Genomic DNA, 57671 nt, shown 5'->3' with positions numbered 1-57671 from the left:
CACGCGCGCCAACATCAAGTCGGAGATCTGCACGGTAAACTCGATATCGGTGCCGCCGAGGGCGCGCTTCAGGATTTCGCCCATGCGCACTCGCAACTCGGTGTTGTAGCTGTCGCGCGGCACATAGACGAGACACGAGACGAAGCGCCCGAAGGGATCGCGACGCACAAACAAGCGCACCCGTTGGCGCTCCTGCAGATTGAGAATACCCATGCAGGTTTCGAACAACTCATCCTCGGGGGTCTGGATCAACTCGTCGCGCGGATACCCCTCAAGAATATGCATCAGGGTCTTGCCATCATGGCTGTCCGGTGGACTACCGGATTTCTTGAGCACCGTCTCAACCTTGTGGCGCAGCACCGGAATGCGGCGCGGAGACTGACTGTAGGCCGACGAAGTGTAGAGACCGAGGAAGCGGTGTTCTCCAATCACTTTGCCCTTGGCACCGAACCGCTTGATGCCGATGTAATCCATGTTGGCGGAGCGGTGAACAAGCGAGCGCGAGTTACTCTTGGTAAGAATCAGAAGTATCGGCTCACGAGCCAGCTTCTGCAGCTCCGGCGGCAATACCGCAAAACTGCGTGAAGCGCCCGACTGCGAAGCACGCAATATCCCGATTCCCGAACTGCCGACACCCTTGAGCGCATCTTCGCCCTTACCTCGAATCAGGTCGTAAGCGCGGTAACCGAGATACGTAAAGTGTTCATCGATCGCCCAGCGCAAGAACGCTTTGTCCTCTTCAACCGCGTCGGCATCGAGGGGCGGCGGGTTGCTTTCCAGCTCGTCGACGATCTCGGCCATTTTTGCCCGCATGGTATGCTGATCTTCGACGGCTGCACGCACCTCCATCAGCACCCTGCCCAGCTCTTTACGCACCGTTTTAAGCACGGCACGATCGGTCTGTCGATCGATCTCGAAGTGCATGATGGATTCGCGGACCGCATTTTCGTCGTCGCTGCCGACGACTGCGAGCAGGTGACCCGCCCTGTCGCGGCGAACCGAGATCACGGGATGAATGATCAGATGTATGGTCAGCCCATGACGCGCCAGCTCCATGCTGACCGAGTCGACCAGAAACGGCATGTCCTCGAGGACCAGCTCGACGATGGTATGGGTCGACTCCCAACCGTGCTCCTCGAAATCTGGATTGTAGACGTTGATGAGATGGGAACCCGATGCGCGTCGCTGCAGCTGATTCCACTGTGCGATGGCAGCACCATAAAGATCCTGATCACGCCACAACCGGAGATCTTCGGGTGGCGTCTTCGCATAGTAGTGGGCCAGAAACGCCGCGATCTGTGCGGCCTGCTCACCCTTGAAGCGTTTGCGTACCAGTTCAACAACGCGCTCGAGGGTTTCCTGCTTTTCTTGCTTGGGATTGTGCACACCATACTCCTGTTAAGCGGTGAATTCGGTGTTCATGCAAACGATTACCTCGCGATCGTCACAGCAGCAACCGCCGGATGTCACCCAGCAACGTGGCGAGAAACGCACTGAATCGCGCTGCGGCGGCACCGTCGATGACCCTGTGATCATAAGAGAGCGACAACGGCAGCTGCAGCCTGGGTACGAACTCGCCACCCCGCCAGCTCGGCTTGAGCGCAGCGCGCGAGGCACCAAGGATGGCCACTTCCGGCACATTGACGATGGGCGTGAACGCGACGCCACCGATACCACCCGGACTGGAAACGGTAAACGTCGCTCCCTGCATCTCCATGGGTGAAAGCTTGCCGACGCGCGCCTTGTCACTGATTCCGGCAAGCTCCTCGGTCAATGTCCACAGACCTTTTTGATCGACATCCCGCAACACCGGCATCACCAATCCGTTGGGCGTATCGACGGTGATGCCGAGATGGCAGTAGCGTTTCAAAATGAGCCGCGCGCCGCCCGGATCGCGCGAGGCGGTGAAACTCTCGTACCGCTTCAGGGCTGCCACCGCCGCTTTCATCAGGAATGAAAGCAGCGGCAGGTAACCGCCCAGTTTCTCACGAGACTGTTGGAGGTGCTGAATCTCAGGGCTGTCTGCGGGTGGCTTGTAGAACGGCACTGCGCCGGTCTGGTCATCGGTGACCGGGATCCTGAAGCGATCGCGGAAATGCCGCAACGACTCGTCGTCGAGTTTCTTCTGCTGGTGGGTGATGTTCTGTCCCTCGCCCGCCTCACCCATGCCGTAACCCTTCACCGTTTTGGCGAGGATGACCGTTGGCTGCCCGGTGTGCTTGACCGCGGCGGCGTAGGCCGCATAGATCTCGTTGGGATCATGGCCTCCGCGATTGAGACGCCAGATATCCTCATCGGTGAGATTGGCCACCATCTCCCTGAGTTCGGGGAATTTGCCAAAGAAATGCTCGCGTGTGTACTTGCCGCCTTTGGCCCTGAATTTCTGATATTCGCCATCGACCGCTTCCTCCATACGCCGGCGCAGCAGTCCTTTGGTATCGCGCGCCAGAAGCGGATCCCAATACGAGCCCCAGATCACTTTGATGGCATTCCATCCAGCGCCGCGAAAATCGGATTCCAGCTGCTGGATGATCTTGCCGGTACCGCGCACCGGACCGTCCAGGCGCTGGGGGTTGCAGTTGATGACAAAGATGAGATTGTCGAGCCCTTCGCGCCCCGCCAAAGCAATCGCTCCCAGCGACTCCGGTTCATCCATCTCGCCATCGCCCATGAACGCCCAGACCTTGTGGTTGGACGCTTCGATGATTCCACGATGTTCCAGGTATTTCATGAAACGTGCCTGATAGATCGCCGTCAGCGGCCCGAGACCCATGGAGACCGTGGAAAACTGCCAGAAATCGGGCATCAGCCAGGGGTGTGGATAGGATGAGAGACCGCCGCCCGCTACCTCTTGGCGGAAACGCTCCAGCTGCGTCTCGTCGATGCGCCCCTCCAGATAGGCACGGGCGTAGATGCCCGGCGCGGAATGGCCCTGGATAAAAACCAGATCACCTGCCTGCTCGGCATTCGGGGCGCGGAAGAAATGATTGAATCCCACATCGTAGAGGGTTGCGGCCGAGGCAAAGCTGGCGATATGTCCACCCAGTTCGCTGCTCTTGCGGTTGGCGCGCACCACCTTGGCGGTTGCATTCCAACGGATGATGGAGCGGATGCGTCGTTCCAGTTCCCTATCGCCCGGATTGCGCTCCTCCTGGTTCGTAGGAATGGTGTTGATGCAGGCGGTGCGCGCGCTGCAGGGAAGATAGGCGCCCGAGCGCCGTGCCTTGTCGATCAGTTGTTCCAGCAGATAGTGCGCCCGCTCCGTTCCCTCGCGTTCCAGTACAGCCTCGAGGGCATTCTGCCACTCGCGGGTTTCCTGGGGATCTACGTCGGGATGGACTGCCATGAACCACCTCTCGGATGCCAGCGATCGATGCGTTGCGGCGCGTACTGGGCGCGGACCACACCGCAACGCAACTAACACGATCTACGGTTCCCCAGTATCATCCATCGTCCAACGGGATCCGCGCATACACTTGAACGCGACGAGCGAGATCGATTGTTCGAACAGCGCCCGGCACCTTTCCAGTCCAGTATAGTCAAGGCCGTCGAGATGCACTGCAGCTTCAGTGCAACTGCCGTATGATCCGCAGTTGCTGCGCGATTTCGTCACTCAAGGGTAATAAGGCATGAAACCAATCCGCATCCGCCAATCCGCTCGACTACCCAGCGAACGCACCCTCGATCGGTACGCGACCGTGGTGCTGGCGTTACCGCCCGATCTGAACGCCGTACGGAAACAGGAATTGCCGTATGGGGCAGAGATGCTGCGACGAATCAAACAGCGCGCATCCGACTTCGCCAACGGCTCGATCGTCGTGTTCGACCTGTCCAACAACCGTGCGACCCGCGTCGTTGCACTCGCGGTCGCCGACGAGTCGGATACCTATATGCTGCTGACCGCAGCGCGCAAGGCTGTGGCCGAATCAGCGCAAAATACAGTCGCGGCCCTGCCGGTCATGGTTTGCCTCGAAGACGAACGACTCAACGAGCGCGTCGCGGAGGCGCTGGTCGCAGCGTCACTGGCAGGCTGCGTCGATCTTCCCCATTTCAAGAGCAAAGCCAAGGCGCCGCAAAAACTACAGACCATCGCGCTCTTCAACATCAAAACACGCATCGCCGGCAATCGACTGCTCGCCGAGGCAGCGGGCAACGAGTTGGCACGGCGGCTGACGCTGATGCCTGGCAACACATTGACACCGGCGCTCTATCGCAAGGAGGTTACCCGACTCGCCCGACAACACGGCTGGCAGATGACGTTTTACGACATTGGACAACTCAAGCGGCGTAAAGCAGGGGCCTTTCTCGCGGTCGTGCAGGGCAGCGAAGAGCGTGATGCCGGCATCGTAAAACTGCGTTACCGCCCCGCCAAGCCGAAAGGGAAACCGATCGCCCTGGTGGGCAAGGGACTCTGTTTCGATACCGGGGGCGTGAACCTCAAACCGGCGCGCGGCATGTTCAACATGCACGAAGACATGGAGGGCAGTGCGGTAGCGTTGGGTACGCTGCTGGCACTCACACAGCTGCGTGTCGGATTTCCCATCGACTGCTGGCTGGCGCTGGCACAGAACCATATCGGGCCCCGCGCCTACAAACCCAACGACGTCGTCACGGCCAGCAACGGTACGACCATCGAGGTGGTGCACACCGATGCCGAGGGCCGTATGGTGCTCGCCGATACCCTGGCCATTGCCAGCAAGGAAAAACCACGACTGATCATCGACTATGCGACGCTCACCGGTGCCTGTATCCACGCCCTGGGCACCCGTTACAGCGGCATCGTCACCAATCGCGACGACTACCATGCTCCATTGATCGAGGCGGGACGTCACAGTGGTGAAAGAGTCTGGACCTTTCCCAACGACAAGGATTTCGACGATGCGCTGGAGAGCACCATCGCCGACATCAAGCAGTGCACGCTGGAGGGCGAGGCGGATCACATCCTCGCCGCACGTTTCCTGCAGCGCTTTATCGATGCGGCGATCCCCTGGGTACATATCGATCTTGGCGCCGGTCGCAACCGCGGCGGCCTCGGCCACATCCCCACCGATGTAACCGGTTTTGGCGTGCGGTACACGCTGGAACTGTTACTGGGTCGTCACCTGGAAAAGACGGCGTGAACAGCGTCGGATAGAATGGCGCTACTCCCAGCTACAGAACCGCCGCGTTGACGAGGCTCGAAGTGATAGACTCCCTGACCCTCACCCGCCCCGACGATTGGCACCTGCATGTGCGCGACGGCGCGGCGCTGACCACCGTCGTACCGCATACCGCAAGGGTGTTCGGTCGCGCGATCATCATGCCCAACCTGCGCCCGCCCGTGACGACCGTCGAGCAGGCGCTCGCCTACCGGCAACGTATCCTCGCCGCGGTGCCCGCAGGCAACGGCTTCGAGCCGTTGATGACACTCTATCTGACCGATCACGCCGACCCGCAGGAGATCCGCAAGGCGCGCGAATCCGGGCAGGTTCACGCCGCCAAACTCTACCCGGCCGGCGCGACCACGCATTCCGCTTCGGGTGTCACTGCCATTGAGAACATCCTCCCGGCGCTCGAAGCGATGGAGCATCACGATCTGCCGCTGCTGGTGCATGGCGAGGTGACCGATCCGAAGGTCGATGTCTTCGATCGCGAAGCGGTCTTTATCGAACGACAGCTGGCACCGCTGATCGAACGGTTTCAGGGTTTGCGCGTGGTGCTCGAACATGTCACCACCCGCCAGGGCATCGAGTTCGTCCAGCAGGCACCGGCGCGCGTCGCGGCCACGCTGACCGCCCATCACCTGCTCTACAATCGCAATGCACTTTTCCACGGCGGTATCCGCCCGCACCTGTTCTGCCTGCCCGTCCTCAAACGTGAGGAGCATCGCCAGGCACTGCTCGCCGCCGCAACCAGTGGCAATCCGAAGTTTTTTCTCGGAACCGACAGTGCGCCGCATGCCCGCAAGGGCAAGGAAACGGCCTGTGGCTGTGCGGGCATCTACACCGCCCACGGCGCCCTTGAACTTTATGCCGAGGCCTTCGAGCAGGCGGGAGCTCTGAACCGGTTGGAAGGCTTTGCCGCATTCCACGGCGCCGACTTCTACGGCCTGGAGCGCAACAGTGACAAAGTCACCCTGGAGCGCCGGGCCTACCCCGTCGCGGAAAGTTACCCCTACCCCGATGGGGGGTTGATCCCGCTGCGGGCGGGCGAGACGATCGTCTGGAGCGTAATGACGGCGTAAGCCCTATTCCTTACAGGCTTAATCAGGATTGTGTTAGAGTCCTAGCCTTGGAGCAACTGTCTACCCAAGCGAAAGACGCGGGAGTCGATGTCAATCACCAACAGAGCACCTATTGCCTCACGGTTTCGGAGCTTCCTCCCGGTCGTGGTGGACGTTGAAACCGCCGGACTCAATCCTCAGACCGACGCTCTGCTGGAGATCGCCGCCGTTATCCTCGACATGGATGATCAAGGCTACCTGCGGCCGGGTCCTGCCTACGCGTCGCATATCCTGCCCTTCCCGGGCGCACATCTCAGCGAGGAGTCGCTGGCGTTCAACGGTATCGATCCCTATCACCCGTTCCGGGAAGCGTTGCCGGAACAGGAGGCACTGAAAGACATCTTCCGGCCGGTGCGCCGCGCAGTAAGCAGGGCCAACTGTTCGCGGGCCATTCTGGTCGGACATAACCCGCTTTTCGATCTCGCCTTTCTCAACGCCGCTGTAGAACGGGCTGAGATCAAGCGCAATCCCTTCCACCCCTTCAGCAGCTTCGACACGGCAACGCTGGGAGGACTGGTATACGGACAGACGGTGCTGTCGCGAGTGGTGCAGGCCGCGGGTATGGATTGGGACAACAATCAGGCGCATTCCGCCATCTATGACGCCAAGCGCACAGCCGAGCTTTTTTGCCTGATCGTCAATCGCTGGAAGGATCTCGAAGACTCGGCGGAAGAGTCGAGGCCGGCTGCCTTCGGGTAAAGGCTGCCGACCCCGATCCGCACTGTCAGACCACTCTCAAGCGGCGCTGCCTGCGACTGCCTCCTTGACCAACTTCTGCAGATCACCCTTCTGGTGGAGCTCAAGGGTGATATCGCAACCACCCATCAGTTCGCCATTGATGTAGAGCTGCGGAAAGGTGGGCCAATCGGCATAGCGCGGAAGATTCTCGAAGATCTCCGGATCTTCCAACACGTTGACGTAAAAGAAATCTTCGCCGCAGGCCGCCAGTGCTTGGGATGCGCGGCTGGAGTAACCGCACATGGGAAACTGGGGGGTGCCTTTCATGTAGAGAACGACGGGATTTCCCTCCACCTGTTGACGGATGCGATCAAGTACGTCCATTCGGTTACCTCATTCAGATTGCTACGGGGGAGAAATTTCGCTGACCAGTGAACACTGTAGTTTCAATAGACTCAGTCTAACTGAAAATGATTCTCGATGGCAGCCCATCAGTTGGCCACTGTGTCGACGTTACGCTGCAACCATAGCTCCAACAACGCCAAATGCCAGAGTTTACTGCCCAAAATACGGGTGTGATGGGATTCGGGCTCGGCGAGCAGCTTCTCAACGTAGTTGCGCCGAAAAAGTCCGCGCTGCCGGCACGCCGTGGAATTGAGGATTTCACGCATGAAGGCGAGAAACTCACCGCGCACGAATTTGAGGGCCGGTACCGGAAAATAACCCTTTGGTCGGTCGATCACGGCATCGGGCAGCAACCCGCGCGCGATGGCTTTGAGCGGATACTTGCCGCCAGCGCGCAGTTTGAGCTCGGGAGGCATCTGCATCGCCAGTGCGACCAGCTCATGATCAAGGAACGGCACCCGTGCCTCCAGGCCCCAGGCCATGGTCATGTTATCGACACGCTTGACCGGGTCATCGACGATCAGCGTAGTAACATCGAGGCGCAGCACGGCATCGATGAAGGTCTCTGCACCCTCTTCGCTGAGCAATTCGGCGATGCGCATCGCGGTATGATCAGCACCGTGGAAGGGTCGGGCCACGGTGGCGAGAAACTCGTCATGGTCGCGATCGAAATAGTGCTTGCGAAACCGATCCACCGGCGCGCCCTCGGTCTCAGCCGCCATGCGCGGGTACCAGAAGTAGCCGCCAAAGACCTCGTCAGCCCCCTGACCGCTCTGCACCACCTTCACCTCACGTGATACCCGCTCTGCCAGCAGATAGAAGGCAACGGCGTCCTGACCCACCATCGGCTCGGCCATCTGATCCACCGCCTCGGGCAGCCGATCGAGCACGCTATCGTTGGGGATCAGAAACTTGTGGTGTCGCGTGTGGAAACGCTCCACCACCTGATCGGAATACTCGAATTCGCTGCCCTTCTCCTCGGGTTGATCCTCAAATCCAACGGAGAAGGTCAGCAGGTCCTCCACCCCCGCTTCCGCGAGCAACCCCACCAGCAGGCTCGAATCGAGACCGCCCGACAACAGCACCCCAACCGGCACATCGGCGATGCGCAGGCGCCGATCCACAGCACGCTTGAGCGCCTCGTGGACATCGTCGATCCACTGCTGTTCGTCGCGCGCCTCCCTGGGGCGAGCGGCATGCAGCCGCCAGTAGACCCGCTCTTGAACCTTGCCGTCGCGAGTCACCGTAAGCGTGGTTCCCGGCGCCACCTTGCGCACACCCTTGAGGATCGTGTGCGGCGCGGGAATCACCGCATGCAGGGTCAGTTGGTGATGCAGGCCAACGGGATCGATTCCCGCATCGATCCCACCGGCTGCCAGCAAGGACTGGGTGTTCGAGGCAAAACGCAACCAGCGCCCCGACCGCGCGTAGTAAAGGGGTTTGATGCCCATGCGGTCACGCGCCAGAAAAAGCCGCTGGTTGTGCAGATCCCAGATACCAAAAGCGAACATGCCGAGAAAGCGTTCAACACAGCGCTCTCCCCAGGCGTGGTAGGCCTTGACGATCACCTCACTGTCGCCGTGAGAGAAGAAGTGATAGCCCAGATCGATCAACTCGTGACGTAACTCGGGATAGTTGTAGATCGTGCCATTGAAGACCAGCACCAGACCCAGATCGCTATCGACCAGCGGTTGGTTGGATCTCTCGGAGAGATCGATGATGGCGAGGCGTCGATGCCCCAACGCCACCGGTCCATCGGTATAGCACCCTTCATGATCGGGTCCGCGCCGTTTCAGCGGCTCCAGCATGCGCCCGAGGGCAGCCAGATCACCTCTGGCACTGTCAAAGCGCAGCTCACCACAGATCCCGCACATAACCACCTCGGACAGGTCAACATCGGCACGGTCCACCAACCGCGCAAGGGCGGCTATCTTACCACCGTCCCAACAACTGCTATATTTCCGACTAAACTACATTGTTATATTGGGTTTAGCTGATGTAGCTCAATGTGGCATTACAGGCAAGCGACTACGATTTTGTTATCGATTCAAACGAACTGACTCTCCCCAAAACTCTCATCAAGGAGTGAAGATCATGGAGCACACACTGCCCCCACTACCCTACGAAAAGAACGCGCTGGAGCCGCACATCTCGGCCGAGACACTGGACTTTCACCATGGCAAGCATCACAACACCTACGTGGTGAATCTGAACAACCTGATCAAGGACACCGAGTTCGCCAACGCGACGCTCGAGGAGATCATTCGCAAGGCTCCCGCCGGAGGCCTGTTCAACAACGCGGCCCAGGTATGGAACCACACCTTTTACTGGAACAGCCTCTCGCCCAACGGTGGCGGCGCCCCCAGCGGCGCCCTGGCAACCGGCATCGACAAGGCATTTGGCTCCCTCGACGCCTTCAAGGAGGCCTTTACCAAGGCCGCGGTCACTCAATTCGGCTCCGGATGGGCCTGGTTGGTAAAGAATGCCAATGGCGGTCTGGAAATCGTACAGACCGGCAACGCGGGCAACCCCATGACCAACGGCCAGACACCTCTACTCACCTGCGATGTCTGGGAGCACGCCTACTACATCGATTACCGCAATGCGCGACCCAAGTACGTGGAAGCATTCTGGAACCTTGTGAACTGGGATTTTGCGGCGTCGAACCTCTGATACGCATGCCGCAACCCGGCGCACAACCCCCGCGAGCCCGCCTCCCGGCTCGCGGGGGATGCAGCACAATCCCTGGCGCTAAGGCCGTTACCAGCGAACAGACGATGGTCGCAGGGTTTACGCAGAGCCAAATACACCGTTAGAATTTCCAATTCGGCTAAATGGCGGCCTCTCAGGGGGCTGCTTTTTTGTTTTACGGTATAGCCACAGGGTGATCGCCATGAACAGCCCGCTCATGCAGACCTACGCCCGGCTTCCCGTGGCCTTCGACCGCGGGGAAGGCGCGTGGTTGTGGGACAAGAACGGAAAAAAATACCTCGACGCCCTGGCCGGCATCGCGGTCTGCGGGTTGGGTCATGCTCATCCGCTGATTGCCGACGCCATCTGCGATCAGGCGCGCCGCCTGCTGCACACCTCCAATATTTACGAGATCCCGCTACAGACCCAACTGGCGGCGGAGCTCACCGCCCTGTCGGGAATGGACAACGCTTTTCTCGCCAACTCCGGTGCCGAGGCCAACGAAGCGGCGATCAAAATCGCCCGTCTCTATGGCCATCAGCGCAATATCGACAAGCCAGTCATCGTGGTGATGGAACAGGCGTTTCACGGCCGCACGTTGGCGACGCTGACGGCGACCGGCAACCGCAAGGTCCAGGCCGGTTTCGAACCCCTGGTCAGCGGGTTCGTGCGCGTGCCTTTCGGCGATTTGAAAGCGCTGGAGACTGTCGCCGGCAACACGCCGGATGTCGTCGCCGTGCTGCTCGAACCGATACAGGGCGAAGGGGGTATCCGCATCCCCGAGGTCGGCTACCTGCACGGAGTGCGCGAGATCTGCAATCATCACGAGTGGCTGATGATGCTCGACGAGATTCAGAGCGGTATCAGCCGTACCGGGCAGATGTTCGCCTTCCAGCATGCCGGTATCACGCCCGACGTCCTGACCCTCGCCAAAGGATTGGGCAACGGGTTCCCGGTCGCCGTCTGCCTTGCCCGTGGCGCAGCGGCCAGAGCATTCAAACCCGGCAATCATGGCTCTACCTTCGGTGGCAATCCGCTTGCCTGCCGGGTGGCACTCACGGTGCTGCAGATACTGCAGAAAGAGAACCTCGCCGCGCGCGCGGAGGAGTTGGGTCAGCGCATGCTCGCAGGTTTCAATGATTCCCTGGGTGGCATCAAGGGTGTTAAAACGATCCGCGGTCATGGGCTGATGATCGGCATCGAGTTGGAGCAACCCTGCAAAGAACTGGTAGCCCTCGCACTCGAGCAGAGCCTGCTCATCAACGTAACAGCGGAGCGGGTCATACGACTGCTGCCGCCGCTGATCATCTCCACCGAAGAAGCCGATCAGATCGTCAACGGCGTCAGCGCCGTGATTCGTGAGTTTCTCGGCGCCTGACGCATAGCCTGATCATGTCACCACGCCACTTCCTCACTCTGCGCGACCTCTCATCGGCGGAGTTCGAGCGTCTCATCAATCGCGCCAGCGAATTGCGCATGAAGCATCGACGCCGTGAGAACTACGCCCCGTTCGGACAGCGCGTGCTGGGCATGGTGTTCGAGAAATCATCAACCCGAACCCGAGTATCGTTTGAAGCGGGAATGATTCAGCTCGGCGGCGGTGCGATCTTTCTTTCCCCGCGTGACACTCAGCTGGGGCGGGGCGAACCAATGGAGGATACCGCCCGGGTATTGTCACGCATGGTCGATGTGCTGGTGATACGTACGTTTGAGCACGAAAAGCTGGAGCGCTTTGCCACCCATGCCAGCGTGCCAGTAATTAACGCACTCACCGATAGTTACCATCCCTGTCAACTGCTGGCCGACATGCAGACCTATCACGAATACCGCGGGTCGATACGCGGCCGGACCGTGGCCTGGATCGGCGATGGCAACAATATGTGCCACAGTTACATTAATGCTGCCGTACTACTCGGTTTCAGGCTACGTATCGCCTCTCCTGATGGTTACTCGCCGCAAGCCGCCATCGTCGAGCGCGCCAACGATAGCGTCGAACTGATCAGTGACCCGATGGCGGCAGCCAAGGATGCCGACCTGATAGTGACCGATGTGTGGGCAAGCATGGGTCAGGAGGAGGAGCAACAGCAGCGCATCAAGGCCTTCGCCCCCTATCAGGTCAACGCCGCGATAATGGCTCAAGCCCATGACGAAGCACTGTTTATGCATTGCCTGCCGGCCCACCGTGGCGAAGAGGTCGCCGCGGAGGTCATCGACGGACCACAGAGCGTCGTGTGGGATGAGGCCGAAAACCGCCTGCACTCGCAAAAGGCTCTGCTGGAACTTCTGCTGCGGGATCTCATCTGCTAGCGACGGCGACCGACCACCGGCGCAGACACACGGGTTTTGCTGACCATGACCGAACGACCTCTGCTGCATGTTCGTGGAATCCGTTGCGCCTACGGCGCGCAGATCGTCGTGGATTCGCTCTCCATTCACGTCAACCGTGGCGCCATCGTCGGTCTACTTGGCCCCAGTGGCTGCGGAAAGACCACGGCTTTGCGCGCCATCGCCGGCTTCGAACCCGTACTGGCAGGTGAAATCGAATTGGGCGGCGAGCTTATTTCGCGGGTCGGGTACAGTCTCGCCCCCGAGAAGCGCCGGCTCGGCATGGTTTTCCAGGACTATGCGCTCTTTCCCCATCTCGATGTCGCCGACAACGTCATCTTCGGTCTGCGCCACCAACCGACGCGCAACAAGCGCACCACTGCCGAGGAGATGCTGGAGACGGTGGGTCTTGCCGGCTACGGCGCGCGGTACCCGCACGAGCTCTCCGGCGGACAACAGCAACGTGTCGCGCTGGCACGGGCGCTGGCGCCCCGCCCGGAGCTTCTGTTAATGGACGAGCCGTTTTCCAGCCTCGATGTCGATCTTCGCGAACGTCTCAGCCTCGAGGTGCGCGATATCCTGAAGCGGCAGGGCATCAGCGCCATTCTGGTAACCCACGATCAGCACGAGGCGTTCGCCATCTGTGAGCAGGTCGGGGTAATGCATGAGGGACAGATCCATCAGTGGGATACGCCCTTCAACCTCTACCATGAGCCAGCCACACGTTTCGTCGCTGATTTCGTCGGTCAGGGAGTGCTGCTGAAAGCCACCGTTGCCTCCCCCGATACGCTGGAGACCGAGCTGGGGGTGCTGTCCGGAAACCGGGCCTATCCCTGGAAACCCGGTACCGCGGTCGAGGTGCTGCTGCGGCCCGATGACGTCACCCACGACCCGACGGCAAGTTTGCGCGGTATCGTCCGGAAAAAAGCATTCAAAGGTGCCGAAACACTCTATACCCTCGAACTCCCCAACGGAGATATCGTGCTATCGCTGCTGCCCAGCCATCTTGACTATGACGAAGGTGAGCACTTGGGTGTACGCATCACCACAACGCATCTGGTTGCTTTCGCCGCGTATTGACGCAGCAAGGTACAGCGGATGCGTCGCAACGCCATGCTACCCGGCCACAGGAGGATGTAATGGATTTGGAACTTATCAGCTTCAAGATTTGCCCCTTCGTTCAACGCTCCGTCATCACACTGCTGCATAAAGCGATCGAACACCGCATAACCTATATCGACCTAAGCGATACACCGGCGTGGTTCAATGAAATATCGCCGTTCGGAAAAGTCCCTCTGCTGCGTGTGGACGGCGGCACGGTGCTGTTCGAATCGGCGGTCATCAATGAATTCCTCGACGATATCACCCCCCCCTCGATGCACCCGACCGATCCTTTGCAGCGCGCTCTCAACCGGGCTTGGATCGAATTCGGTTCGGAGTGCCTGGCGAACCAGTTTCAAATACTAGCCGCCAAGGAAGTGGATGATTTTGAACAGCGGCGCAACGCTCTGACCGCGAAGATGCTGCGTTTGGAAGACATGCTCGGCGACGGTCCCTATTTCAATGGCTCAGATCTATCGCTGGCGGATACCGCCTATGCGCCGCTGTTCATGCGCATGGCACTACTGATCGAGTGCGGAATCCTGAACCGGGATATCCTGGGCACCAGGCTTCAGCGCTGGGCCGATGCGCTCCTCGCGCTCTCGGCCGTGCAGGAATCGGTAGTCAGCGACTTCAAAGAACTCTATCTGGGCCATCTGCGAAAAATGGATGGCCATGCGGTCAGCCTGCTTGGTCAATGATGGTGGGGCCTGACCCGGGCGTGGCGAGCGTCACGCCCGGAAATCACCGTAAGAGATACCTTTTGTGATCCAAGCCCCACAAAGCACCTGGCCTTGGCCTAGAATTTTCCTCACCCAAAAAAAACGACCGGTGCCATACGCACCGTCAGAGCAAGATCGGGAGCTCCGGAAAGTGAAAAAGAGATACCTACTCATCGCCTTGCTTCTCGCGGGGCCCTATGCGCAGGCCGAGCCTGCCCGCTATATCACCGACCAGTTTGAGATCACCCTGCGCACCGGTGCCAGCACTCAGAACACGATCATCAAGATGCTCGGCTCCGGTACTGCTGTTGAGCTGTTGGAGTTGGACGCCAATAGTGGGTATTCCCGGGTGCGTACGGCGGACGGCGTTGAAGGATGGGTCATCACGCGCTATCTCATGGAGGCCCCCAGCGCCCGCGCGCAATTGGCCGCCGCCCGTAATCAGGTTGCCGCAGCAAAGGAGCAGGTCAGGACATTCAGTCAACAGATTGAAACCTTGAACAGGGAGAAGAGTGAGCTGGAAACCGGCAAGAACCAGCTGCAAACCGAATTGCAGGCCGCCAATCAGGAACTTGCGCGAATCCGCCGCACCTCCAGCAAGGTGATGGAAATCGACGAGGAGCGCCAACAGCTCAAAAAGTACGTTCGAACCCTGGAACGTGACCTCCAGACCATGCGCACCGAAAACGAAGAACTAAAAGATCGCAGTGCCAGGGATTGGTTTATGGTCGGGGCAGGCGTGCTGTTGCTGGGGATTCTGACAGGCGCAATTCTGGCCCGCATGCGCAGCCGGCGGCGCGGCGGATGGGAGAGCTTCTAGCCAGTTGTGTCCCCAGGCGGTTGAGTACTCAAAAAAAAGCCCCCGTTTTCAAGCGGGGGCCTTTCTTTTGCACTGGATAGTTCTTCGGTAAACGTCTAACTCGCTGCTGACGCCTTCTTCGCGGCACGTTTCTTGCGCGCCGGTCTGCGTTTCTTCTTCGCGGCAGCCTTCGCCGCTTTACGAGCTTCCGCCTTGTCGAACTGAGCTAATGCCTTGTTGGCAACCGCCTGGCGTTTCTCAAAGGCCTTCATCTCGTCATCGGCCTTTTTGAACTCCGCCTTCGCCTTGGCAAGGCTGGCTTTCAACTTGGCCTGCTGAGCACGCTCCTGTGCGCCCGCTTTCTTTTTAGCAGCAGCCAAACGTGCCTGAGTGGCTTTTGCTCGTGCTTGTGTTTTCTTTACGCTGGCTGCCAATTTCTTGGTACCTGCGCCCCTGCGTGCTGAAGTACGCCGAGTTGCGGTTTTTTTAACGGCGGTTTTACGAACCGCCTTTTTGCGAACCGCAGTTCTCTTCTTCGCGGCACTCTTCTTTTTAACTGCCATACGTTATCTCCCAAGTGTGTGGTGTAACTAGATTATAGCCACAATTTTCGTTTGTCTAATTTTTCACTTGACAATTTTTCAGTCACTCAACTTGCGAGATATCACGCACTGCTCCGCGTGATGCGGAAGTCGTCAATGCCGCGTAAGCACGCAATGCCTTACTGACGACTCTTTTACGATTTTTTGGCCTCCAAGCATCTCTTCCCACTGCGCTCATCTTCTCGCGCCTGCGCTCTAATTCAACGTCGGTAATTGCGAGATGAATAGTGCGATTTGGAATATTGATTTCGATGCTATCGCCTTCATTGACGAGACCAATAGCGCCTCCTTCCGCAGCCTCCGGCGAGACATGTCCGATCGACAGACCTGACGTACCTCCCGAAAAACGACCGTCGGTAATCAATGCACAAACCTTGCCCAATCCTTTCGATTTCAGGTAGCTGGTTGGGTAGAGCATCTCCTGCATACCCGGTCCGCCACGCGGACCTTCGTAACGAATGACCACCACGTCCCCTGCCTGTACCTGGTCGGTCAAAATGGCCTGAACGGCATCCTCCTGACTTTCATAGATGCGCGCTCTGCCGCTGAACTCGAGGATGCTTTCGTCCACGCCGGCCGTTTTTACGATACATCCCTCTTCGGCGAGATTGCCGAACAGTACCGCCAGCCCGCCGTCCTGGCTGTAAGCATGTTGCAAGTCACGGATGCAGCCTTCCTCGCGATCCACATCGAGCGACGCGTACCGCTTCTGTTGCGAAAAGGCTTGTGTGGTTGCGACGCCACCCGGTGCAGCGGCGTAAAACTGCTGCACCCGCGAGTCGTCTGAATTCCGGACATCCCAATGCTTCAGCGCATCGGCCAAAACGGTGCTGTGCACGGTATGCACGTTCTGGTGTAACAACCCTGCACGATTCAGTTCGGCAAGGATCCCGAATACACCGCCGGCCCGATGCACGTCTTCCATGTGGTACTCCGGGGTGCTGGGAGCGACCTTGCACAGGTGCGGCACCCTGCGCGACAGGCGATCGATGTCGGCCATCGTGAAATCCACCTCGGCTTCCTGCGCCGCGGCCAGCAGATGCAGTACCGTGTTGGTCGAGCCACCCATGGCGATATCCAGGCACATCGCATTCTCGAACGCCTCAAAGGTGGCGATAGAGCGCGGTAATGCGGATACGTCATCCTGCTCGTAGTAACGGCGGGCCAAATCGACGATACGCCGTCCTGCTTCGAGAAACAGTTCGCGACGATCGGCGTGAGTGGCGAGCAGACTGCCGTTTCCCGGCAACGACAGTCCCAACGCCTCGGTAAGGCAGTTCATGGAGTTGGCGGTGAACATGCCCGAACACGAGCCGCAGGTCGGACACGCCGAACGCTCCATGGCAAGGGTATCCGCATCACTGATGGAAGGATCGACCGCAGCCACCATCGCATCGACCAGATCCAGGTTCATGTCCTCGCCATGGATCACTGCCTTGCCCGCCTCCATCGGCCCCCCGGAGACAAAAACCGCGGGAATATTCAGACGCAACGCCGCCATCAGCATTCCAGGGGTGATCTTGTCGCAGTTGGAGATACAGACCAGAGCATCGGCACAATGGGCGTTGACCATGTACTCCACCGAATCGGCGATAATCTCGCGCGACGGCAGACTGTAGAGCATGCCGCCATGCCCCATGGCAATGCCGTCATCCACGGCGATGGTATTGAACTCCTTGGCGACGCCACCCACCTTTTCGATTTCGCCGGCCACCAACTGACCCATATCCTTCAAATGGACATGTCCGGGCACGAACTGCGTGAAGGAGTTGGCGATGGCAATGATCGGTTTATCGAAATCGCCATCTTTCATTCCGGTGGCGCGCCATAGTGCACGTGCGCCGGCCATGTTGCGACCATGAGTCGTGGTGCGGGAACGGTATTGGGGCATTGCTGCTACCTCGATCGATATTCAGAAATGTGGAATCACTCAAGCATACCAGAAGCATCAAACTCGCCGACACTTTGCGCACTCCGCTTGCCACCCTTACAGCGGCGAGTGAGAATGCCGGTCATGAAACAGTTTCCCGACACGCTGACAATGATCAGCGAACTCATCGCCACGCCCTCGGTGAGCAGCGTCGAACCGCAGTTTGATCAGGGCAACCGCGCCATTATCGAACTTCTGGCTGGCTGGCTGGACGCAGGCGGTTTCCATGTGGAGGTAATGGAAATCCCCGGCTTTCCGGACAAGGCCAATCTCATTGCCCGCCTGGGGGAAGGTGACACCGGCCTGGTGTTTGCAGGTCACACCGATACCGTTCCTTATGACGAAACACGCTGGAGTCAGGATCCGTTTCGGCTCACCGAACGGGATAATCGACTCTACGGTCTGGGCACCAGCGATATGAAAGGCTTTTTTGCGCTGGCACTGGAAGCGGTGCGCGGTCTGCGCGCGCGTGATCTCAGCGTACCGATCACGCTGCTCGCCACCGCCGATGAAGAGAGTTCCATGTGCGGCGCTCAAACCCTGGTGGAAGCAGGCAAGCCGCGTGCGCGTTATGCGGTCATCGGTGAACCCACAGGGCTGAAACCGGTGCGCCTGCATAAGGGGATCATGATGGAAGGCATTCGCCTGCGCGGCCGTTCCGGCCATTCCAGTGATCCGAGCCTCGGCAACAGCGCCTTGGAGGGGATGCACGAGATCATGGGCGAACTGCTGCGCTGGCGTGACCAGTTGCAGCGGCGTTACCGCGACGATCGCTTCCAGGTACCGGTGCCGACGCTCAACCTGGGACGAATCCACGGCGGCGATAATCCCAACCGTATCTGTGCCGCCTGCGCGCTGGATATCGATCTGCGCCCGCTGCCCGGCATGGATCTCGACACGCTGCGCGGCGAACTCGATGGCCACCTGCGCCCGATTGCCGAACGCCGTGGACTCGATTTCAGCATCGAACGGCTCTTCGGTGGTGTCAGCGCATTCGAGACGCCCGCCGACTCACCCATCGTCGAAGCAAGCGAGGCGCTGACGGGAAGTGTCGCAAAGCCAGTCAATTTCGCCACCGAAGGACCTTTCCTCGCTCAACTGGGGATGGAGACCGTAATCCTGGGTCCCGGCGACATCGAACAGGCCCATCAACCGGACGAGTACCTGGCGCTCGATCGCATCACCCCCACGGTCGACCTGTTGCGCCGACTGATCCGGCGATTCTGCCGGTAGAAGAGTCGGCGGCACTTGTCACATTCCCAGGTTGCGGTTAGCTTTGCAGGCAGCTTCGCGGGGGTGAAGGCGCCATGAAAAAAAGCACCGACGAAATTCCACATCAGGCCTTTGTCGACTGGTTTCGCCAGTCGTCACCCTATATCCGCAGTCACCGCGGCCGCACGCTGGTATTGACCTTCGGCGGTGAAGCGCTTGAAGACGGTGGCATCGCGCCTCTGATCCATGACACCGCGCTGCTCAACAGTCTCGGTATTCGCCTGGTCCTGGTGCACGGCGCCCGACCCCAGATCGAGGCGCGGCTGCGTGAGCGTGAACTTGAGATTCGCTACCACCAGGGACTGCGCGTCACCGACGATGCGGCTCTTGCCTGCGTCAAAGAGGCTACCGCCAGCGTTCGTCTGGAGATCGAGGCGCTGCTCTCCAGCGGCGGCACCGCGCTACCCATTGCCGGCGCCAAAGTGCGCGTGGTCTCCGGCAACTTCATCACCGCGAGCCCGATCGGTGTGCGCGATGGCGTCGATTTCGGGCATACCGGCGAGGTACGCCGCATTGATATCGACGGAATTCGCCGCCAACTGGACGACGGCGCTATTGTCCTGCTCTCGCCGCTCGGCTACTCCCTGACCGGCGAAGTCTTCAACCTCAGCGCCGAGCAGGTGGCTGGCGCAACAGCGATCGCGCTGCAGGCAGACAAACTGGTCAGCCTGATCGAAGCGCCTGCGGTACACGATACCGACGGACAACGGGTCGATCAGATCACTCCCGCGGAAGCCGAGCGCCTGTTGAGATCACGGCGCAAACTGCCGGAGGAGATCCAGGGCCACCTGAATCAGGCCATTCGCGCCTGTCGCTCGGGTGTGCGTCGCGCCCATCTGCTGAGTCGCAACGTGGATGGCGCCCTCCTGCTGGAGCTCTTCAGCCGCGACGGCGTCGGCACGCTGATCACCGACGAGACCTATGAAGGATTACGCCGCGCCACCATCGAGGATGTCGGCGGCATACTGCAGCTTATCGAACCGCTGGAACAGGAGGGAATCCTGGCCAGGCGCTCGCGCGACCTTCTGGAATGCGAGATCGACTACTTCACGGTGGTCGAGCGCGACGGCGCCATCATCGCCTCGGCGGCGCTCTATCCTTACGCGAAGGAGCGCGTCGGCGAGTTGGCCTGCCTTGTGGTGCATCCTGATTACCGCAACACCGGGCGTGCCGATGCCCTGCTCGATGGCATCCAACGCGAAGCGAAAAAAAGGGGACTGAAGCGTCTCTTCGTGCTGACAACCCACACTGCCCAGTGGTTTTGCGAACGCGGCTTCGCGAAAGCGCGCATTACCGACCTGCCGGTGAAACGACAAACGCTCTACAACTATCAGCGCAATTCGCGGGTCTACATCAAGCAGATCCGCTAGCGCCGCGAGGTCGAAACGCTCGACACTCCGGCGCTCAGCGCGCGAATTTTCGCAGAAACATAGCGAACTCGTCGGCCGGCATCGGCCTGGCGAAGTGATAGCCCTGAGCGCGGGCGCAACCCAGTTCGCGCAGTCGCCCACGGGTCGACTCATCCTCAACCCCCTCCGCCAGCACCTTCTTGCCGAAGTTCTCACCCAGATTGATGATGGTTCTGACGATCTGCTCATCACTCCGGTCCTGCAGCATATTCATCACGAACGAGCGGTCTATTTTCAGTTCACTGACGGGCAGGCGTTTCAGGTAGGCCAGCGATGAGTATCCGGTACCAAAATCGTCGATGGACAACGCCACACCCAGATCGGAGAGTTGATTGAGGTGATTGAGCGCGATTTCAGGGTTCTCCATCACCGCACTCTCGGTGATTTCGATGATGACCTGACTCGGCGCCACATCCCAGGTGCGCAACGCTCGCTGGATGAGTTCCGGCAGATCGGGCTCGAGCAGATTGACGGCTGATATATTGATCGAGACCGTCAACCCCTCCTGTTGTCCCCAAGCCATGGAAAATTCGCGCAACGAATTCTGCACCACCCATGCGGTAAGCGCGTGAATGAGCCCTGACTGTTCGGCGATAGGAATAAAGCGCTCAGGGGAGATGTGCCCGTGTTGCCGGCTTTCCCACCGCAGGAGCGACTCGGCACCGATGCAACGACCCGACTGCAGATCGATCTGAGGCTGGAAGACCAACCTCAATTCACCCTCATTGATCGCTTGCCGCAGCTCACCCTCCAGGCTGTAGAGCAGGCGGCTGCGCTCCTTGAGCTCGCTGGTGAAGAACACCACCCGCTCGTGGCTGCGCGCCGCTTCGCGCATCGACAGTTCCGCATTCTGAAAAAGGCCCGCGCCACCCTCGGCGCCGGTTTTGCCGAGGGCGATGCCCAGTGCCGGCTTCAGATAGAGCTCGCGTCCCGCCATCTGCATCGGCTCGGTCAACGCCTTGAGAAACTTGTGGGAAGCCAGCAATGCCAGTGGCTCGTCAACCACGCCAGGCAGCGCCAAACCCAATTCGGTAACCCCTATGCGCTGCAAAAAGTCGGTCTCGCGCATGCTGCTGACCAGGCGGCTGGCGGCCTGCTGCATCACCAGATCGCCCACCTGATGTCCCATGACGGTGTTGATCTGGTGGAGGTTCTCGATTCCCACTACTACGGTAGTGACCCCTTCGAGCTGCCGGCCACGCAACAGTGTATCGACACGGCTGATGAAATCCTTGCGCCGCCGTGAGGGTGAAGCATAGTCGACGTCGCTCGATTGACCCGACTTGCCTTTGCTGGCCACCACATAGGTCATCAGAATCAGACCCATGTCGAAGAGTTGGATTCGTTGTGCGCTTCTCAGCGCACTGCTATCCACGCCCTTCAGCGCCGCCTGAGCCAACCACGTCAGCCAGGCGTCGTAAACGGTCAGATACCAGTGAAAACGCAGACCCAACAGGCGATGGCGCAGGAGAAAATCGACCCGATGACCGATGTCGTCATCGCTGACCAATCGCCCCTCGAAAAGGACTTCGAAGAATCCCCTGAGCGAGCAACGCAGTTGTTCGATATCCGTGTCGCCACCGCAACAGGGCCTGAGCACCTCATCGCGCAAAAGCGTATCGGCCAACTTGCTGAAAGCGTCAGGTTGCTGTGCTACCAGCTCGTGATGCACCGCGCGCAACTGCTGACCATCTGCCGCGCTGACTCCCATGACGTAGCGCAGTCGCCGCCCGCGCGTCGCCAACATCTCGACGCCGAGTAACGCGTCAGCGCCCTCCTCCGCACGCGCCCAGCGATGCAGGTCCTGGCCGAAATCCCGGCTGAGCACCTTGCCGGGCTGGGTATCATTTGCAGGAATACGGCGTTCGCCGTTTTCCGCTGCCTTATTGTACTTTTCAGTCATGCTGCCCTACAGAGACTCACAGGTAGAAATCCCGCGGATAGATGCCGTGCATGCCCGGTTCCAGTGCGCGCTCGATCTCCACTGGATTGTCGTTCGCATCAACCGGGTCATTGATCATGTCCAACACGTCCATGGTCCCGTAGAGTTTTTTTGACGAATCCATCACCAGCATGAGTTTGGGCTTGAGTTGGCGGAAACGATTCTGTGCCAGCACGATGGCGATCTGGCCGGTATTGAGCTCGACGATTGAGCCCACCGGATAGGTACCCAGGCACTCGATGAACTGCTCAACCAGTCCGGTGTGAAACTGGCTTTCACGCCACTCATAGAGGCGGCGCAGCGCCTGATGCGAAGACAGCGCCGACGCGTAGGGCCGCTCGCTGGTGATGGCATCGAACGTATCCACGATCGCAGCCATGCGTGCGAACACACCCAGCTGTTCACCGTCTGTCGCGTTAGGGTAGCCGCTGCCATCCATGCGTTCGTGATGATCGCGCACCATCTCCAACACCCGTGCTGGCACACCCTTGGCGCTACGGAGCGCTTCAAGGCCCAAAACAACATGCGACCGGATCAGTTCGAACTCCTCGTTCGTCAACTTGCCCCGTTTCTGCAGCAAAGGCAGTGGAAGCTGGGCCTTACCGATATCGAGCAGCAACCCCCCGAGTCCGAGCACCTGCAGCTCCGATTTGGTCAGACCGAGGTGGCGACCAAAGGCAAGCAGATAGCCACACACATCGATGGAATGTCCGTAAGTGTAGTTGTCGAGCGTTTTCATCTGCGACAGCCAGATCAACGCATTCGGATTGCGGATGACGCTTTCGACCAGACCGCTCACCGCCTCGCGTGCCTGGGTGAGCACCAGATCCTTGCCGCGCTTGAGATCGACCAAGATCTTTTGCAGCGCTTTTTCGGCGATCCCCTGCGACGCCTTGGCAGCCTGCAGTTCGTCTTCCATGGGAAGCAGCACCGGGTAAATATCGGGCTCATCGCCGCCCCCGGTAGCGGTGCGTACCGCACTGCGGGTTTCCAATTCAGCCTTTTTTCGTCCTCCCGACAGCGCCAACCGTTGATGCCACTGCGAATCCCGCTTGCGCAACAGATCCACATGCACATAGTCACAATATTGACGCAACTCATCGATCTGCTCCGGGGAGTCAATAAAAAAACCCTGAAACAGGAACGGCGTCTCGCTCCACGGGCGATCGAGCTCGGACACATACATACCAGGCTCCAGATCCTCAATCTCGTAACGTTGACTCATCGTGTACTTGCAGTAAATGGGGGTCTCAAAACAGTTTTGCAATGAAGCACGCCTGAACCGACTGCTAGCGCTTCCTCGCCAAGGTCAACCCGTCGCCGATGGCAACCACGCTCAGGTCAATGCGCTCATCGCTTTTCAGATGACTGTTCAGCTGGCGTATGGCAATTGTATCGCGTTCTTGATTACTGGGGTCGGCCACCGAGCCATTCCACAGCACATTGTCGATCAGTATCAACCCCCCGGTGCGGATCAGACACAGGCAAGCCTCATAGTAGGGACAATATTGCTCCTTGTCGGCATCTATAAAGGCGTAGTCGAACGATGCGCCATAACCCTCGGCGAGCAGCCCCGCCAGGGTCTCCAGGGCAGGGGCCATACGCAGGTCGATGCGACCCTCAACGCCGGCCTCGCGCCAGTAGCGCCGAGCCGTGGTGGTCCACTCCTCGCTGAGGTCGCAGGCAACGATACGCCCATCCTCGGGCAGCGCCAACGCGCAACACAATGTACTGTAGCCGGTGAACACCCCGATCTCGATGCCGGTGCGTGCACCCATGAGGCGCAGCAGCAGGGCCATGAACTGTCCCTGTTCCGGGGCAATCTGCATGTTGGACTCGGGCAGCGCAGCGGTTTCTTCGCGCAGACGCCGCAGCACGGGATGCTCACGCAATGAATTATCAAGCAGATAATCGTAGAGACGATCATCCAATCCGATGGAACGAAGAGACATGGTTGCCTGCTCCCACAGCGCTCGAGGCGGGTCGTTGGGTACAATTATGGCATCGCTCGCCAACCGGCACCTGATCCAACCCATGCAAGCAGAGCAATCGGGTTTTCTTCCCATCGATCCAGACGATGCGCATCTGGTGCAGATCACCGACACGCATCTCTCCGCCGTGCCCGGCACCCGACTGCGGGGTATCGATCCCGCCCGCACCCTGGAGGCGGTGCTCGAGCTGGCTAGGCCATGGTTGGATACAGCCGACCACATACTGTTGACCGGGGATCTGACCCACGACGGGCGCATCGAAGGGGCGGATCATCTGCGTTCGCTGCTCGACCCCTTCGGCAAACCCTTCAGTTTTCTGCCAGGCAACCACGACAACCCGACCACGCTGGAGCGCGCTCTCGGAGACCGGCCCGGTTGCTGGCCATGGCAGGTGCAGATCAAAGAGTGGGACCTCATCTCCCTCAACAGCCGTATCTCGGGCCGCGAAGGCGGAGAGCTGGGCGGCGCGCAGCGTGAGCGCCTCGCTGAACTGCTCGGCACGGACACTTCGCGACCCACGCTGATCGCCTTGCACCATCACCCGACTCCCGTGGGCAGTCCCTGGATGGATGCCATGGGACTGGCCGACGGCGACGCGCTTCTCGAACTCCTTCAGCAACATCCTCGGGTGCGGGGGGTGCTCTTCGGGCACGTTCACCAGCAGTTCGATACCCGGATAGGGCATCTGCGCCTGCTCGGTGCACCCTCCACCTGCATGCAGTTCAAACCCAACTCCCATAGCTCACGCAGCGATCGGCGCCTGCCGGGATTTCGTTGGTTGCTACTGGGCGCGGACGGGGCAATCGACACCGGGGTGGAGCGGCTCAGGACGTGGCCCGACAACATCGCGCCGACACCATGAAGGTGATATCGGGTGGCCAGACCGGCGTCGACCGTGCGGCGCTGGATGCCGCTCTATCCTGCGGCCTGACCTGCGGTGGCTGGTGCCCCAAGGGCCGGCGCGCCGAAGACGGCGTCATCGATGTGCGCTACCCCTTGATCGAAGCGCCCTCGGCCGGCTACCGGCAGCGCACCGAATGGAACGTGCGCGACAGTGACGGCACGCTGATCCTCCATCGCGGTGATGTGCTCAGGGGCGGCACCGCGTTGACTCGCGATCTTGCCCTGCGCCGCGGAAAACCTTGCTTGGTGGTCAATCTAGAGCCGTCCCCGACGCACGACAAGACGTTGAGCTGGCTGAGCAGACACACGATCAACACCCTCAACGTCGCCGGACCGCGCGAGAGTCAACAGCCGGGTATCTACCACCAGTCGCTCGCCTGTTTGCAGCGGCTGTTCAACACGCTACAGGAAATCGCTTCTGGCCAACCAGATAGGCACAAGAGCCCGCCAGACAGATAACCCCATTGATGGTTAGCGTCGTCGCGGTGCCCAGCCATTCGGCCAACGTACCGGCCAGTAGATGACCGATCGGTGTCATGCCGATGAAGGCCACCGAAAAAAGGGCCATGGTGCGCCCGCGCAGCGCATCGCTCACCTGCAGTTGAATAAAGGTATTGGTCGAGGCCACGAGTGTGGTAAACCCGAACCCCACCACCACAAGTGCCAACAGGGCGGCAACGAACGTATCCAATTGCGCCACGACGATCAGCGCCGCTCCCGCCGCGAAACCGGCCCAACCTGCAGTCCGGCGCAAGCCATCGGTAACGGTGCGATTGGCCAGCATCATGGCACCGATAAAGGCGCCGAATCCCGCCGCGCCCAACAGCCAGCCCAGTGTGTCGGCACCACCACCCAGCACGCGAGCCGTAAACAACGGCATCAGTACCGAGTAGGGCACGCCGAACAGGCTCACCATCAGCACCAGCAGAAGCGCAAAGAAAATGGGGCGGTGCGCCACCGCAAAGCGCAGTCCTTCCCCCAGCGTCGTCGGCGTACCGCTGGCGACGCCGCTGCCCATTGGCCCCATCGCCCAGAGCGCCACCAGTACCGCGCAAAAACTAAGCGCGTTGATTCCGAACACCCAACCCTCTCCCACCATCGCCACCAGCACCCCCGCAAGGGCCGGCCCAACGAAGCGCGCCATGCTGAACAGGCTGGAATTGAGGGCAATGGCATTGGGGAGTTCAGCGCGCGGCACCAGCTCGGATAAAAGTCCGTGGCGGGCCGGCATCTCGATGGCGTTGGTGAACCCGAGGCCCATCGCCAGCACGATGATGTGCCAGATCTCCACCCAACCCCCCAGCGTCAGCACCGTCAGCACCAGTGCCTGGGTCATCGCGACGGCATGCGCCACCAGCAGAATCCGCCGTCGTGGCCAGCGATCGGCGAGCACACCGCCCACCAGCCCGAAAACCAGTATCGGCAGGTGGCTGAGAAAGGCCACCAGACCGAGCATGAATCCCGACCCGGTAAGGCGGTAGACCAGCCACGCCTGCGCCACCAACTGCATCCAGGTTCCCGTCAGCGATACCAACTGCCCGGCGAAATAGAGCCGGAAGCGGCGATGAACCAGGGAACGGAAGGTCAGCTGAAGTACTTGCATCGACTCGCGCGGTGGCAAAGCGCGCAGTATAGCAGCGAGGAAAGCGCCACTGGTGGACGGTGCAGACCATGCACGGGTCAAAGGAGCGCACGATGTGCTGAACCGCTACCGGGGTCTCTTCGCCCGCACGGACCGGTGCACCCACCAGCGCCTGTTCGAGCATACCCGGTACCCCGTTGACGTCGCGCGGCGAGAAGTTCCAGGTCGCGGGGGCGATGATCTGGTAGTTCAGCAGGCGCCCCTGGCGCACCGTCATCCAGTGGCCCAGGCTGCCGCGGGCGGCTTCCACGAGCCCGGTACCTTCGCCCTCCCCGGGCGGTGCAGCGCTGAGGCAGAATGGTTCGCGCGGGCGTATGGCTGCGATCCAGCGCTCCATCTCGGGAAGAAAACGCGCCGCTCCCAGCAGCCGCGCGATCACTCGATTGCGCACATTGCGCCCGCTGCGGGCAACCAGATCGCCGATCAAGGGATGACCATCGACTAGAACCTATCCCTCTCCGCTGACGCCTCAGGCCGGATCACACGAATAGTCGACGCGGCGATGACGTGCCAGATGATACGGTGTGCGCGAGTGCGGCACCTTATAGACAAAATGGTAGCGTGCCACATGGTAGCTGGGATCGAAACCGTAGAAGTTGAGCTGCATGCGCTCCAACTCTGCGTTGCGATAGTCCGCCAGCGGTTTCTGCCGCTCGTCGCTTTGGCGTTGTTCGCGTTTGGCCGCGATTAGCGCATCGATGTCGGTATCGGTCGCGAGCGCTGCCGCGACCTCGCGCACCTGCCGCTCGAAGGACGCGACATCAGCGCCGAAACAGTCGTCCAGCAAGCCGATCTCGCGCTCCTGTCGCGCCCCGACCGGCAGGCGCTCCTGCATCAACAGCTGGCCACGTTCCGCCCCCACCCGCTTGGGCAACAGGTAGGTCCAGTACTCGGATCCGTAGAGGTTGCCCATGGACTTGTAGTGGGGATTGAGTATCACCCCATCGCGGGCATAGATGCGATCCGCCGCCAGGGCCATGAAGACTCCGCCCGCGCCGGCGTTGCCGCGCAACGCCGCGATGGTGAGCTTGTCGTCGGTGGTAATGATGGCACGGGTCAGATCGTCGATGACATTGATGTTCCGCCATGATTCGTCGGCCGGGCTGGGTGCGTGCTCGATGACATTGAGGTGGATTCCGTTGGACCAGAAATCACGGCCGCCGAGCAGCACCAGGACACGGGTATCACGACTCCGTGCGTACTCGTACGCTTTCAGCAGGCGCTGGCACTGCGCCGTACTCATGGCCCCGTTGTAGAACTCGAAGGCGAGATAGCCGACGCCGCGCGCCTCACGATAGCTGATCTCCTGGTAGGTGCTGCGACCCTCCCCCTCCCAGATCGACAACGGCACCTCCGGCACTTCATTCAGTGCATCCCCCAGCAACGTCGAGGCCGGCAGTTTAAAACTGCGTTCGTCGCCCGCGGATTTCGCCTTCAGGTGACCGATCCACACCGCTCCGTCTGTGGTGGCGCGGCAGATGGCGTCATCGCGTCGGGCGATCACTGCGCCGGGACCACCCCGCAGCTGATCCTCGAGATGGGCATCGAACAGATAGACCTCGTTGCCGTACAACTCATCCAGTACGCCCGGGAAACCGTCGGCGGCGTGAATCTTGCGCAGCACGGTGGCACTGTCGTCGCACTGCCAATCGATGCGCCTTTCAGCCTGTCGCATCAACGGCCGCAGCCGCCCGCGCACCTGTGGCGCGGCGTAGTCCAGCGTTCGCGGCCTGAAGCGGGTGTCACCCACCTTGGCCAACACCTCCTGCAGACAACGCACCGCCGCCTCGGTCACCTCATTGCGATACAGGCTGCTTTTCTTCGCCGGGCGCATCGCAAACTCTGCGACCGCCCAAACGTCACCCCCATCCATCACCGCGTTGGCCTGCAGCGCGGTGACGCCCCAACGGTTTTCCCGGTTGAGAATCGCCCAATCCAGCGCCGACGGCCCGCGGTCACCCTCGATACCCGGATGGATGATGATGCAGGTATGGTGCTTCCAGATCGCCTCGGGAATCGCACGCCGCAGGTAGGGGGCGATGATGAGGTCGGGTTTGAACAAAGCCACCGCCTCGGTGGTAACCGAGTCGTTGATATCGAACTCGATGGATACCTCGTGACCGCGCTCGGTCAGTTCGACATAAAAGCGCTGGGTGAGGCTGTTGAAGGTGTGCGTCAACAGCAGTACACGCATCATTGAATTCCTACCACCATAATCTCTCGCCAAGGCGCCAGGGGCGCCAAGATTGTAAGACCTTATATCTGGATACCGGTCTGCGCCGGTATGACGAACCGGGGATGCCGATACCCCGATAGTCGACTCATTCCTGCGCTTTTCTTGGTGCCCTTGGCGCCTTGGCGAGAGACCCCATCAACAAATCCTCGGCAATTGTTCACCGGTCAGCCAGTCGACAATACGGTTGCCGCCGAAGGTGGTCTCCATCTGCACGAAATGGTGATCATCCTCGACCACCTCGCCAATGATCGCCGCGCACTCGCCTTTGGGGTGCGCACGCATCGCCTGGAGCAAGGCATCCGCTTGCTCCGCCGCGACGATGGCGATCAATTTACCCTCGTTGGCGACATAGAGCGGATCCAGTCCCAGCAGTTCACACGCCGCTGCGACTTCCTCGCGCACCGGCAGATCCGTTTCGCGAATACGCATACCGACCCTGGATTGCAGCGCCATCTCGTTGAGGGTCGTGGCCAGTCCGCCGCGCGTCGGATCGCGCAGGCAGTGAATATCCGGTACGGCATCGACCATCGCCGCCACCAGATCGTGCAGCGCCTGGCTGTCGGACAGGATGCTGGTGCTGAACGTGAGGTTTTCGCGCCGCGACATGATCGCCACGCCATGATCCCCCAGATAACCACTCACCAGTATCTTATCGCCCGGTTGCGCCCGATCGCCCGAAATTCGCACACCCTCCGGTACCACGCCAATGCCCGTGGTGGTAATGAACACGCCATCGCCCTTGCCCTGTTCCACCACCTTGGTGTCACCCGCCACCACCGGAACACCCGCCGCCTTCGACGCGAGCGCCATGGACTCGACGATACGTTGCAGATCACCCAGCGGATAACCCTCCTCAAGAATGAACCCCGCCGTGAGGTAGAGCGGCCGTGCGCCGGACATGGCGATATCGTTGATGGTGCCGTGCACCGACAGACTGCCGATGTCACCACCGGGAAAGAACAACGGACTCACGACGTGCGCATCGGTGGTGATCACCATGCGTCCGCCGGACACGTTAAAACTCGCCTGATCGTTGTGCTGGCGCAGCAGGTCGTTGTCGAACGCAGACATGAAAAGCTCGTCGATCAATTGCGCCATGGCGCGGCCGCCGGAGCCGTGGGTCATGTCGACGCGGCCGGTTTTGAAATCGATTGGGCGGATGTAGTCTTTTCTTACAGCCATTGTTATCTGCTTTTTCACTCTTGGAGAGAAATTTTGTGTGGCTACGCCACCTCAATTAAATGCGGGGATTCCGTCCCCGCAGCCGGACCTCTTTTCTTTGCATGCCCAAAGAAAAGAGGCGAAAAGAAAGGGCACCCAACGGCCGCGCCACTCTGCGAGTGGTTCCCTGCGTTGCCGACGGGAGGAAACGTCAACACCCTCAGCTGCTGCAGGGTTTACGCAATGAAACACGCCGCGCAGGGGTTTAAGGTGTTGAAGTTGACTTTCGGCCCCTTTCGGCAGCGCCGAGCATCGCAGCCAACGGGGAACAGGCCCGTAGGGGGCGTGCACGGATACACGCCCTCGCCAGTCGGGCCAGGAAGGCCCTTCTGGCGCGCCCCTCGTTGGCGAGAAGCACAGGGGACCGCCCAACGGGCGGCGTGTACGCAGGGTGTCCTTTCTTTTGGTAACTTTTCTTTGGACAAGCAAAGAAAAGTTACACGGCTTCGGGGACGCTCCCCCGATCAAATTAATAGCGGCGCAGCCGCACATCACTAAGCACTCTCCTTATACCTCCCATACGAATAATAAGCCGCACACGCCCCCTCCGAAGAGACCATACACGACCCCATGGGATTCTCCGGTGTACACACCGTACCGAACAGCTTGCAATCCTGTGGCTTTTTGACGCCGCGCAGAATGGCGCCGCATTCGCACGCCTTATTGTCGGAGACCTTGAGTTGCGGAATATCGAAATACCGCTCGGCATCCCAACGCGCGAACTCCTGCTTAATCTGCAACCCGCTATAGGGCACCATACCCAGGCCCCGCCACTCGAAGATGCGGCGCAACTCAAAACACTCGGCCACCACTCTTTGCGCCTTCAGATTGCCGTCACGCGTCACCGCGCGGGAAAACTCGTTTTCCACTTCGGCGCGGCCCTCGTTCAACTGGCGCACCAACATGCGTATCGCCTGCAGCACATCCAGCGGTTCGAAACCGGCAATCACCACCGGGCGCTGATACTCTTCGGCAAAATATTCGTAAGGCCGGCTGCCGATCACCGTGCTGACATGCGCCGGGCCGATGAAACCGTCGAGCGGCACGGTACCCAATTCGCGCACCTGCGGCGATTCGAGGATGTTGGAGATCGCCGACGGCGTGAGCACGTGATTGCAGAAGACATGGAAATTGTTCAGATCCAGCGCCTGCGCCTGTTTGAGAGCAACGGCGGTGGGCGGCGTCGTGGTCTCGAATCCGATGGCGAAAAAGACGACCGTCCGCCGCGGATTGTCTTGTGCAATCTGCAACGCATCGGCGCTGGAATAAACCATACGGATATCGGCACCCTGCGCCTTGGCTTTCAGCAGGCTGAAGCGATCCGAACCCGGAACGCGCAACATGTCGCCGTAGGTGCAGAGCGTGACACCCTGGTCGCGCGCCAGCTGGATGGCGTTGTCGATACGACCCACCGGCAGCACGCATACCGGGCAGCCGGGCCCGTGGACCATGCGCACGTTGTCAGGCAACAGATCGGGAATGCCGTAACGGAAGATCGCGTGGGTGTGGCCGCCGCAGAACTCCATCAGATGATACGAGCGATCGGGATGCACCTCCGCGGCGATGGCGGCGGCGATCTGCCGTGCCAGTTTACCGTCGCGGTATTCGTCGATGTACTTCATCCGGTAAATCCAACGTGAAGACGCAAAGACGCAAAGAAAGATCGGTGTTCAATGATGTCGCCTGACGCTCCAGGCCTCTTTTTGGTGAGAGGACGGGAAGTATGCCAAACAGTGCAGCTTCGTTCGCGGGAAAAACCACGACCCTCGCAAAGGCGCCAGGAGCGCCGGGAACAGACCGGATGTTCCTTCTCTCCGCACCCTTTGCGGCTTCGTGCCTCCGCGTCAAAGGATTTCATTGCGTGAAGTTCATTCCGGGCACTGCATCGCAACGATTCGACCCTCCTGCCGTCGCTCATTTTATCTGCGCGAAGAGCTGCAGCGTCTTTTCGGCCTCTTGCGGATCGATCTTGTTGAGCGCATAGCCAACGTGCACGATCACATAGTCATCCACCCGCACATCATCCAGCAGCGCAATGGAAACCTCTTTACGCACACCGCCGAGATCGACGACCGCCTGGTCACCGTCATGGATCTCGACGATACGGGCAGGGATTGCCAGACACATGATCAGATCACCTCTTCAACTCGCACCGCTGTACCGGCGTGCCACCCAGGCCTGACCGAGGCTGATGCCGCCATCGTTGGGCGGCAGCTCGCGCGCCTCGCAGACCTCGATGCCGCGCTCCCCGAGCAAGCGCCGCAGCGCGCTGCTCAGCCGATGATTCAGAAAACAGCCGCCAGCGAGAATGACGCGCTCGAGTTCATGGGTTCTTGCGGCTGCGGCCGCCCACTCCGCCAACGCCAGGGCCATTGTGGCATGAAATCGTGCCGCGCCACGTCCCGCGTCGCGCTCACTGCGCAATCGCGCCAGCAGCGGCAACAGATCCAGAATGCCATCGCTGTCGAACGTATAGCCGTCTGCCTCGGGCTCGACACTACCGTAACGCTCGGCACAGCCTTCCAGCAGCATCGCCGCCTGCCCCTCGAAAGCGCTCACATCGCGAACACCCAGCAGCGCCGCAGCGGCATCGAACCAGCGACCAGCGCTGCTGGTCCGTGGTGTGTTGATCCCCTTTTCGATCAGTTGGGCGATCATCGCTGCGCCGGGTCGATCAAACCGCGCGGGAATCTCATCCGCATGCCCCAACTCGCACAACACGCTGGCCGCCATGCGCCACGGCTCACGGGCGGCGCGATCGCCACCGGGCAACGCCAGGGTTTTCAGATGCCCGAGACGTTCGAACCGCGCACCATCGACGCGCAGTAGTTCGCCGCCCCATGCACCCCCATCATCGCCCAGGCCGACACCGTCGAGCGTCAAGGCCAACACCGGGCCGCTCAGCCGATGTTCGGCCATTACCGCGGCGACGTGGGCGTGATGGTGCTGTACCGCAAGGGCCGGCACCCCCCACTTCTCGGCCAGACGCAGCGCCAGACGCGTACTGAAAAAATCGGGATGAAGATCATGGGCGATGCGTTCGGGCCGGATCTCCAGCACCTTCATCAGATGCTCGACAACGTCCTCCAACGCCCTGCAGGTTGCTGCATTGTCCAGATCGCCAATGTGCTGCGAAACGAAAGCCTCGTCCTCGCGCGTGAGGCAGACGGTGTTCTTGAACCAGGCGCCGGTCGCCAATACCCGCGCTCCGCCTTCCGCAAGCGGTATCGGTAACGGCGTGTAACCGCGAGCACGGCGGATGAAGGCGGCGCGGTCACCTGTCGTGCGCGTCACGCTATCGTCACAGCGGATCAGAATCTCGCGGTCGTGTACAAGCAGCGCGTCGGCGATGTCGGCCAGACGGAGAAACGCCTCGTCGTTGTCGATCACCAGCGGCTCACCACCGGGATTGGCGCTGGTCATCACCAGCAACAGCGGTTGGGATTGTTCCAGCCACTCACGCCCCGACGGACGTCCCGCCGCCTCGTGAAAGAGCAGATAGTGCAATGGTGTGTAAGGCAGCATCACCCCCAGCCAGGCGATACCCGGCGCAACTCCCGGCAGCAGGTCATCGCAGCCCATGCGCTTGCGCAGCAAAACGATGGGTCGCGGGTGCGATGCCAGCAATGCCCGTTCCGCCGTCGAGTGCTCGACCAGTTCGACCAGCGACGCACACCCTGCCGCCATCACCGCCAGCGGTTTCTCCTCGCGCTGCTTGCGCTGACGCAGGCGCGCCACCGCCGTCGCGTTGCGCGCATCGCAGACCAGATGAAAACCGCCCAACCCCTTGATGGCCAGGATCTGTCCGGACTCAATGCGGCGCAGGGTTTCGGCGAGAGGATCGTCGCAGGCAATGACCGCGCCGTCAGGCTGACAAAGCGACAATCGCGGACCGCACGCCGGGCAGGCATTGGGTTGCGCATGAAAGCGGCGATCGGTGGGATCGTGGTATTCCTGCGCGCAGAGTGAACATTGCGCAAACCGCGCCATGGCGGTGTTGGGGCGATCGTAAGGCAATGCGGCGGTCAGCGTGTAGCGTGGACCGCAGTGAGTGCAGTTGAGAAAGGGATAGCGATAGCGCCGGTCGTTGGGAGCGAAAAGCTCTTCAAGACATTCCGGGCAGGTGGCGGCATCGGGTGTGATGCCGGTGCGCACCGCACCCGCTTGACTGCTTGCGATATGAAAACCGGGTGCGGCGGATACCGGAGCCACCTCCGCGCTTTCAATCGCATCGATACGCGCGAGGGGCGGAACCTCCGCCTGCAGGCGGGCGAGGAACCGGTCGATATCCCCAACACTGCCCTCCACTTCCATTTCGACGCCCGCTGCACCGTTGCGCACCCAGCCGTCGAGCCCCAGTTCGGCAGCCAGGCGGTAGACGAATGGTCGAAATCCCACGCCCTGCACCTGCCCGCGCACGCATACCTGGCGCCGGCTTGGTATGGGGATCGCCGCCTCCGCCATCATCGCCTCACGCAGATTCGTTGGACTTCGATTGCAGGGTGGCAAGTCGATGTTCCAGTTCGGTAATGCGTTGTTGCAGTTTATCCACGATACCCGACTTCTGCCGCGTAGCCCGTTGCATGCCGGCCTCGATCCAGGCCACCCATGCCTCCATCCCAGTCCCGGCGGTGGCGGAAACCTGCAGCACCTGAATGTCGGGATTGACGCGTTGCGCGTACTCGATACAACGCGTCACATCAAAATCAAGATACGGCAACAGATCCACCTTGTTGAGCAGCATCAGATCCGCGGCATGAAACATGTCGGGATACTTGAGCGGCTTATCCTCGCCCTCGGTGACCGAGAGGATCGCCACCTTGTGATGCTCGCCGAGATCGAAGGCAGCCGGGCAGACCAGATTGCCGACGTTTTCCACCAGCAGCAGACCATCGTCGCGGAGATTCAGGCGTTCCAGCGCGTGGCCCACCATGTGCGCGTCCAGATGACACCCCTTACCGGTATTGATCTGCACCGCCGGCACACCGGTGGCGCGGATACGATCGGCGTCGTTGCTGGTCTGCTGGTCGCCTTCAATGACACCGATGGCGACACGCTCCTTCAGCCGCTCGATGGTCTGGGTGAGCAGCGTCGTCTTGCCCGAGCCGGGGCTCGATACCAGATTGAGCACAAACAGGCCGTGTTCGGCAAAGTGCTGGCGATTGGCGGCGGCATAACGGTCGTTCTTGCCCAGGATATCCTGCTCGATCTGCACCATGCGCTCCTGGCTCATGCCGGGCACGTGGGCGCGCGCCGGACCCTGCCCGAAATGCAGATCGTTACCTGCGCCGTCGCTATGATCGTGATGATCGTGTGGGTGCGCGTGATCATGGCTGTGGCGGTGCTCATGATCGTGGCTAGGGTGACGACCCTGTTCGTGACTGTGCCCGTGATCATGTTCATGGTGGTCACGATCGTGATCGTGCGCATGATGATGGTCGTGAGCGTGTGCCTGACCCTCAATCCGTGCCTCGTCTTCACCGCATCCGCATACCGTGCACATAGTTCACCTCCCAAGCCCGTGCAGCGGGCTATTCCACTTCGAGTTCCTTGACGCGCATCGCATCCCCGCCGGTGAGGGTGCGTTGATAGCCACCACAGTGCGGACAGGGATCGTAGAGCGTGTCAATCGTCACCGTCTCACTGCACTGCATACACCAGGCCTGGCCCGGCACCTCGATGATCTCCAGCGCGGCACCGTCGGCAATGCCACCCTTGATCACCACATCAAAACAGAAGCGCAGGCTATCCACCTCCACCTGCGAGAGCCGACCGATTTCGAGCACGACGGTCTTTACCCGCTGATACCCCTGCTTGACGGCGTTCTCCTCGAGAATCTGCAACACCCCCTCTGCCAGCGACATCTCATGCATTGCGTACACGCACCCTGAAACCGACACAGGGGTCGAGCGCCAATACGGCGAGCTGCGCCTCCTGCTCCAGATCAGCCGCGTCCTGCCCTTTCAGCGCCAGCAGTTCCTGCACCAATGGCCCCTGCGGGTGAAAGTTCCACTCGGTCGGCGCCAGGATGCGGTAGGTACCGATCCGGCCCTCTCTCAAACAGATCGCGTGTATCAACAGACCGCGCGCGGTCTCTACCCAGCCGTACCCGATCCCCGCCCCCAGCGATCCGCCGCCCAAATTGTCGGCGGTGAGCGCCGCTGCGGGAACGTCTCGCAGTGCATCAATGGCATCAACCAACTCCAGCAACCGCGCGGCGCTGCGTACAAGGCGCCTGTCGCAGCGCGCCGCCGCCAGGGCGGCGATCAGCGGTGCGGAGCGCCGACGCGCCAGCGCACCGGTCTCCGGATGCCGGCCCTGCCAGGCCGGTGATGCCGCGAAACCCGCATCATCCAGCAAGCGTTCGATCATACCTGCCAACGCCGGCCCAGCGGCCGTTGCCGATAAAAATCCGGCGCTGTGCGCAGTACTCTCCGTAGCAGCCGCCAAGTGGCGCAGTGCGCGCGTCACCACCGTGTTGCTTGTTTCCAACCACCCCAGAAATGCGGCGGCGGTTTCGCCTCCACGCCATGCGCTGATTTTCTGGCCGAGCACCTGCGACTCGATGCAGCTCTCCAGGAGTCCCAGCAGGTGCATAAGTTCATCATCCGCCGCATTAGCAAGCTGTTCACCCGGCAGGTGTGCGCTGCGCCCACCCTGGACCGTTTTGAACATCTTCGCGATACAGTCACGCAACTCCGCGAGGTTTGACACCGCGGTTGTTTCGCCGTTCGCGGCAGGCAGATCGACCAGCAGGCGCCACAGATACTCCTGGGTCTGCTCGGCAACAATCAACCAGCGGCGCAGGGCGCGAGTCGCATGATCGGCACCCCGGTCAAGGGCGTGCTCGGCGGCGGTGACCGCCGCGATGGCTTGAGCACGCCCGCAAAGACTGAACAACAGGGGCACCAGACTCAGCGCCTCGTCAACCAGTTTACCTTCCAGCACCCGGCTGAAATCGGTGCGGCGCGTCGAGGCCAGCTTGACGGCGGTCACCCGCCTGCCTGAGCAGGCCAGATCGACGCTGAGTTCACCCGCGGATATCACGATCCGACTCTACGATCACTCACCACACTGGCGCTCGCGCTCAGTGGCGAAACTTGCGCAGAAATTCACGCCGTGTCACCCCTTTCGAGGTCAGCGGCTCTTCCAGTTGCGGACCGACCAGTTTGACCTCCTCGGTCTCCATTGCCACCTGGCCTGTGGTGCCAGTCTGCTCCTTACCAGCGAAGAGTTGGTTCATCATCGCAGCGGCCGAGGCGCGTGCCGTCGCCTGAGCGGTAAACTGCTTGACCGGGGACATGAGCGTGCGGACGTGGTAGGGCCCAAAGCCATCCACCTGGTCAACCAGGAAGGCGTATTCGCCCTGCGGCAGTTTCCAGGTGCAGCGTCCGCCACGCGGCACGCGCGGCCAGCTCGACTCGTCGCCGGGAAGAAGGTAGAGCCCGATCAACCAGGGTGTTATCAGAATACCGGCCCACTGCCCCTGCCAACGGCGAAACCCGATTGCTTCGATCTCGAGGTAGGGATTGAGAATAGGCACGCCCGCCATTCGCTCCGATTGAATGCGCTGGAAGGTCGCCACGAGACGCTGGGGCAAATCGTCGGTGGTGGCTGTTGCGCTGACGGGCGACCGGTTCATGATGCGTTGAAATCCTCGTCGGGGTTCAGGTGTCGGTGCGACGGCGACGATCGGTTTAGGTGAGAAGCTCCCTGTCAATTGATCGCTTTGGGAGGCGCCGCATCCTGCAGATCGGGGAAATATCCGCTCATATCGGTCGCGCCGTTCATGACGGCTTCGACCGCATCCAGCGCATCGTCGATCCTGGCGGCCTCCTCCTCGCTCAGTACCTCGCGCGCGGAGCCGAGAAATGCCAGCACCCAGGTACCCGCCTCCTGCGGACCGACCAGCATCATGTTGAGCTGCTCGCGCCGCCCGCGTCCTTCACACTCGGCGACAAAGCCGTTGGACACCACCACTTTCATCGGAATACCTACGCACATCGCGCTACTCCGGGCTCCCGCAAAGCCATTGGTGCTACCACCCGACCATCGTGGCGGCCTTTAAAAGTACCAGCACTGACATCCATCAACATCGCGCTCCTCAGCCCACCGCGACGCCGTTACGGCGGGGGGCCAATCCCACGCCGGACAACTCCGCGACAACCCGCTCGATCATCTCTTCCATTTTCTCTTCGATCTCGGGGGACATCGCCAGTCCCGTACCGAGATCTTTCGGCACGACGCCGATCACCACCACATTGGCGGGTTTCTCGTTCGTCACCGTCAGCGCCGCGAGCACGTCCGACAACCCCACCTGGTGGGGTGAGACTTTGGCGCGAAAGAAGGCCGGAACCTCGTCGCCGGCGAGGCGGACGACGGTCGCCGGCGGCGCGCCGGTCTTAACCGCATCGACCAGAATCAAGCAGTCGCGGTTGGCCATGGTATTCATCAGCTCCATGCCGGCAGTACCGCCGTCCAGCAGCTCGACCGATTTGGGGAAATCGTAGCGCTTTTCCAGCTCCTCGATGACGCGCACGCCTATGCCTTCATCCTTGAGCAGGATGTTTCCCACGCCCAGCACCAGAACCGACATCGCACTCCCCACCCTGTTCCGTTATTGTTGCCACTATACCGCAGATGGTTGAGCGATTCGTTTCTGCCCGACACCGCAAGCGGTTTCACCCCCGTCTCTCTTATGGAATTGGCGTCCCTTAAGAGAGAAAAGGCGACCCCCGGCCGATGCCAGGGGCCGCCCTGCCCCGAACCGTATGCTGTGACGTAAGACCGCTTAAACGGCCTTCACACTGACCACTTAGGTCGATTCAGTATCCATGAGGTGCGCGGCGCAGCTCGCCGACCGGGCGTCCGATGAGCACCATGCCCACCACGCGTCCGTGTTTGTCATAGCGCGGCGTGCAGTTGGCCGCGACGGAGACATCATCACCGTCTTCCGCGAGCAGTCGGATCTCGCAGTCCTCGATGGGGCTCTCGGACAGGTGCAGCGGAAAGGAGGCGACCAGGTTGCGTGAAACCACATCGGCACAAAGATCTCCGAGCGGCCGCCCGACCAGCGTCCCCTCTCCGGCATACCGATCAGTTGCGCCAGTGAACGATTAACGTTCTGGATTCGGCCATGGCGATCGCAGACCACCAGCACGTCGGACATGGAATCGAGGACGCTTTCAATAAAATGCTGGGTCTCTTCAAGAGCGGCGTTCTTCTCTTCCAACGCCACCTGATACTGGAGAAGATCGCTGTAGACCTCATCCATCTTGCGAATCACTTCAATCCAGGTCGCCTCGCCCACGTGCTGCGGTGGCGCAGCACCCGCAAACGCCGCCAATCGATCCGCGGTCAACGGACGATGAGGCGATCGCGTTCTTGCGGAGGGCTCTTTAGAGGTCGTTTTCATCAATTGAGCAGCCAGGGAGATGACAACAAGCCTACCCCTACCCAGCGCATCTCTGGGGCTCGGCACAGCACGCGCGGGATTTGAGATAGGTTCTAGATGGAAAGTCCGGCGTTGTCCCCCTCACGTTCACCGTCAAGCTGTACTATTGTTTTGATGTATCAGGGAATTCTTCTCAATCCCGCACCGACATCAACCGGCGGAGGGGACGCACGAGAATGCTCCGGCACACCTTCTATAGGGGATATTTCTTCGGTTATAATCCGATAAATTTCGTTAATGTCTACCGAGCAAAACTTCGTCGATGAGCGCAATTCTGAAACTTTTCCGTGAAAATTCATATCTTTACGGTGGTAACGCCGCATTCATCGAAGATCTGTACGAGAATTACCTGCAGGACCCCGGCTCCGTATCGGCCGAGTGGCGGGCGTATTTCAACGGCCTGCAGGAAGGCTCCGGCGCCCGCGATCTGCCCCACGGCCCGATCCGCCAGGCGTTCGAGCGGCTCGACACCCGGCGTCACAGCGCTTCCGTTCGCACTTCCGCCGCACCGGGACTTGACGCCCAAACCGCGGAGAAGCAGGCCGCCGTTCTGCGCCTGATCAACGCCTATCGCTTCCGTGGCCATCAGCACGCCGACATCGATCCGATTCAGTTGCGTGAACTGGCCGATGTTCCGGAACTCGACCCGGCGTTTCACCATCTCACCGACGCCGACCTGGACACCGAATTCAACACCGGTAGCCTGTTTGCCGCCGACCGGCTGCCGTTACGTGACATCATCAAGATTGTCCGCGCGACCTATTGCGGCACGCTGGCCGCCGAGTACATGTACATTACCGATACCAACCAGAAACGGTGGATTCAACAGCGCGTGGAAGCGGCGCGGGGCAAGGTGCAAATCGACAGTGAAACGCGCCTGCGCGTACTGGAACGCATCACCGCCGCCGAGGGGCTCGAGCGCTACCTGCATTCCAAATACGTCGGCCAGAAGCGCTTCTCATTGGAGGGTGGCGAATCACTGGTGCCCCTGCTCGATGAGCTGATTCAGCGTGCTGGCGCTCAGGGTGTCAAAGAGATCGCCATCGGCATGGCCCACCGCGGCCGTCTCAATGTGCTGATTAATATCGTCGGCAAGAACCCCAAGGGGCTCTTTGAGGAGTTCGAGGGCAAGTACGACAGCAAACTCACCTCCGGTGACGTGAAATACCACCAGGGCTTCTCCTCCGATGTGCAGACGCCGGGCGGCAACGTCCATCTGGCGCTGGCGTTCAATCCCTCGCACCTGGAGATTGTCGCGCCCGTCGTCGAGGGTTCGGTGCGTGCCCGCCAGCAGCGCCGCCGCGATCAAACCGGCGGGCAGGTGTTGCCCATCGCCATCCACGGCGATGCGGCCTTCGCCGGACAGGGAGTGGTTCAGGAGACGCTCAACCTCTCCACCACTCGTGGCTTCACCACCGGCGGCACGGTGCACATCATCGTCAACAACCAGATCGGCTTCACCACCAGCCATCCGCTGGATGCCCGTTCCACCCTCTATTGCACCGATATCGCCAAGATGGTGGAGGCGCCCATCTTCCATGTGAATGCCGACGATCCCGACGCGGTGATATTCGCGGTGCAGATGGCGATCGATTTTCGCACCCAATTCGCCAGAGATGTCGTCATCGACCTGGTCTGTTATCGCCGTCACGGCCATAACGAGGCGGACGAACCCTCGGCCACGCAGCCGGTGATGTACGCCAAGATCAAATCCCATCCGACCACGCGCCAGGTCTACGCCCAGCGCCTGCAGGAGGATGGCGTGATGCAGCCCGGCGATTCCGATCGCATGGTCGAGGAGTACCGCAACGCGCTGGACGAGGGGCGTATCGTGGCGCGCCACATCCTGGAGAACATCAAACACGATTTCCTGGTCGACTGGTCGCCCTACTACGGCAGCAAATGGGATGACCCTGTCGATACCAGTGTCCCCTTGGAGACATTGAAGGAACTGGGGCAGCGCATCACCTTCGTCCCCGAGGGCGTCGAGCCGCACCCGCGGGTAGCGCGCATCATCCGTGACCGCGAGAAAATGGCCGCAGGGGCGCTGGCGATGGATTGGGGTTTCGCCGAGACCATGGCCTACGCCACGCTGCTGAAAAACGGCTTCCCCATCCGCATCTCCGGCCAGGACACCGGCCGCGGCACCTTCTTCCATCGCCATGCCGTCATTCACAATCAACACGACGGCAGCACCTATGTGCCGCTCCAGAACCTGTTTACCGGCCAGCCGCACTTCGTGGCGATCGACTCGGTACTCTCCGAAGAGGCGGTACTGGGTTTCGAGTACGGTTACGCGACGGCGGAACCGCGCTCGCTGGTTGTCTGGGAAGCTCAGTTCGGCGACTTCGCCAATAGCGCCCAGGTCGTCATCGATCAGTTCATCAGCTCGGGTGAGGTCAAATGGGGGCGTATGTGCAGCCTGGTGATGCTGCTGCCCCATGGCTTCGAAGGGCAGGGTCCGGAGCACTCTTCGGCGCGCCTCGAACGCTATCTCCAGCTCTGCGGCGACAACAACATGCAGGTATGCGTGCCGACCACACCGGCGCAGATCTTCCACCTGCTGCGCCGCCAGATCATCCGCCCCTATCGCAAGCCGTTGATCGTGATGAGCCCGAAAAGCCTGTTACGCCACAAGCTGGCCGTCTCCAGCGTGGAGGATCTCACCGATGGCGAGTTCCAGCTGGTGATCCCGGAAGTGGACGCGATCGACGCCAAACAGGTAAAACAGGTGGTGCTGTGCACCGGCAAGGTCTACTACGATCTGCTCGAGGAGCGCCGCGCGCGCGGGATCGACAACATCGCCATCGTCCGCGTCGAGCAGCTCTACCCGTTTCCGCGCGAGGTGCTGGCCGCCGAGCTGAAGCGCTACGCCAACGCGGCGCGTGTCATCTGGTGCCAGGAAGAGCCGCAGAATCAGGGCTCCTGGTATCAGATCCGCCACCACCTGCAGGCCTGTAAGGGGAAGGAGCAGTCGTTGGCCTACGCCGGCCGACCGGTTTCAGCCTCCCCCGCGGTGGGTAGTTTCCAACTGCACATCGAGCGGCAGAAATCTCTGGTCAACGCAGCGCTCACCATCAAGAAGGTGAGAAAAAAGAAACCGAAGTAACGGCAGCCTGAATCAGCAATCGCACCACGTATTCGACATTCTGTAACTACAACCTGTCCTGCTCCGGGGGGTCACCGATGACCGCCCATCGGTGTGCGGGGGCATGAGCGGAAAGGGAAACAATGCGCATTGAAGTAAAAGTTCCGGTCCTCCCGGAATCGGTGACCGAAGCCACCCTCTTGACCTGGCATAAAAAGGCGGGCGACGCGGTCACACGGGACGAAAACCTGGTCGACATCGAAACTGACAAGGTCGTGCTGGATGTGCCGGCCCCCGACAATGGCGTACTGGTCGAACTCGTCAAGCAGGAAGGCGATACGGTACTGGCGCAGGAGCTGATCGCCATCGTCGACACCGAAGCCGCTGCCGCGACCCCGAAGGCGGCCGATGCGCCCCAGCCGTCCCCCGTTGCGGCGACCGCAGCCAAACCCACCCCCGCCGATACCGCCAACCTCGCGCTGAGTCCCGCGGTGCGCCACCTGATCGAAGAGCACAAACTCGACGCAGCGCGTATTCCAGGTTCAGGCAAAGGGGGGCGCATCCTGAAAGAGGATATCCTGGCTTATATGAAGAACCCCGACGCCGACGCAACCGCGGCTGGGGCACCGGTCCCCGCGCCCGCCCCGGCAGCCGCGCCCGCGGCGCCCAAACCGGCCACGGTCGTCGAGCTGCGCAGCGGCGGGGAACGTCTCGAGCGCCGCGTGCCGATGACCCGCCTGCGCCAACGCATCGCGCAGCGCCTGAAAGAGGCGCAGAACACGGCTGCGATTCTCACCACCTTCAACGAGGTGAACATGCAGCCGGTCATGGAGCTGCGCAACAGATACAAGGACAAGTTCGAGAAGGAGTATGGCATCAAGCTCGGTTTCATGTCCTTTTTCGTCAAGGCGAGCGTCGAAGCCCTGAAGCGATTTCCAGCGGTGAACGGCTCCATCGACGGCACCGATATCGTCTATCACGGTTACTACGACATCGGCATCGCGGTCTCCGCCCCGCGCGGTCTGGTGGTACCGATCCTGCGCGACGTGGACCAGATGACCTTCGCCGAAATCGAACAGGGTATCGCCAACTTCGGCGCCAAGGCGAAAGAGGGATCGCTCACCATCGACGAGCTGACAGGCGGCACCTTCTCCATCTCCAACGGCGGCGTCTTCGGCTCGCTCAGTTCGACGCCGATCCTGAATCCCCCACAGAGTGCAATTCTCGGCATGCACAAGATTCAGGAGCGTCCGATGGTGGAGAACGGACAGATCGTCATTCGCCCGATGATGTACCTGGCGCTCTCCTACGATCACCGCATCGTCGACGGCCGCGAGGCTGTGCAGAGTCTGGTGACAATCAAAGAGGGTCTGGAAGACCCGGCCCGTCTGCTGCTGCAAGTGTGAACAGGCGGTAACCCCACCCACCGGACGACGTGTGGATGGAGTCCCGCGCCCCTGAAAACTGAGGAGATCAACCATGGCCAAATCGTTCGATGTGGTGATAATCGGTGGCGGCCCCGCCGGTTACGTCGCCGCCATACGCGCCGCCCAGCTCGGACTGAAAACCGCCTGTGTCGACAAGTGGATCAACAAGCAGGGCAAACCCGCCCTGGGCGGCACCTGCCTCAACGTCGGCTGCATCCCCTCCAAGGCGCTGCTCGATTCCTCCGAGCACTATCATCGTCTGATCCACGATCTGCCCACGCACGGCATCACGGCCAAGGATGCGGGCATCGACATCAAGGCCATGATCAAGCGCAAAGACGATGTGGTGCAGAAACTGACCGGCGGCGTCGAGATGCTCTTCAAGGTCAACAAAATCGACTGGTTCAAAGGCCATGGCCGGCTGCTCGCCAACAAGCAGGTGGAGGTGAGTCCTGTTGACGGCAAAGGCAAGCCCGAGGTGATTCAGGCGAGCAATGTGATCCTGGCCAGCGGCTCGGCCCCCATCGAAATCGACGCGGCACCGCAGGACGGCAACCGCATCGTGGATTCGACCGGCGCGCTGGAATTCACCGAAGTCCCCAAACGTCTCGGCATAATCGGCGGTGGCGTGATTGGCTTGGAACTGGGCAGCGTGTGGCGCCGCCTCGGCGCCAACGTCACCATCCTCGAAGCGCAGGACAGTTTCCTCGCCCACACCGACCAGCAGATCGCCCGCGAAGCGCTCAAGCAGTTCACCAAGCAGGGCATGGAGATCAAACTCGGCGCCCGTGTGGTGGCGACAAAGGTCAACCCCAAATCGGTCACCGTGGAGTACAAGGATGGCGCCGGCGACCACAAGTTCCAGGTGGACAAGCTCATCGTAGCGGTCGGGCGCCGCCCCTACACCGACAACCTGATTGCACCGGAAGCGGGCGTACTCCTGGACGAGGCGGGCTTCGTCCATGTCGATAAGGAGTGGCGCGCCAATCAGCCAGGTGTCTATGCCATCGGCGACGTCATCGGCGGGCCGATGCTGGCCCACAAGGGATCCGAAGAGGGTGTCGCGGTAGCCGAGATCATCGCCGGCGGCCACGGGCACGTAAATTACAACGCCATTCCACTGGTCATCTACACCGCACCCGAGATCGCCTGGGTCGGCCGCACCGAAGAGCAGCTGAAGACCGCGGGCATCGCTTACAAGACCGGCGCCTTCCCCTTCGCGGCCAACGGTCGCGCGTTGGCGATGAACCAGGGCATCGGCCTGGTGAAGATATTGGCGGATGCCGAAACCGATCGTATCCTCGGCGTGCACATGATCGGCCACATGGTCTCCGAGCTGTTGCAGGAGGCGGTGGTCGCCATCGAATTCCAGGCCAGTGCCGAAGATCTCGCGCGCACCATCCACAGCCATCCGAGCCTGGCGGAGGCCATACACGAAGCTGCCTTGGCCGTGGACAAGCGCGCTTTGCACAAGTCGAATTAACCCTTTTAACGCAAAGACGCCAAGGCGCAGAGATCGCAAAGCAAGGAAGTGATAAATTTTGTTTTCTTGGCGCCCTTTGCGTCTTCGCGTCTTTGCGTTGAGATCCTTTCTCCGTTCCCAGCAGGACCACTGCCATGACCGTCATCCGCCAGGACGATTTCATCGACAGCGTCGCCGACGCCTTCCAGTTCATCTCCTATTACCACCCCGAGGATTACATCCAGGCGCTGGCTGCCGCTTACGAGCGCGAGGAGAGCCCGGCGGCCAGGAACGCCATGGCGCAGATCCTGGTCAACTCGCGCATGTGCGCCGAGGGTCATCGTCCCATCTGCCAGGACACGGGCATCGCCGTGGTCTTTCTCAAGGTCGGCATGAACGTGCAGTGGGATGCGACCATGAGCGTCGACGACATGGTCAACGAGGGGGTACGCCGTGCTTACCAGAACGTGGACAACACGCTGCGTTATTCGGTGCTGGCCGACCCGGCGGGCAAACGCACCAACACCCGCGACAACACCCCGGCGGTGATCCACTACGAGATCGTTCCCGGCGACACTGTGGACGTGATCGTCGCCGCCAAGGGTGGCGGCTCGGAGAACAAGACCAAGATGGTGATGCTCAATCCCAGCGACTCCATCGTCGACTGGGTGTTGAAGACCGTGCCCACCATGGGCGCCGGCTGGTGCCCGCCCGGTATCCTCGGTCTGGGCATCGGCGGCACGCCCGAGAAGGCGGTCTACCTCGCCAAGAAGTCGCTGATGGAGCCGATCAACATCCAGGAGCTGCAGGCACGCGGCCCCAGCAACCGCCCCGAGGAGTTGCGCCTTGAACTCTACGAGAAGGTCAACGCGCTGGGCATCGGCGCCCAGGGTTTGGGCGGGCTCACCACCGTGCTGGATGTGAAGGTGCTCGACTATCCGACCCACGCCGCTTCGCTGCCGGTGGCGATGGTGCCGAACTGCGCCGCCACGCGCCACGCCCACTTCGTGCTCGACGGATCAGGACCCGCGGAGTTGAAACGCCCCAGTCTCGACGACTGGCCGCAGCTCGACTACGACCCCACCGAAGGGGCACGCCGCGTCAACCTCGACACCGTCACTCCGGAAGCGGTGCAGAGCTGGAAGCCGGGCGAGAACCTGCTCATCTCCGGCAAGCTGCTTACCGGGCGCGACGCGGCCCACAAGCGCATCGCCGATCTCTTCGCCAGCGGCGAATCGCTGCCCCCAGGGGTCGACTTCGCCAACCGCTTCATCTATTACGTCGGCCCGGTCGATCCCGTAGGCGACGAAGCGGTTGGTCCCGCCGGTCCCACCACCGCCACGCGCATGGACAAGTTCACTGACATGATGCTGGAGCAGACCGGCCTGCTCGGCATGGTCGGCAAGGCCGAACGCGGACCGGTGGCCATCGAAACCATCAAGCGTCACAAGGCGGTCTACCTGATTGCCGTGGGCGGCGCCGCCTACCTGGTCTCCAAGGCCATCAAAAGTTCGCGCCTGGTGGCTTTCGAAGAGCTGGGCATGGAGGCGATCCGCGAGTTCGAGGTCGAGGACATGCCGGTCACGGTGGCGGTGGACAGCCACGGCGAGTCGGTCCACGAGACCGGTCCCAGGGAGTGGCGCGTGAAGATCGGCAAGATCCCGGTTGCGGGGTAACCAGCGCCAGACATCCGGTGCAATGCCCTCCGGTTATTGCGCCCTACAGGGACCGCAGGTAATCGGGTAGTGGTGTCTCCGCAGCCAGCTCGGGTGCGGGAACCACATCGCCCCATTGAATGGCCAGCGGTACCTCACCCGCCCACACCGGCAGTTCCAGATCGCGCGGGTCATCGACCGGCGGCCCGCGCCGTACCTTTGCCGATGCCTCCTCGATGGTGAATGCCACCACCGTCGTGGCCTTCAGCTCACTCGCATTGGGTGGCCGGACGTCAGCATTGCGACCGGCCACCACCTTGTCCACCAGGAGTGCCAGCGCCTGCTTCTTGGCCAGGTCGTCGATAATGGGTTGCGCACGCCCGAAGCAGACCACCGAGCGATAGTTCATCGAATGGCGAAACGCCGATCGCGCCAGCACCAACCCGTCCAGCAGCGTCACCGTGATGCAGCTCGGGGCCCCGCTCCCCAGGGTCTGCATCAACCGGCTGGCCACGGCGCCGTGCAGCAGCAGGCGGTCACCGTCGCGCGCGTAGAAACAGGGTATCACGCAGGGCTGCCCGTCTGTGGCGAATCCCACGTGGCACACCAGCGCCTCGTCCAGAATCGGGTAGATCGCCTCACGGTCGTAGCTGCCACGCTTGGGCAGACGTTCGACCCGGCTCCGCGCCGTCACCGGGTAGCGGGAATCCGACATGGCAGTTCTCCTCAACAGCGGGTTTATGGCAGCGCAGAATAGATGCAAAATGGCTCCCTCATAAGAGCCAATTTCTACCATATACCGAGGGCCAATTTGGAGACCGTCACCGACTACCTGGGCCTGCGCCTGGACGGCGAAGGCGCGCTGCATCGTCAACTCTACCGGGCGCTGCGCCACGCCATCCTCGCCGGTCATCTCTCCGAAGGCAGCCGCCTCCCCGCCACCCGCGCGCTGGCCAGGGATCTGCGCCTCTCCCGCAACACCGTGCTGCTGGTCTTCGAACAGCTGACCGCCGAGGGTTACCTGGCCGGCAGGACCGGTTCGGGCACCTACGTCGCCTCGCCCCTGCCGGAGGCGATGCTCGCCCCCGAGGCACTCCGCGACGCGCCACCGGCGGCCACCGCCGAACCCCGCTGGTCACGCTTCGCCCATTGCATCCGCCGCTACCCGCCCGCGGCGCCACGGAGTACAGCCGCGCCACGTTACGATTTCCGTTACGGCGCCATTGATGCCGAACCGCGTCTGCTCGACGAGTGGCGCAAGCGCCTCGGCCGCGCCGCGCAGCACTATCCCGTCGATTACGCCGATCCGCGCGGCGATCCGGGTCTGCGCGCCGCCATCGCCCGTTACGTCAGCCGCAGCCGGGGCTGTCACTGCACAGCCGGACAAATCGTCGTCACCAGCGGCTCGCAGCAGGCGCTGGATCTCATCGCCCGACTGCTGCTCGACGCGGGCGACCGGGTCGCGATCGAGAATCCGGGCTACCTCGGCGCGCGTAACGCCTTTCTCAATGCCGGTGCCGAACTGATGCCGGCGGGGGTCGATACGGAGGGTCTGATCGTCGATCAGCTTCCCGCCACGGCCAGGCTGGTCTACACCACGCCCTCGCACCAGTTTCCCACCGGCGCGGTGCTATCCCTGCGCCGGCGACTGGCGCTGCTGGAGTGGGCACAGAACCGAGAGGCGTGGATCGTCGAGGACGACTACGACGGCGAATACCGCTACGAGGGCCGCCCGGTGGAGGCGGTGCAGGGCCTCGATCGTCCCGGCCGCACCCTCTACGTCGGCACTTTCTCCAAGGTGCTCTTCCCCGCGGCGCGGCTCGGCTACGTCATCCTGCCGGAATCCATGCTCGATACCTTCGCCGCGGCCAAGTGGTGGACCGACCGCCACACACCGGTGTTGGAACAGCGCGTCCTCGCCGATTTTCTCGACGACGGCGAATTCGAGCGCCACCTGCGCCGCATGCGCAAGCGTTACGCCCTTCGCCGTACTGCCCTCATCGATGCCCTGCGCCGGCACTTCGGAGAGAAGGCCGAAATCACCGGCACCCAGGCCGGGCTGCACCTCATGGTGCGCTTGAAGGACTATTCATCGGGTGGGCTGAAACGGCTGATAGACGCGGCGCGTGAAAAAGGAATCGGCCTCTACTCCGCCGCACCGCTCTACCTCGCTCCCCATGAAGCGCCGCCGTGTCTGCTGATGGGGTACGCAACCCTTGCCCCGGAGGAGATCCAGAAAGCGATTGAGCACTTGGCATCAATCCGGATCTCGGAAACCGCCGATGCGGCGGGAGGATGACGGACCAGAATGACCGCCCGTTCGGTCTCGTTGCCTGAATTCCCCCTGTTGGGCATATACTCGTCTCAGCATCTAAGAGGGATCGCGGACCAACAAAAGGGAACTGAATCTGTATGCACTTCACAACGCGGTCGTCTGCACGTTTACTCAGATCGTTTTTGAGCGAGTCAATCGATTGCGCGATTGACGGAATTTTATTCGTCGCAATCGACGTGTTAAAACACGTCGATTGTGTCGTGGAATAATAGATAGGTCGCTTTGAACGCTGACACTTCCGAAATCACTGGCGGTAATCTGGCGACCTCCCTTCCGAGATGTCGCTTATTCATTCTTGGTTCTGGGTTTTCGAAACCTGCTGGCCACCCATTAGGATTCGAGCTGCTCCAAATGGTGCGCGCCCGAATGCGCGAGCATTTCCGCGCATACGACTGGGATGGACCGCTAGAACAAGAGATATCTGAGTGGATGGCTCTCTATCCGAATAGCGAGGTAACTCTGGAATCCGTTCTTGCATACAGTCACAGAAAGCACTTTCTGAAATTGATTGGGTCCGACGAGTATTTCGAACATGGAAGCCGAACAATCGCGTCCGTGAGACCGATTATCCAAGAAATACTCTCGAAGGATGTAGAAGCAATTTCTAGGGAGCTATATGAGCGATTTTGCTCTGCCCTAACACCCTACGACCTTGTTCTAACTTTTAATTACGACACAGTCCTAGAAGACACCCTGGATCGACTTGGTATTGCTTACTCATTGTCGCCCGAATGGTGGTTAGATGATGAAAAACGCGGCAAGGCGACGCATGACCACAAGGCAGAATTTGTCGATATATTGAAGCTCCATGGGTCAATCGATTGGTACGACAGATGGTACTACGATGAGAACCGAGCCTACTACAGATCTACCGGAGTAGATGTACCTGATAAGGATCCGTTATTTGGGGCAAATGCTTGGGTGCCCATAGAGCCCCTAAATCGAGGCGCAACAAAGGGCGAATACGGCCAAGAACTACTCTCGCGCGTGTTCCGCGTTCCGAATCACCGGGAGCATCTTCCGTTTCGGTCAAGTTCATTTTCTGAAGTCCCCTTCCTGTTACCTCCGGCATACGACAAAATTCTCGGACATGACCCGATTCGTGAACTTTGGAGCAATATGCATAGAACGATGGACTCATTTTCGGTGATTATGGTAATCGGGTACTCAATGCCTTCATACGACAGCTACGCGTATGAGGCGCTTGGGAAACTCATTCTCGATTATCAAGCTGGAGGAGATAAGAATTATTGGCGTCAGCCTAGGACCCCTCTACAAATAGTGACTCTGGCGAATTCGACTTGCGAAGTATTGGAGGGCATACCATTTTTAGACCCGGAACGCACGCGAATCTGGCGCGACGGATTCAGTGAGGGTGCCATTGATTGGCTGAATTGGGGAGACTAATGACCGCTTTGTGCTCAGCACTACTGGCTCGTAATTTGGAGTCCCTTATCGCAGGAATAGGGGACGAATTTATTTTCACGAATCAGTTGGCAGGCTATCGATGATATAGGCTGTACCAAGCATTTATGCGATGCCAAGGATGGGGCGCATGGTGATATCGAATTATCAACGCCACGTAGTGCAGCGGGGAAACAACAGGCAAGTCGTTTTCTTGGAAAATTAGTCTGCCTCCTTTTCGGTCAGCAAACCCTCCGTCAAGTTAACTCGAACATTATGTGAAAGCCAATGATTACCGTCATTAGTAAACATTTGCCGTTGATAGAGAATAGCCTTGTCTCCCGAGATCAAATACTGCAGAACATCCATTATGTGGAGACACTACGCTACGGCATAGGCGCGCTGCGCAATTTATCGCACAGGGAGATTGACATGCCAAAGAGCTTCGAGCCAGGCATCCGGGTCACAAAGAAAGAAGTCAGACACCTGTATAGGTTCATGGCGATGTGGTTTGAGATCGAAAACACTGTTCGTACGTCGAGGTCGTTTCTGGACTTCTTTTGGCGGACGGTGGTATCGAATAGCCCGGTGCTTTCGGAGATAGCTGAGGTAAGAAACCAGAAATACATGTCGAGTGCCGTCAATTACTTGAGAAAATCGGGGGAGACATCAGTAACCTACAAACTCATTGAGAACGAATGGGATTCGTGGGGAAAATACATGATGGACTTCCGCAAGTACATAGAGTACACGGAACCTCTCGGTGGGCTTCTAAGCCAAAGTGTCGGAAGATTATCCCAGGTCGGGAACGAGCTTCATATTTTTCTGCCAGATCGATTTCCTGTGCACCGGGAAGACCCGAGGTCTTTTCAATTTACCTACACCTCGCAACGTTTCACAGTCCCGTTTCTTGAGTCGATGATCCATCGCATTGACGTAATGTTCCCCGCTGTAATTAGCGAGATACACACTCAGATGCTAGATGGGAACAGTGCTAAACACACATAACAACCGCTTCACCATTTAAAATGGAAAAGGGGACGGATTTATTTTCACGCTGATCCAGGATTATCAAGTGACGTTCCGCTTCACCACCCACCCGTTAACCCGGACGCAGGGAGCACAAAGGAGTAACCAAAATGACGATCAGCGGTGGCTGTTTGTGCGGCAGAGTCCGCTACGAAATCACCGGGCGGCTGCTAAGCGCAGATCACTGCCATTGCTCCATGTGCCGGCGACAGCATGGTGCAGCATTTGCCACTTATGCTGATTTCAATCCTGACGACTTCAAATGGACCGCAGGGGAAGCGCTTGTAAAGGTGTTCGAAACGGCAACGGGTACCGGCTGGTGTTTTTGTTGTGAATGCGGTTCGTCATTGGCGGGAACCGTAAAAGGCAAGGTAACCTCGATAACGTTGGGTACGGTTGAGGGAGATCCCGGCATCAAGCCGGAGTCACATATCTTCGTCGGTTCCAAGGCGCGGTGGTACGAAATCCAGGATGATCTCCCGCAGTTCGATGAAAGAGCTCCAGACACCTGGGTACCACCCGGCCAGACCCCCTGACCAACACGTGCAGCCTAGCCTCCCGTTCGCTGCGCGGGCGCTCCTGATGCCGTGCCTGCTACCCAGAATAAGGTGTCCTCGTGAACGGGATCTACGAGTGAGTGGATTGGACCGTTGCGGAATCCATTCCTGGATATTGCCAACCAAGTTCCACACCGCTAGTGTTTTGACGTCTAAGATCGCTTGCACACCTTGCCTTGGAGAAAACTCGTGAATATGGAAATCATCCGAAAGGTACTGCTGGGCACTCTGCTCACGGCACTGGCGACCGGCCCCGCCGTTGCAGCGGAACAGGGTCCCTACCTCGGCTTCGCTTTGGGCGAATCCGACGACGACATCCTCAACGAAACCGACAGCGGCTTCAAGCTGTTCGGCGGCTATACGCTCAGCCCCAATCTGGGGGTAGAGCTCGCGTTTGTGGATCTGGGCGAGTTCAGCAGCGGCAACCTGGAACAGGATGGCCTGTCGGTTCATTTATTGGGTTACCTGCCTGTCTCCCAGAGTTTCGATCTGTTCGGCAAGGTCGGCTTCTTCAACTGGGAAGTGCGCGCATCGGGACTTACTGATACCGGCACCGACATCAGCTACGGCTTTGGCGGCGAGGTTCGCGTCAGCAACCAGCTGGCTATACGTGCCGAGTGGGAAACCTACGACGACGTCAGTGGCGGCGACGTTGATCTGTTCTCGCTGGGCTTGAGTCTTCGTTTCTGATTCGCCGGTTGGAATCTGATAAAAAAGAGCCGGCCTGAGGCCGGCTCTTTTTTCGTCCCTTGCCAGGGGGTTCACCTGCCCGCTCTGATCAACCCGCCCAGTCCGCGCATCTCGATGGCGGTATTGAGCTGGAGATGCACTTCGCCGACATCGCCCATCCGCAATGCCCGTTGCGCGAGCTGCTCGGCCTCCGCGCGACTGAAGCTGCGTACCAGCCATTTGATGCGTGGCAGACTCGCGACGTTCATGCTCAGGCCGTCGATTCCCAGCCCCAGCAGCAGCAGGGCACCGGCCGGGTCTCCGGCGATCTCGCCGCAAACGGAGATCGGTTTTCCCGCCCGATGCGCGGCGTCGATCAATTGCGCAAGCGCGCGCAGCACTGCCGGATGCAGCGACTTGAACATCTTGGCGACACGAGGATTATTGCGGTCGACTGCAAGCAGATACTGCGTGAGATCGTTGGTGCCGACGGAGAAGAAATCGACCAGCCTGGCAAGCTCCTCGATCATATAGAGCGTTGAAGGCACTTCGATCATGGCGCCGATCGGCGGCCGGGTGGCGTCGAGTCCACCCACGCGAAGCTCGGCAATCGTTTCGTCGATCAGGTGGACCGCCTCTTCCAACTCCTCGACCGTGCTGATCATCGGGAACATCACGCGCATGTTGCCGAGACCGATATCGGCACGCAGCATGGCGCGCAGCTGGACACGAAAGATCTCCGGATGATCGAGCGTGACGCGGATACCGCGCCAACCGAGGAACGGATTTTCCTCCTCCCAGGAGAAGTAGGGGAGCGGTTTATCGCCGCCAATATCCAGCGTGCGCAGCGTGACGGGGCGCGGATGAAATACCTCGAGGATGTGCCGATAGCTCTTCAGCTGTTCCTCCTCGGCCGGAAACCGGTCGCGGACCAGAAAGGGTATCTCGGTACGGTAAAGCCCGACCCCCCCGGTTCCGCTGCGCAACGCCGGCTCGATCTCCGAGAGCAGACTGGTGTTGACGAACAGCGGCAGGTGCACGCCGTCACTGGTGACCGAGGGCTGATCGCGCAAGCCCTGCAGATCACTGACCAGCTCCTGCTCCTCACGGGCCAGGCGCACATACTCGCGCCGCAGCGTAGCCTGGGGTCGCACATAGACGCGGCCCAGATAGCCATCGACGATGATCTCCTCGCCATGCAGGCGGCCCGTCGGCAGGTCGGCCGTACCCATCACAGCGGGCACACCCAGCGCCCGCGCCAGTATGGCGATGTGTGAAGCCGTCGAACCGCGCCCGGAAACCACGGCCACCAGCTTTTCGTGGGGAACCTCGATCAGTTGGGCCGCGGTAATCTCGCCGCCGATCAATACCGTCTGCGCCGGATAGTCACGCGCTTTCTCGCTGATGGGGGAACGCAACCGAAGGAGAATTCGCGCACCCAGATCTCGAATATCCTCTGCGCGTTCGCGCAGATAGGGATCATCCATGGCGGCAAAGACCCGGGCGTGTTCGTCGATCACGGCGCGCAGCGCACCCGGCGCCCAGCTGCCCGCGCGGATGCGGGCGACAGTATCGTCCTCGATACCCTCTCCGCTCAACAGCATGAGATAGGCGTCGAAGAGCGCCTGTGCCTCGGTGGCCTTCTCGCCCAAACCGACGCGCAAGCGTTTGATCTCTTCACGGACCGCGGACAACGCCCGCAAAAACTGACCAACCTCGGCCTCGGGACTGTCGGTGGTCCGATCCGGTACCGAGCGCAGATCGGCGGCGCTGACGATCTCCACCGCCCAGCCCACCCCCACACCGGGCGCGCCCGACTGCCCCTCGCACCAGCCTCCACCCCGGCGTTCCGTATCGGAGTGGCTGGGCAGCTGGCCACTCGCTGCCGCGTGGCCGATAGCGCCGGCGATATGAGCCGCCAGCGTCACCAGGAACGAGACATCGTTGTCATCGAAGCGCCGCCGCGCCCGCTGCTGAACAACGAGTACGCCCATGACGTCGCGCTGGTGGATGATGGGGACGCCGACAAACGCATGGTAGGGATCTTCGCCGCTCTCCGGTATGTATTTGTAATTCGGGTGTTGCGGCGCATCGTCGAGATTGATGGGTTCGGCGCGCATCGTGACGCGGCCGACGATACCTTCGTCAAACGAAAGGCGCACCTTGCCGACCGCCTCGGGATTGAGGCCTACCGTGGCCATGAGCATGTTCTGGCGGGTTTGGTGATTGGAGAGATAGACCGAACAGACGTCTACCGACAGCGTCTCCTGTACCCGGCGCAGAATGATATCCAGCACCTGGCCCAGATCGCGGGCATCGTTGACCTCCTGGACGATCTTACGCAGGACTTCGAGCATATACGTATCTATGGGTGGCGTTGACGAACACCAAAGAGCAGAGCTTACACCGCTCCAGCTAGCGGATCAGCTGCGTGCACGACGCGGTATCGGTCCCCGCTGATCGTAGCGCCGTTGCCGTCCCTCGGGAAACAGCAAGTGGGCAAACTCGTTGAGTGCCCGATGGTAGACACCGCGTTTGAAGGAGACCACCTCGCGCAGCGGATGCCAATAGTTCACCCAACGCCAGCAGTCGAACTCCGGTCGATCGCAGCAATCCAGCTTGACCGCCTCATCGTCGCCAACCAGACGCAACATGAACCACACTTGTTTCTGACCGATGCAAACCGGTTTGCTGTGCCGGCGGATATACCGGCTCGGCAATCGGTAGCGCAGCCACCGGCGCGTTTGTCCCATGATCTCGACATGGTCGGGCAGCAGGCCCACCTCTTCCTGAAGCTCGCGGAACATCGCCTGCTCTGGCGTCTCGTTCGACTTGATGCCCCCCTGCGGAAACTGCCACGCATCCTGCCCGGAGCGGCGGGCCCAAAGGACGCGCCCCTCTCCATTACACAGGATAATGCCGACATTCAGTCGATATCCATCTGAATCAATAAGTTGCATAGCCAACCGCGGGCAATTCGTTAATCGACATTTTTCCACATCCGCCCGTCTTGGGCAAACGGCGCTGTTACAATGTTGCCTCCAAGTTACCTGGTAAACCGTAGGAGTCACCCGCATTGGCACTGGCAATCTTCGATCTCGACAACACACTCATCGGCGGCGACAGCGATTATCTATGGGGGCGGTTCCTCGCTGAGCGCGGAATCGTGGACGGCGAGGCATACGAGCGCGAGAACCTGCGCTTTTACGAAGAGTATCAAGCGGGCAAGCTGGATATACTCGAGTTTCTGCGCTTTTCGCTGCGCCCGCTGGCGGAGAACGAACCCGAGTGCCTGGAACGCTGGCGGAACGAGTTTGTCGATCAGATGATCCGCCCCATTCAACTGCCCGCCGCCCAGGCGCTGATCGAACGCCACCGCGGCGCCGGTGATACGTTGATCATCATCACCGCCACCAACCGCTTTGTTACCGAACCAATCGCCCAGCTGTTAGGAATACCCCATCTACTTGCCACCGAACCAGAACTCATCGACGGCCGCTACACCGGCAACGTGGTCGGTCCTCCCTGCTTTCAGCACGGCAAGATCACGCAGCTTCAGAAATGGCTCACCGCAACCGGCCATGACCTTGACGACAGCTGGTTCTACAGCGATTCGCACAACGATTTGCCGCTATTGGAACTAGTCGATCATCCCGTGGCCGTTGATCCCGACGAGCCGCTCACGCGTCACGCTCGCCACCACCATTGGCCGGTGGTCACCCTGCGCGATCGCGACTTGGCACCCGATCTCGCATGATGCGTAACGCCGGCTGGCTTCTGGCTGTTTTGAGTCTAACCGTCATCGCCAGCCTGCTGCTGGCGCTGGCCAGCGGCAGTGTGGAACTGAAGGCTCAGGAGTTGTGGGCGATCATCGCCCGTCAAGGGGAATCGCTGCATCAAACGGTGGTGTGGGAAATTCGCTTACCCCGGGCCCTCAGCGCCTTCGCCACCGGGGGCTTGCTGGCCCTGGGCGGCGCATTGATGCAGGTGCTGCTGCGCAATCCTCTTGCCGATCCTTACATCCTGGGGGTCTCGGGGGGAGCATCGGCGGCAGCGCTGGTAGTAATGATGTTGGGGTTAGCGGGTTTCTGGCTGCCGATCGCGGCCTTCGCCGGGGCGCTGCTTTCGCTGTTGCTGGTATTCGGACTGGCCCATGGTCGCGGTGGGTGGACGCCAACCCGACTGTTGTTGACCGGCGTGGTGGTCGCCGCCGGCTGGGGGGCGCTGATCAGCCTGCTGCTCGCCATTTCCCCTCAAGGGGCACTGCGCGGCATGCTCTTTTGGCTGATGGGCGATCTCGGTTACGCCCACTCGCCCTGGCTAGGACTCGGCGTGTTGGCACTGGGGCTCGCGGCGAGCCTGCCTCTGGCGCGCGATCTCAATGTACTCGCCCGCGGTGAAATGCTGGCCGGGTCGCTGGGCATCGCGGTGGGCAGGCTGCGCTACCAGGTCTTTTTCCT

At 60.6% G+C, this 57671-nt stretch carries 50 protein-coding genes and 2 pseudogenes (2 of these 52 only partly in view); 26 read left to right on the top strand and 26 right to left on the bottom strand.

All coding sequences use genetic code 11. The annotated features are described in order from the left end of the window. Together DWQ09_11250 and DWQ09_11245 are read right to left on the bottom strand one after the other, a co-directional pair. Positions 1-1386 carry the 5' end (the start) of an NAD-glutamate dehydrogenase gene (locus tag DWQ09_11250; GenBank protein KAA3627736.1) on the bottom strand. 3456 nt of this gene lie to the left of the window's left edge, so the window shows 1386 of its 4842 coding nt (coding positions 1-1386); its start codon is at positions 1384-1386; the stop codon falls past the left edge of the window. Between the two features lie 58 nt (positions 1387-1444). Then, positions 1445-3346, bottom strand: coding sequence for a hypothetical protein (locus DWQ09_11245; GenBank protein ID KAA3627735.1), 1902 nt, complete (start codon positions 3344-3346; stop codon positions 1445-1447). Positions 3347-3764: 418 nt separating this feature from the next. On the opposite strand from DWQ09_11245, the gene DWQ09_11240 reads away from it, so the two are divergent. The 3 genes from DWQ09_11240 to DWQ09_11230 all read left to right on the top strand — a co-directional run bounded on the left by DWQ09_11240 (position 3765) and on the right by DWQ09_11230 (position 6961). After that, positions 3765-5120 carry a leucyl aminopeptidase family protein gene (locus DWQ09_11240; protein ID KAA3628010.1) on the top strand — a complete coding sequence of 452 codons (1356 nt, stop codon included), beginning with the start codon at positions 3765-3767 and terminating at the stop codon, positions 5118-5120. Positions 5121-5182: 62 nt separating this feature from the next. Beyond that, complete coding sequence (locus DWQ09_11235) at positions 5183-6223, top strand: dihydroorotase (protein KAA3628009.1); 1041 nt, start codon at positions 5183-5185, stop codon at positions 6221-6223. An 87-nt stretch (positions 6224-6310) separates the two neighbouring features. Continuing rightward, positions 6311-6961, top strand: coding sequence for a ribonuclease T (locus DWQ09_11230; protein ID KAA3627734.1), 651 nt, complete (start codon positions 6311-6313; stop codon positions 6959-6961). A 36-nt stretch (positions 6962-6997) separates the two neighbouring features. Here DWQ09_11230 and grxD read toward each other — a convergent pair whose 3' ends face one another. Both grxD and DWQ09_11220 read right to left on the bottom strand, forming a co-directional pair. Then, positions 6998-7324 (bottom strand): Grx4 family monothiol glutaredoxin, encoded by a 327-nt coding sequence (grxD, locus tag DWQ09_11225; GenBank protein ID KAA3627733.1) that lies wholly within the window; start codon positions 7322-7324, stop codon positions 6998-7000. A gap of 107 nt (positions 7325-7431) precedes the next feature. After that, a complete protein-coding gene (locus DWQ09_11220) occupies positions 7432-9219 on the bottom strand; it encodes an N-acetylglutaminylglutamine amidotransferase (protein ID KAA3627732.1) in 1788 nt (595 codons plus the stop codon). Between the two features lie 220 nt (positions 9220-9439). On the opposite strand from DWQ09_11220, the gene DWQ09_11215 reads away from it, so the two are divergent. The 6 genes from DWQ09_11215 to DWQ09_11190 all read left to right on the top strand — a co-directional run bounded on the left by DWQ09_11215 (position 9440) and on the right by DWQ09_11190 (position 15004). After that, complete coding sequence (locus DWQ09_11215) at positions 9440-10018, top strand: superoxide dismutase (protein ID KAA3627731.1); 579 nt, start codon at positions 9440-9442, stop codon at positions 10016-10018. A gap of 220 nt (positions 10019-10238) precedes the next feature. Beyond that, on the top strand, positions 10239-11414 hold the full coding sequence (locus DWQ09_11210; protein KAA3627730.1) for an aspartate aminotransferase family protein: 1176 nt from the start codon (positions 10239-10241) through the stop codon (positions 11412-11414). 14 nt (positions 11415-11428) lie between these two features. Further along, positions 11429-12343 carry an ornithine carbamoyltransferase gene (gene argF / locus DWQ09_11205; GenBank protein ID KAA3627729.1) on the top strand — a complete coding sequence of 305 codons (915 nt, stop codon included), beginning with the start codon at positions 11429-11431 and terminating at the stop codon, positions 12341-12343. A gap of 45 nt (positions 12344-12388) precedes the next feature. Continuing rightward, positions 12389-13441 (top strand): ABC transporter ATP-binding protein, encoded by a 1053-nt coding sequence (locus DWQ09_11200; protein ID KAA3627728.1) that lies wholly within the window; start codon positions 12389-12391, stop codon positions 13439-13441. A gap of 59 nt (positions 13442-13500) precedes the next feature. Next, positions 13501-14163 (top strand): glutathione S-transferase family protein, encoded by a 663-nt coding sequence (locus DWQ09_11195; protein ID KAA3627727.1) that lies wholly within the window; start codon positions 13501-13503, stop codon positions 14161-14163. Positions 14164-14218: 55 nt separating this feature from the next. After that, positions 14219-15004 (top strand): TIGR04211 family SH3 domain-containing protein, encoded by a 786-nt coding sequence (locus tag DWQ09_11190; protein ID KAA3627726.1) that lies wholly within the window; start codon positions 14219-14221, stop codon positions 15002-15004. Positions 15005-15099: 95 nt separating this feature from the next. On the opposite strand, the gene DWQ09_11185 is transcribed toward DWQ09_11190, so the two are convergent. Both DWQ09_11185 and DWQ09_11180 read right to left on the bottom strand, forming a co-directional pair. Further along, a complete protein-coding gene (locus DWQ09_11185; protein ID KAA3627725.1) occupies positions 15100-15546 on the bottom strand; it encodes a histone in 447 nt (148 codons plus the stop codon). Between the two features lie 82 nt (positions 15547-15628). Next, on the bottom strand, positions 15629-17476 hold the full coding sequence (locus tag DWQ09_11180) for a dihydroxy-acid dehydratase (GenBank protein ID KAA3627724.1): 1848 nt from the start codon (positions 17474-17476) through the stop codon (positions 15629-15631). 123 nt (positions 17477-17599) lie between these two features. Between DWQ09_11180 and DWQ09_11175 the strand changes: the two genes are divergently transcribed. Both DWQ09_11175 and DWQ09_11170 read left to right on the top strand, forming a co-directional pair. After that, entirely contained in the window at positions 17600-18748 is a 1149-nt protein-coding gene (locus DWQ09_11175; protein ID KAA3627723.1) for an acetylornithine deacetylase, read from the top strand. A gap of 74 nt (positions 18749-18822) precedes the next feature. Further along, on the top strand, positions 18823-20157 hold the full coding sequence (locus DWQ09_11170) for an amino-acid N-acetyltransferase (protein ID KAA3627722.1): 1335 nt from the start codon (positions 18823-18825) through the stop codon (positions 20155-20157). A gap of 34 nt (positions 20158-20191) precedes the next feature. Here DWQ09_11170 and DWQ09_11165 read toward each other — a convergent pair whose 3' ends face one another. The 3 genes from DWQ09_11165 to DWQ09_11155 form a co-directional block, all read right to left on the bottom strand. Beyond that, positions 20192-22099, bottom strand: coding sequence for an EAL domain-containing protein (locus DWQ09_11165; protein ID KAA3627721.1), 1908 nt, complete (start codon positions 22097-22099; stop codon positions 20192-20194). Between the two features lie 16 nt (positions 22100-22115). Beyond that, positions 22116-23363, bottom strand: coding sequence for an HD-GYP domain-containing protein (locus DWQ09_11160; GenBank protein ID KAA3627720.1), 1248 nt, complete (start codon positions 23361-23363; stop codon positions 22116-22118). A 64-nt stretch (positions 23364-23427) separates the two neighbouring features. Continuing rightward, positions 23428-24090, bottom strand: a complete 663-nt coding sequence (locus DWQ09_11155) for an SAM-dependent methyltransferase (GenBank protein ID KAA3628008.1) — start codon at positions 24088-24090, stop codon at positions 23428-23430. Here DWQ09_11155 and DWQ09_11150 point away from each other — a divergent pair. Together DWQ09_11150 and DWQ09_11145 are read left to right on the top strand one after the other, a co-directional pair. After that, positions 24074-24991, top strand: coding sequence for a phosphodiesterase (locus DWQ09_11150; GenBank protein ID KAA3627719.1), 918 nt, complete (start codon positions 24074-24076; stop codon positions 24989-24991). The genes DWQ09_11155 and DWQ09_11150 overlap by 17 nt on opposite strands. Further along, on the top strand, positions 24988-25491 hold the full coding sequence (locus DWQ09_11145; GenBank protein KAA3628007.1) for a molybdenum cofactor carrier: 504 nt from the start codon (positions 24988-24990) through the stop codon (positions 25489-25491). Before DWQ09_11150 ends, DWQ09_11145 begins: the two co-directional genes overlap by 4 nt. On the opposite strand, the gene DWQ09_11140 is transcribed toward DWQ09_11145, so the two are convergent. The 14 genes and pseudogenes from DWQ09_11140 to DWQ09_11075 form a co-directional block, all read right to left on the bottom strand. Beyond that, positions 25427-26635: an MFS transporter gene (locus DWQ09_11140; GenBank protein ID KAA3627718.1), complete on the bottom strand. Its 1209-nt coding sequence runs from the start codon at positions 26633-26635 to the stop codon at positions 25427-25429. The two genes, DWQ09_11145 and DWQ09_11140, sit on opposite strands and share 65 nt — an antisense overlap. 52 nt (positions 26636-26687) lie before the next feature. Then, positions 26688-27101, bottom strand: a pseudogene (locus tag DWQ09_11135) (HupV protein). Between the two features lie 42 nt (positions 27102-27143). Continuing rightward, positions 27144-28868 carry a hydrogenase maturation protein gene (locus tag DWQ09_11130; protein ID KAA3628006.1) on the bottom strand — a complete coding sequence of 575 codons (1725 nt, stop codon included), beginning with the start codon at positions 28866-28868 and terminating at the stop codon, positions 27144-27146. Between the two features lie 177 nt (positions 28869-29045). Next, the gene (hypE, locus tag DWQ09_11125) at positions 29046-30092 is read right to left on the bottom strand and encodes a hydrogenase expression/formation protein HypE (GenBank protein KAA3627717.1); all 1047 of its coding nucleotides are present in this window, start codon (positions 30090-30092) and stop codon (positions 29046-29048) included. 533 nt (positions 30093-30625) lie between these two features. Continuing rightward, complete coding sequence (locus tag DWQ09_11120) at positions 30626-31753, bottom strand: hydrogenase formation protein HypD (GenBank protein ID KAA3627716.1); 1128 nt, start codon at positions 31751-31753, stop codon at positions 30626-30628. Positions 31754-32045: 292 nt separating this feature from the next. Continuing rightward, positions 32046-32258 carry a HypC/HybG/HupF family hydrogenase formation chaperone gene (locus DWQ09_11115; GenBank protein ID KAA3627715.1) on the bottom strand — a complete coding sequence of 71 codons (213 nt, stop codon included), beginning with the start codon at positions 32256-32258 and terminating at the stop codon, positions 32046-32048. A gap of 15 nt (positions 32259-32273) precedes the next feature. Then, positions 32274-34595, bottom strand: coding sequence for a carbamoyltransferase HypF (gene hypF / locus DWQ09_11110; GenBank protein KAA3628005.1), 2322 nt, complete (start codon positions 34593-34595; stop codon positions 32274-32276). A 7-nt stretch (positions 34596-34602) separates the two neighbouring features. Continuing rightward, the gene (locus DWQ09_11105) at positions 34603-35634 is read right to left on the bottom strand and encodes a hydrogenase nickel incorporation protein HypB (GenBank protein KAA3627714.1); all 1032 of its coding nucleotides are present in this window, start codon (positions 35632-35634) and stop codon (positions 34603-34605) included. Positions 35635-35662: 28 nt separating this feature from the next. Beyond that, the gene (gene hypA, locus DWQ09_11100) at positions 35663-36004 is read right to left on the bottom strand and encodes a hydrogenase maturation nickel metallochaperone HypA (protein ID KAA3627713.1); all 342 of its coding nucleotides are present in this window, start codon (positions 36002-36004) and stop codon (positions 35663-35665) included. Beyond that, positions 35997-37178, bottom strand: a complete 1182-nt coding sequence (locus DWQ09_11095; GenBank protein ID KAA3627712.1) for a hypothetical protein — start codon at positions 37176-37178, stop codon at positions 35997-35999. The genes hypA and DWQ09_11095 overlap by 8 nt, the downstream gene beginning before the upstream one ends. A gap of 40 nt (positions 37179-37218) precedes the next feature. Beyond that, positions 37219-37773, bottom strand: coding sequence for a [NiFe]-hydrogenase assembly, chaperone, HybE (locus DWQ09_11090; GenBank protein KAA3627711.1), 555 nt, complete (start codon positions 37771-37773; stop codon positions 37219-37221). 74 nt (positions 37774-37847) lie between these two features. Further along, complete coding sequence (locus DWQ09_11085) at positions 37848-38135, bottom strand: HypC/HybG/HupF family hydrogenase formation chaperone (protein KAA3627710.1); 288 nt, start codon at positions 38133-38135, stop codon at positions 37848-37850. 100 nt (positions 38136-38235) lie between these two features. Continuing rightward, positions 38236-38727 (bottom strand): HyaD/HybD family hydrogenase maturation endopeptidase, encoded by a 492-nt coding sequence (locus DWQ09_11080; protein KAA3627709.1) that lies wholly within the window; start codon positions 38725-38727, stop codon positions 38236-38238. 229 nt (positions 38728-38956) lie between these two features. Further along, a complete protein-coding gene (locus DWQ09_11075; GenBank protein ID KAA3627708.1) occupies positions 38957-39205 on the bottom strand; it encodes a hypothetical protein in 249 nt (82 codons plus the stop codon). A 62-nt stretch (positions 39206-39267) separates the two neighbouring features. Here DWQ09_11075 and DWQ09_11070 point away from each other — a divergent pair, with 62 nt between their 5' ends. From DWQ09_11070 to DWQ09_11050, 5 genes are all read left to right on the top strand, one after another. Next, a complete protein-coding gene (locus DWQ09_11070; protein KAA3627707.1) occupies positions 39268-39630 on the top strand; it encodes a hypothetical protein in 363 nt (120 codons plus the stop codon). 217 nt (positions 39631-39847) lie between these two features. After that, positions 39848-42694: a 2-oxoglutarate dehydrogenase E1 component gene (locus DWQ09_11065; GenBank protein ID KAA3627706.1), complete on the top strand. Its 2847-nt coding sequence runs from the start codon at positions 39848-39850 to the stop codon at positions 42692-42694. A gap of 122 nt (positions 42695-42816) precedes the next feature. Further along, complete coding sequence (locus DWQ09_11060; GenBank protein ID KAA3627705.1) at positions 42817-44079, top strand: 2-oxoglutarate dehydrogenase complex dihydrolipoyllysine-residue succinyltransferase; 1263 nt, start codon at positions 42817-42819, stop codon at positions 44077-44079. Between the two features lie 73 nt (positions 44080-44152). Continuing rightward, positions 44153-45583: a dihydrolipoyl dehydrogenase gene (gene lpdA / locus DWQ09_11055; GenBank protein KAA3627704.1), complete on the top strand. Its 1431-nt coding sequence runs from the start codon at positions 44153-44155 to the stop codon at positions 45581-45583. A gap of 134 nt (positions 45584-45717) precedes the next feature. After that, positions 45718-47238, top strand: a complete 1521-nt coding sequence (locus DWQ09_11050) for a fumarate hydratase (GenBank protein ID KAA3627703.1) — start codon at positions 45718-45720, stop codon at positions 47236-47238. Between the two features lie 43 nt (positions 47239-47281). Here DWQ09_11050 and DWQ09_11045 read toward each other — a convergent pair whose 3' ends face one another. Continuing rightward, positions 47282-47932, bottom strand: coding sequence for a pyridoxamine 5'-phosphate oxidase family protein (locus tag DWQ09_11045; protein KAA3627702.1), 651 nt, complete (start codon positions 47930-47932; stop codon positions 47282-47284). A gap of 42 nt (positions 47933-47974) precedes the next feature. On the opposite strand from DWQ09_11045, the gene DWQ09_11040 reads away from it, so the two are divergent. The 6 genes and pseudogenes from DWQ09_11040 to DWQ09_11015 all read left to right on the top strand — a co-directional run bounded on the left by DWQ09_11040 (position 47975) and on the right by DWQ09_11015 (position 53232). Further along, positions 47975-49516, top strand: coding sequence for a PLP-dependent aminotransferase family protein (locus tag DWQ09_11040; GenBank protein ID KAA3627701.1), 1542 nt, complete (start codon positions 47975-47977; stop codon positions 49514-49516). A 387-nt stretch (positions 49517-49903) separates the two neighbouring features. Beyond that, a complete protein-coding gene (locus DWQ09_11035) occupies positions 49904-50959 on the top strand; it encodes a hypothetical protein (GenBank protein KAA3627700.1) in 1056 nt (351 codons plus the stop codon). A gap of 130 nt (positions 50960-51089) precedes the next feature. After that, positions 51090-51179 (top strand): annotated as a pseudogene (locus DWQ09_11030) (transposase). A gap of 65 nt (positions 51180-51244) precedes the next feature. After that, complete coding sequence (locus tag DWQ09_11025) at positions 51245-51964, top strand: hypothetical protein (protein ID KAA3627699.1); 720 nt, start codon at positions 51245-51247, stop codon at positions 51962-51964. 131 nt (positions 51965-52095) lie between these two features. Then, positions 52096-52521, top strand: a complete 426-nt coding sequence (locus tag DWQ09_11020; protein KAA3627698.1) for a GFA family protein — start codon at positions 52096-52098, stop codon at positions 52519-52521. 216 nt (positions 52522-52737) lie between these two features. Next, positions 52738-53232 carry a porin family protein gene (locus tag DWQ09_11015; protein ID KAA3627697.1) on the top strand — a complete coding sequence of 165 codons (495 nt, stop codon included), beginning with the start codon at positions 52738-52740 and terminating at the stop codon, positions 53230-53232. Positions 53233-53303: 71 nt separating this feature from the next. On the opposite strand, the gene DWQ09_11010 is transcribed toward DWQ09_11015, so the two are convergent. Both DWQ09_11010 and DWQ09_11005 read right to left on the bottom strand, forming a co-directional pair. Next, positions 53304-55568, bottom strand: coding sequence for a phosphoenolpyruvate-protein phosphotransferase PtsP (locus DWQ09_11010; GenBank protein KAA3627696.1), 2265 nt, complete (start codon positions 55566-55568; stop codon positions 53304-53306). Positions 55569-55634: 66 nt separating this feature from the next. Beyond that, positions 55635-56171, bottom strand: coding sequence for an RNA pyrophosphohydrolase (locus tag DWQ09_11005; protein ID KAA3627695.1), 537 nt, complete (start codon positions 56169-56171; stop codon positions 55635-55637). Positions 56172-56287: 116 nt separating this feature from the next. On the opposite strand from DWQ09_11005, the gene DWQ09_11000 reads away from it, so the two are divergent. Both DWQ09_11000 and DWQ09_10995 read left to right on the top strand, forming a co-directional pair. Next, positions 56288-56968 carry an HAD family hydrolase gene (locus tag DWQ09_11000; GenBank protein KAA3627694.1) on the top strand — a complete coding sequence of 227 codons (681 nt, stop codon included), beginning with the start codon at positions 56288-56290 and terminating at the stop codon, positions 56966-56968. Further along, on the top strand, positions 56965-57671 hold the 5' portion of the coding sequence (locus tag DWQ09_10995; protein ID KAA3627693.1) for an iron ABC transporter permease. 289 nt of this gene lie beyond the right edge of the window; only the first 707 of its 996 coding nucleotides appear in the window; it begins with the start codon at positions 56965-56967; the stop codon falls past the right edge of the window. The genes DWQ09_11000 and DWQ09_10995 overlap by 4 nt, the downstream gene beginning before the upstream one ends.

This window comes from Pseudomonadota bacterium, from assembly GCA_008501635.1.
Lineage (GTDB): Bacteria > Pseudomonadota > Gammaproteobacteria > QQUJ01 > QQUJ01 > QQUJ01.
This window is presented reverse-complemented; position numbering and strand designations above follow the sequence as displayed.

What these genes read in the sequence shown, in the direction of transcription:
- DWQ09_11050 (KAA3627703.1), top strand. Translation starts at nt 45,718, where the DNA reads ATGACCGTCATCCGCCAGGACGATTTCATCGACAGCGTCGCCGACGCC.
- DWQ09_11150 (KAA3627719.1), top strand. Translation starts at nt 24,074, where the DNA reads ATGGAACGAAGAGACATGGTTGCCTGCTCCCACAGCGCTCGAGGCGGG.
- DWQ09_11180 (KAA3627724.1), bottom strand. Translation starts at nt 17,476, where the DNA reads ATGCCCCAATACCGTTCCCGCACCACGACTCATGGTCGCAACATGGCC.
- DWQ09_11005 (KAA3627695.1), bottom strand. Translation starts at nt 56,171, where the DNA reads ATGCAACTTATTGATTCAGATGGATATCGACTGAATGTCGGCATTATC.
- DWQ09_11120 (KAA3627716.1), bottom strand. Translation starts at nt 31,753, where the DNA reads ATGAAGTACATCGACGAATACCGCGACGGTAAACTGGCACGGCAGATC.
- DWQ09_11015 (KAA3627697.1), top strand. Translation starts at nt 52,738, where the DNA reads ATGGAAATCATCCGAAAGGTACTGCTGGGCACTCTGCTCACGGCACTG.
- DWQ09_11070 (KAA3627707.1), top strand. Translation starts at nt 39,268, where the DNA reads ATGGCGATCGCAGACCACCAGCACGTCGGACATGGAATCGAGGACGCT.
- DWQ09_11245 (KAA3627735.1), bottom strand. Translation starts at nt 3,346, where the DNA reads ATGGCAGTCCATCCCGACGTAGATCCCCAGGAAACCCGCGAGTGGCAG.
- DWQ09_11130 (KAA3628006.1), bottom strand. Translation starts at nt 28,868, where the DNA reads ATGCGTGTACTGCTGTTGACGCACACCTTCAACAGCCTCACCCAGCGC.
- argF (KAA3627729.1), top strand. Translation starts at nt 11,429, where the DNA reads ATGTCACCACGCCACTTCCTCACTCTGCGCGACCTCTCATCGGCGGAG.
- DWQ09_11230 (KAA3627734.1), top strand. Translation starts at nt 6,311, where the DNA reads ATGTCAATCACCAACAGAGCACCTATTGCCTCACGGTTTCGGAGCTTC.
- hypA (KAA3627713.1), bottom strand. Translation starts at nt 36,004, where the DNA reads ATGCATGAGATGTCGCTGGCAGAGGGGGTGTTGCAGATTCTCGAGGAG.
- DWQ09_11220 (KAA3627732.1), bottom strand. Translation starts at nt 9,219, where the DNA reads ATGTGCGGGATCTGTGGTGAGCTGCGCTTTGACAGTGCCAGAGGTGAT.
- DWQ09_11115 (KAA3627715.1), bottom strand. Translation starts at nt 32,258, where the DNA reads ATGTGTCTGGCAATCCCTGCCCGTATCGTCGAGATCCATGACGGTGAC.
- DWQ09_11025 (KAA3627699.1), top strand. Translation starts at nt 51,245, where the DNA reads ATGATTACCGTCATTAGTAAACATTTGCCGTTGATAGAGAATAGCCTT.
- DWQ09_11160 (KAA3627720.1), bottom strand. Translation starts at nt 23,363, where the DNA reads ATGAGTCAACGTTACGAGATTGAGGATCTGGAGCCTGGTATGTATGTG.
- DWQ09_11175 (KAA3627723.1), top strand. Translation starts at nt 17,600, where the DNA reads ATGAAACAGTTTCCCGACACGCTGACAATGATCAGCGAACTCATCGCC.
- DWQ09_11195 (KAA3627727.1), top strand. Translation starts at nt 13,501, where the DNA reads ATGGATTTGGAACTTATCAGCTTCAAGATTTGCCCCTTCGTTCAACGC.
- DWQ09_11185 (KAA3627725.1), bottom strand. Translation starts at nt 15,546, where the DNA reads ATGGCAGTTAAAAAGAAGAGTGCCGCGAAGAAGAGAACTGCGGTTCGC.
- DWQ09_11060 (KAA3627705.1), top strand. Translation starts at nt 42,817, where the DNA reads ATGCGCATTGAAGTAAAAGTTCCGGTCCTCCCGGAATCGGTGACCGAA.
- DWQ09_11020 (KAA3627698.1), top strand. Translation starts at nt 52,096, where the DNA reads ATGACGATCAGCGGTGGCTGTTTGTGCGGCAGAGTCCGCTACGAAATC.
- hypF (KAA3628005.1), bottom strand. Translation starts at nt 34,595, where the DNA reads ATGGCGGAGGCGGCGATCCCCATACCAAGCCGGCGCCAGGTATGCGTG.
- DWQ09_11215 (KAA3627731.1), top strand. Translation starts at nt 9,440, where the DNA reads ATGGAGCACACACTGCCCCCACTACCCTACGAAAAGAACGCGCTGGAG.
- DWQ09_11010 (KAA3627696.1), bottom strand. Translation starts at nt 55,568, where the DNA reads ATGCTCGAAGTCCTGCGTAAGATCGTCCAGGAGGTCAACGATGCCCGC.
- DWQ09_11080 (KAA3627709.1), bottom strand. Translation starts at nt 38,727, where the DNA reads ATGTCGGTTCTGGTGCTGGGCGTGGGAAACATCCTGCTCAAGGATGAA.
- DWQ09_11200 (KAA3627728.1), top strand. Translation starts at nt 12,389, where the DNA reads ATGACCGAACGACCTCTGCTGCATGTTCGTGGAATCCGTTGCGCCTAC.
- hypE (KAA3627717.1), bottom strand. Translation starts at nt 30,092, where the DNA reads ATGGCTGTAAGAAAAGACTACATCCGCCCAATCGATTTCAAAACCGGC.
- DWQ09_11045 (KAA3627702.1), bottom strand. Translation starts at nt 47,932, where the DNA reads ATGTCGGATTCCCGCTACCCGGTGACGGCGCGGAGCCGGGTCGAACGT.
- DWQ09_11065 (KAA3627706.1), top strand. Translation starts at nt 39,848, where the DNA reads ATGAGCGCAATTCTGAAACTTTTCCGTGAAAATTCATATCTTTACGGT.
- DWQ09_11170 (KAA3627722.1), top strand. Translation starts at nt 18,823, where the DNA reads ATGAAAAAAAGCACCGACGAAATTCCACATCAGGCCTTTGTCGACTGG.
- DWQ09_11165 (KAA3627721.1), bottom strand. Translation starts at nt 22,099, where the DNA reads ATGACTGAAAAGTACAATAAGGCAGCGGAAAACGGCGAACGCCGTATT.
- DWQ09_11090 (KAA3627711.1), bottom strand. Translation starts at nt 37,773, where the DNA reads ATGAACCGGTCGCCCGTCAGCGCAACAGCCACCACCGACGATTTGCCC.
- grxD (KAA3627733.1), bottom strand. Translation starts at nt 7,324, where the DNA reads ATGGACGTACTTGATCGCATCCGTCAACAGGTGGAGGGAAATCCCGTC.
- DWQ09_11105 (KAA3627714.1), bottom strand. Translation starts at nt 35,634, where the DNA reads ATGTGCACGGTATGCGGATGCGGTGAAGACGAGGCACGGATTGAGGGT.
- DWQ09_11240 (KAA3628010.1), top strand. Translation starts at nt 3,765, where the DNA reads ATGCTGCGACGAATCAAACAGCGCGCATCCGACTTCGCCAACGGCTCG.
- DWQ09_11140 (KAA3627718.1), bottom strand. Translation starts at nt 26,635, where the DNA reads ATGCAAGTACTTCAGCTGACCTTCCGTTCCCTGGTTCATCGCCGCTTC.
- DWQ09_11085 (KAA3627710.1), bottom strand. Translation starts at nt 38,135, where the DNA reads ATGTGCGTAGGTATTCCGATGAAAGTGGTGGTGTCCAACGGCTTTGTC.
- lpdA (KAA3627704.1), top strand. Translation starts at nt 44,153, where the DNA reads ATGGCCAAATCGTTCGATGTGGTGATAATCGGTGGCGGCCCCGCCGGT.
- DWQ09_11155 (KAA3628008.1), bottom strand. Translation starts at nt 24,090, where the DNA reads ATGTCTCTTCGTTCCATCGGATTGGATGATCGTCTCTACGATTATCTG.
- DWQ09_11145 (KAA3628007.1), top strand. Translation starts at nt 24,988, where the DNA reads ATGAAGGTGATATCGGGTGGCCAGACCGGCGTCGACCGTGCGGCGCTG.
- DWQ09_11040 (KAA3627701.1), top strand. Translation starts at nt 47,975, where the DNA reads ATGCAAAATGGCTCCCTCATAAGAGCCAATTTCTACCATATACCGAGG.
- DWQ09_11210 (KAA3627730.1), top strand. Translation starts at nt 10,239, where the DNA reads ATGAACAGCCCGCTCATGCAGACCTACGCCCGGCTTCCCGTGGCCTTC.
- DWQ09_11035 (KAA3627700.1), top strand. Translation starts at nt 49,904, where the DNA reads ATGGTGCGCGCCCGAATGCGCGAGCATTTCCGCGCATACGACTGGGAT.